Here is a 57,671-nt window from a genome sequence, read left to right as displayed (position 1 = left end):
TCCACCCTGATGAAGCCTCCCTTACTAGAGGTTGTTAGACTATTCTTGTCCTCATTGTATATAAACCATTCTATTGATTTCGTTCGTAAATCAGACGAAGCCCTTCAAGTGTAAGCCAAGGATTAACTTCCTGGATGGAAGACGCCTCGCTCGCGATCAGTTCAGCCAGCCCTCCGGTCGCAATGACCTTCGGTTCCGCCTCCATCTCGCGCCGAATCCGTTCCACAATCCCGTCAACCTGGCCGGCATATCCAAAAATAATCCCCGCCTGCATCGCATGCACCGTATTGCGGCCGATGACTTTCTTCGGCTTCTCCAGCTCGATTCTAGGCAGCTTGGACGCGCGCTGATACAGGGCTTCCGTTGAAATGCCGATGCCCGGTACAATTGCTCCGCCTAAGTAATTACCCTTCGCATCGACACAATCAAACGTCGTTGCCGTCCCGAAGTCGACGACCACCAGCGGGCCGCCGTACTGTTCGATTGCCGCAACTGCGTTGACGATCCGGTCCGCGCCGACCTCCCGCGGATTTTCATAGCGCAGGTTAAGCCCCGTTTTAATCCCGGGGCCGACGATCAGCGGCTTGCGATGCAGGTATTTTTCGCATAACTCTTCAAGCACATGCATTAATGGCGGGACGACCGAAGAAATGATCACTCCTTCAATCCCTCGCACATCGATCTTGGACATTTGAAACAGATCATAAATCAGTACTCCGTACTCGTCGACCGTGGACTGCCGGTTCGTGCCGATCCGGAAATGGTGGAGCAGTTCACGCCCCTTGTAAATGCCAAGTACGATATTTGTGTTGCCGACATCTACCACAAGAAACATGGCGTTACCCCTCTTTCTTTTCGCCCAGGTCCAGACTGATATCCAGACTCTCGAAAGAATAAGTTAACCGCCCTACCGAAATGACGTCCACGCCGCTTTCCGCAATTCCGCACACGGTCTGGAGCGAGACATTTCCGGAGGCCTCCGTCTTGACATGGGGTGCCTTGGCCTTGATGCGTCGCACCGCTTCTTTCATTAATTCCGGCGACATATTGTCCAGCATGATAATATCCGCACCGGCAGCCAATGCCTCCTCCACTTGCTCCAGACTCTCCGTCTCCACTTCAATGGTCATCGTATGCGGGATGTTCGCCCGCGCCCGGCCGACCGCCTGAGCGATTCCGCCGGCACCTTTAATATGGTTGTCCTTGATCATCACAGCATCATAGAGGCCGAAACGGTGATTTGCACCACCGCCGGTACGCACGGCGTACTTCTCCAGCATGCGATGGCCCGGTGTTGTTTTGCGCGTATCCACCAGACGGGTCGGCAGTCCTTCAAGCGCTTCGACGAAGGACCGAGTGCGCGTAGCAATGCCGGACATCCGCTGCAGCAAATTCAAGGCAAGCCGCTCCCCCGTCAAAATACTGTGCGTGCTACCTTCCACTTCCGCCAATATGGTTCCCTTGGTGACAGTATCTCCGTCCTTCACCAGCGGGGTGAACGTGAGCATCGGATCAACCACCTCGAACACAAGCTGGGCGACCGGTATCCCGGCAATTACGCCGGAATCTTTGGCATGGATGATCCCTTTCGACTCATGTCCGGCCGGAATCGTCACTCCGGTGGATACATCGCCGGAGCCCACATCTTCCTTGAGCCAGTAGCGGATCGATTCCACCAGGCCCTCGTTATATCCATTAAACATCATCGCTGATTTCCTCCAACATTCCTTTGTCCCGGTGACGTAAAATATGTCTGCGCCACCGCGCGTCGTCCCGTTCCGGGAAATCCTCCCGGTAATGTCCTCCGCGGCTCTCCTCGCGGGCCAGCGCGGATTCGGCCAACAGCAGAGCGCATGTCAGCATATTCGCAAACTCCAATTGCTCCCGGGTATGCAGGGCGGCTCCGAAAATCGGCAGTTGCCGCTTCAGCTCCTCCAGCCCTTTGAGCAGGCCTTCCTTACTTCTGCGCAGCCCGACCTGCCGGACCATCACTTTTTGCAGCTTGAGCCGGCGTTCGACAATCGGCTGCATTACCGGGTCCTGGCGGTTCTCCCGGCAGGCGATATCCGCTCCCGATTTTGTCAGCGGCTCCAATCCCCGAATTCGCTCGACGATGCGCCGCCCGAACACAATCGCTTCGGACAACGAATTGCTCGCCAGCCGATTCGCGCCGTGTACCCCGGTGGAAGACACCTCACCGCAGGCAAATAACCGCGTTACACTCGTCTCGCCATGATGGTCCGTTTGCACGCCCCCCATCATATAGTGTGCAGCCGGGGCGACCGGAATCCAATCGGAAGTCATATCGAGTCCGTAGCTGATGCAGGTTTCATAAATCGTCGGGAAACGTTGCTTAATCGTATCCGAATCTTCATGGGTTATATCAAGGTAAACAACGCTCGATTTGGTCGCTTCCATCTCGCTGACGATAGCGCGAGCTACGATATCTCGTGGAGCTAACTCTAGCAGTTCATGGTACCTCTCCATGAACCGTTCTCCGTGAATATTGCGCAAGATGGCACCTTCCCCGCGCACCGCCTCCGAGATCAGAAAACGCGGAGCGCCCGGATAACAGAGCGAAGTGGGGTGAAACTGTATGAATTCGATATCCCTGATCAGAGCGCCGGCCCGGTAAGCTATAGCCACCCCGTCACCCGTGGCCACCTCCGGATTCGTGGTGTAACGGTACAATTGACCGCTTCCCCCGCTGCACAGTATCGTTGCATTTCCCCGCAGGAACACACGCTGACCGTCCGGGCGCTGAACTAAAGCCCCCAGACATTCATTATCCTCCGTAATCAGGTCAATTACAAAATGATCGTTCCAAATATCGATATTAGCATGCCCCGCAACCTGTTCCGACAACGCACGAACAATTTCATAGCCGGTTGCATCGCCGTTCGCATGCAGAATTCTCCGGTGGCTGTGCGCTCCCTCTTTCGTCAACGCCAACTCGCCGTTCTCCAAATCAAATGCCGTTCCCAGCGTAATAAGCTCTTCAACCCCGCGGGGTCCCTCATTCACCAAGATATTTACGGAATCCGAAGAGCAAAGTCCTGCCCCGGCCATCAGCGTATCCTCCCGGTGAGAAGCGGGAGAATCCTCATCGGAAATGACCGCAGCGATCCCGCCCTGAGCATATCTGGTGTTGCTCTCCATCAACGATTTCTTCGTAATTACGGTAACGCGGCGGTCTTCGCTTGCTTTGATGGCCGTGAACAGGCCCGCAATCCCCGATCCGATGACAATGACGTCCGTATCGATCACCGGTATTTCATTCAAATCGAAGTCAATCAAATATTGTGGAATCAAAGGTATCGCCTGCCCTTGAACAGAGAGTAGCGCATGCTACTTAACTTGTAGCATGCGCTCTAGTGAGGTTCTGGCCTTATCGGCAATGGCAGGCGGCACATAAATTTGCGGCTGCATCGTTTCCAGACATTTGACCAGTTTCTTTAGATTATTGACTTTCATGTTGGGACATACCAGAAATTTCGTAGCGAAATGGAATTCCTTGTCGGGGCTGTCTTTCCGCAGTTGGTAACCCGTTCCGTCTTCCGTACCGATAATAAATTGGCGGTTGGACGAATTTTTGCAGTAATCCAGAATTGCGGTCGTGCTGCCTACAAAATCACCCATGGCTACCACCTCAGGCCGGCATTCCGGGTGGACGACAAACTCAGCGTTCGGATACTTCGCCTTCATTTCGACCACGTCTTTCACCGTCAACATATCATGCGTATTGCAATACCCTTCCCAAATAATGAGCTTTTTGTCCGTATGCTGCTGAACGTAATGGCCCAGATTTTTATCGGGAACCCAGATGATCTCTTCGGCATCCACCGAATTAATAACCTTCACTGCATTGGAAGAGGTACAGCATATATCCGTCTCCGCTTTGATTTCGGCCGATGAGTTAATATAAGTGACCACCTTGGCGTTAGGGTGCTGTGCCTTCAGCTTGCGCAAACCGTCCACATTAACCATGTCGGCCATCGGGCAGCCTGCCCGTTCGTCCGGAATTAAGACCGTCTTGTTCGGAGCCAAAATTTTCGCGCTCTCGCCCATAAAGTGAACCCCGCAGAACACGATGGTCTCAGCATCGGTTGAGGCTGCCTTTTGGGCAAGCAGAAAGGAGTCGCCGCGAAAGTCGGCCACCTCTTGGATTTCATCGCGCTGATAATAGTGCGCTAAAATAATGGCATTTCGTTCCTTTTTTAGCTGAACCAACCTCTCCCGAAGTTCACGGTTCATTTCCGCCTTCCGCTCCAGTGCTAGAGCTTCCACCTGACTTCCTCCCCTAGAATGCGCCCGCGGTTCAAGCCGCGATTCTCTCTCTTGTCCGCATCTCCTTTATGATTGTGCAAAAATACGCATACTTCCCGTCAACGTAACCAATTTCACACGGTGTGTTTAACAACTAATTTACACAAGGGAATTAGGGCTGTCAATCAATCTGTACCGGATAGATCAAATTTTAGGCAAAATCAAGTACACCTGCGTATTGGCCAACCCCTCCCGAGAAAATACATTCCGGGATTGAGCCATTGAATCGGACAATAAAAAAAAGGGAGACTCAATGAGTCTCCCTTTCGTGTTTGGTTGTATACGGCTACGCCTTATACCGTCGGCGTATTTCCGCCGCCTTGGCCGTTGCCGTCTTTATCGCCTTTGTCCGGCGTTTGCGGTGCATCACTTACCGTTCCTTCCGGTGCATCCACCGTAGGGTCGTTAGAGATGTCGTTCGTGGAACTTCCAGGGATTTCGTTCGGAATATCCCCGGTAGGACCTGCAGGTGCCGGATCCTCGGTTTTACCCTGGATACGGACGCGTACGTCCCCAATGTTATCCACGATCGGCTCGCCCGGTTCGGAAGAACCGTTGCCGCTGTCATTGCCGGCTTCGCCGGTTTCAGGCAGCTTGCCGTTTTCGATCAATTCCTTGATCTGCTCCAGTTCCAGCGTTTCGACTTCGAGCAAAGTTTCCGCGATGAGGCGAACCTCGGCGGCATGCTCGGTCAACAGCTGTTTACAACGCTCATACGATTCAGTAATGAAACGCTGCATTTCCTGGTCGATCTCGTAAGCGATCTGATCGCTGTAGTTCTGTTCGTGTCCGATATCGCGGCCCAGGAACACTTGGCCTTGCGATGTGCCGAACTGCATCGGTCCAAGCTTCTCGCTCATACCGTATTCGACGATCATGCTGCGCACAATGCTTGTCGCTTGCTGGAAGTCGCTGTACGCCCCGGTGCCGATTTCGCCGATGAACAGCTCCTCCGCCACGCGGCCGCCCAGCAGGCCGGTTACCTTATCAAGCAGCTCTTGCTTCGTAACGAGCATCCGGTCTTCCTTCGGCAGCATGATTACGTATCCGCCGGCACGGCCGCGAGGAATGATCGTAACCTTGTGCACCATATCCGCGTGCTCCAGGAAGTAGCCTACAATCGTATGGCCCGCTTCATGGAACGCCACAATCCGTTTCTCGCGATCGCTGATTACGCGGCTGCGCTTCTCAGTACCGACGATAACGCGGTCAATCGCTTCATCCACTTCACGCATAGAGATATCTTTGCGGTTGCGGCGAGCCGCCAGCAAAGCCGCTTCGTTCAGCAAATTCTCCAGATCGGCGCCGGTAAAGCCGGTCGTCCGTTTGGCGATGACGTCCAGGCGAACGTCCTTGGTCAGCGGCTTGTTGCGCGCATGAACTTTCAGTACCGCTTCGCGGCCCTTCACGTCAGGACGGTCAACCGTGATTTGACGGTCAAAACGTCCAGGGCGCAGCAAGGCAGGGTCCAGAATATCCGCGCGGTTGGTTGCCGCCACGATGATAATACCTTCATTGCCGCCGAAACCGTCCATCTCAACGAGCAACTGGTTGAGGGTCTGTTCGCGTTCGTCATGCCCGCCGCCGAGTCCGGCGCCGCGCTGACGGCCTACGGCATCGATTTCGTCGATGAAAATGATACAAGGCGCGTTCTTCTTCGCATTCTCGAACAAATCCCGTACGCGGGAAGCACCGACACCGACGAACATTTCCACGAAGTCGGAACCCGAGATGCTGAAGAACGGTACGCCCGCTTCCCCGGCTACTGCACGGGCAAGCAACGTTTTACCGGTCCCCGGAGGACCCACGAGCAGAACCCCTTTAGGGATACGTGCTCCAACCGCGGAGAATTTCCGCGGGTCTTTCAAGAATTCAACGACTTCGACAAGCTCTTGCTTCTCTTCGTCGGCTCCGGCCACGTCCTCAAACGTAACCTTCTTCTTCTCCTCATTATAAAGACGGGCCCGGCTCTTGCCGAAGTTCATCACTTTGCCGCCGCCGCCCTGTGCTTGATTAAACAGGAAGAAGAACAGAATGAACATGATCGCAAGCGGAACGATGGATGTCAGGAAAGTCAGCCAGATGCTTTCCCCCTGCATCTTTTTCCAATTCAAATCGAATTTGTTCGTTTCGCTGAGGTCGGTAATTTCCTTGAGCACATTCTGGTCATAAGGGATATAGGCGGAGAAGTTCTTTGTTTTCGTCTTGCCGTCTCCAACTTCAACTCTATACTTACCGGTTACCAGATAGGCGTAACCGTCGAATTTCCCGGTTAATTCCTCGACGTTGTTTTCCTTCAATTGCTGCCGCAGTTCGGCATAACTTGGGTTGACGGTTGCCTCATTTCCGCTGTTGAGGAATTGGACGATGCCCACCACGACTAAGAAAAGTATCAAATAAAAACCAGAATTCCGGATGAACCGATTCATCCCCTACCTCCTCTCAAAACCTTAAGTTATTTTAACATAGCCGCCCACGCCTTTCAAAAAAACGGCGGAGCCTGCTCCGGCCTGACTTCAGCCGGTAGAATTAGCTTGTGTATACTTCCGGCTTCAGCACTCCGACGAAGGGGAGGTTCCGGTATTTCTCGGCGTAATCCAGGCCGTAACCGACAACGAAAGCATCCGGGATTACGAATCCCGATAAATCCGCCTCCAGCTTCACGGTCCGGCGCGCCGGCTTGTCAAACAAGGTAACGATCTTGACGGAATTAACTTTTCTCCGCTCAAGCACATCAACGAGATAGCTAAGTGTGAGACCGCTGTCGATGATATCTTCCACGATCAGGATGTCTCTTCCCTCTACAGAGGAATCCAAGTCTTTGATAATCTTTACTTCTCCCGATGAACGGGTGGAGGCTCCGTAACTGGATACCGCCATGAAATCAAGTTCCAGCGGAACGGTGATTTCCTTAACCAAATCAGCCATAAATATAAAAGCGCCCTTCAGGATGCAGATGACCAAAGGATTCCGGCCCTCATACTCGGCACTTAGCTGGCGTCCGAGCTCCGCAACTTTTTCCTGAATCTGTTCCCGGGTGATCAAAATTTCTTGAATGTCGTTTAACAAGACAAATAACCTCCTACGTTATACTATGAATGCCTTCACTTGGTTAACCCCAAGGTCGGCTCTTTGCTTCCCGTATCCAGAGCCATACGAACAATGGAAGACGTAAGCCGGCTAACCGCTGCAACCGATGAACGCCGAACTCCGGGAATCCATATGATCCGGCCCTTGGCGTCGGTCACCACTGGGATTTGGGAGCGAAGAGAGGGAGGTATTTTCTCGTCGATGAAAATATCTTTCACCTTTTTGCTTCCATTTAGTCCCATAACTTTCATTCTGTCTCCCGGAAGCCGGGAACGCACAGTAAGCGGATAAACGAGCTCATCCGCATCAAACGCAGCCTCGTCGTTGCCTTCCGGCTTCGTTCCTTGAACGCCCGTGGCACTCTCGCGGGTAAACCGCAGGACGTGCCTTATGTCCGTAAGAGCCACCTCCGCCGGAAAATGTTCCACAACATATGTATAATGAGGAATCTGAATTTCCGCTCGGGCAGGCACAAATCGGACTGTATCGTATTCACGCAAGCAGCGGATTCCTCTGCCAAGATCCAGAGACCAAGTCGTAGGGAGGTCCTGGACCACGCCTTTCCGAATGGTTTCTATCTTGACAAAATCGCTGTCATCCGTGCCCAAAGGCAGATAATTTAATATTAGTTTAATCAACCTCCGTTGTAAAGCGGCATGTAAGGAGGTAAAACTCCGAACCCCGAAAGCGGCCCCGCCGTCTTGCCAAGTAACGATTTCGGCATGGATGCGCTCTGTTTCCAACTGCATATAATCGTCTTCTTCGCCCGCCACATCGGCTAAACGGTTCAAGGAATCCGCCAACTGTTCATTATATTGCCCCAAAAAAGGCAGCACATCCAGCCGGATCGCATTTCTTGAATACTTCGTACTGAGGTTGGAGCTGTCGGTTACATAAGGTATGCCGGAGCTCTCGCAAGCCGCCACCAGCTGATTCTTGTATATACGGAGAAAAGGACGGATTAGTTCCACATTTTTTTCGCGACGCTTCAGCTTCATGCCTCCCAAGCCCGACGGTCCGCTGCCACGCAAAATCCGCATCAGCACGGTTTCAGCCTGATCATCGGCATGATGGGCCAGGGCAATGGCGGATCCCCCGTATTTATCGGCAACGGAATGCAAGAATTCATATCTTTTTTCCCGGGCGGCCACCTGGCCTCCTTTACCCGATTCCTTCATATAAGCAGGAATGTCAAAAACGCCGAGTTCAAACGGAATTTGGAGCTTGCCCGCCAACTTCCGTACAAACTCGGCTTCCGCATCGGATTCACTGCCCCGGAACCCGTGATTGACATGAGCGCAGATCAGCTTCAAGCCAGGCTCAGAATCCCGGGCAATCTCATTTAAAATATGCAGCAGCAGGACGGAGTCGGGTCCTCCGGAAACCGCCGCCACAATACAATCCCCGGGTGCCCACAAACCGTGTTCTTGCCCGGTACGGCGCACTTGCCCCACCAAACGGTGTATTTCGGGATTCATCATGCGCCTCTTCCTTTCTTTAATAGATGGGATTCATATTAAAAGTGTGTGTTCAAAAGCCGAGGGTTAAGTAGATAGCGCATCCCAACAAGGTCAGCGCCAGCGCGAACGCCCCCAACATCCAGCGGGGTGTTTGCTGCCTCGGTTTGCGGCGGCTAAGAGGCGATGTAACGAGTTCCTTCCATAGTTGGCACGCTTCAGCTGTGTCGCCGAACTTTCCGGCAATGGCCCGCTCCATCCAGGCCCGGTAAGGGGCCAAAGCCGGCTCGCTTCGGATGATCGCAAGCAGGTCGCTAGAGCTCCTCATCTGGGGCAACTGGGTAGCGGCCCGTTTGAGGGGTTCCTCGGCCAACAGGTGAATGCATACCACCGTAAAGGAGAACCAGTCATAAGAGGGATCGGCCGTCCTTCCTCCTGCACCCCAAAATCCGCGGTCATACCATTCGGTGAACTGCTTTACGCTGCGCCCGATAGCGCTCACCCCGCCGTAATCGATCAGTTCCACCTCGCCGTAGGGCGATACCAGCACGTTCTCCGGCTTTAAATCACCAAATACCCATCCGTTCTCATGAAGCTGCCGGAGTTGCCGCAACAGGTGAAGGCCGGCGATGCTTAGCCAGGGTCCTCCCCTTTTGGCAAGGAAAGATCGGAGCGGATCCCCTTTAACATATCGCATAACATAGAAAGGAATCTCCCTTCCTTGGAGGGAGTAGTCATCTACCTCCACCAGATAAGAAAGATCCCGTCCCGCGCTGCCGCGCCGGCGGCCCTGACGCTGCAGCGCCTTTAACACATTGATTTCCGATTGTATATCCACCGTGTCGAAGCCCATTTTGAGCGCATACAGCTTGGCATTATCCAGCTGCTTCACCAAATATACGACTCCGTTCGCTCCCCGTCCGAGCAGACGCTGAATCATATAGCGCCCGCCATTCCAGCGACCGGTCACCACCGTTCCTTGCGTCAGAGCCGATTTAGACGACGTAGTCACCGAGTATCCCTTCTCCTCTGCCTGTTTCCTCCGGCCAGTTCTTGGATTCATGTCCCTTCAGTGTACCATATTGGAAGAATTCAATCACCTTCAGGATCGCCGGACCGGTTGGCGTGGCACCCCGCATGGAAAGCCGCTGAAAAATCGAGCGTACCGTTCCGAGATCGGTTGTCCAATCCAAATCCAATACGGCATCCTCGCCGCTGTGCGGCCCCGGGAAATGAAATACGGCCAAGCGGCTGTCTCCTTTTCGGGCACCCAAACTAAGCATCATATCGCGGATAGCCTCTTCCACAGCAGCCAGTTTCGGCTTCATGCTGGCACTTGCGTCTATCAATAACGCAATCTCAAGGGTACTGGTCTCGCTGAGCTCGTCAATCACCTCGACGACCTGGGAACGTTGATCAGGAGGCAGGTCTTCGACGGAAGAATTACCCAAAATTTGTCTCAACTCTTTATTAACCGCGTGCTGAATTGTCTGAACCACGGTTTTCCGGGTCATCATCTGCATCGTCTGAGCCAGCTTTTGCGTGCCCGACAATCTGCTCATCCCGCCGCCGGCTTTAGCAATTTCGGCAATCTCCAAACTGCCGAGCTCTCCGATGGTGCCGTAATCGACGATTCCCACTACATTGACGATAATTCCCTCTTGCTTGGCCAGCGCCGCTGCCATAATCGGGCTCTCTCCAACATTGGAACATCCATCCGTGATCAGCATGATTTGCTTCATTATGAATCCCGCCTTTTTTTAATATGAATGATTCGAAAGACTCTCATCTCTATCATTTCCAGTTAAGAGAGAATTCAAACTTAAAAAGGCGGGTCCAACTATATATTCATGATCTGATATGGCAAAAAGACGGCCTACCAAGCCCAAACAAACGGGTAAGGGTAAGCCGTCTTCTCGTTATTACTGCTCGATCAATACTTTCGGTTTTGGAAAATATCCTACGGAAACGGCGTGATCGGCCAAACGGGTCATATATTCCCGATCGGGTTCCTTACACACTACAGGGGTACCCTGGAGATACTCCACGGTGTGCGGGCACGCAAAGCGATAAGGAGAGTTCTTCGCTCCATCACCCTCGAGCTGGGCCATCGCCAGCTCCATTCCCGTACTATCCTTCGGCACATTGGAATCCAGCAGCCAGGACTCATATTCCGGCCAGTCGAGAAGATCGATCTGATAACCGTATTGCCGGAAGTAGTCTATCATCTGCGTGTAAGAAAGCTGAACCGGATTACAAATATGGAACAGGCGGCCGGCCGTTTCCTTTTGCAAGGCCAGGGCAGTTATCGCCTCGGCTGCATAGTTTACCGGCGTTATGTCGACCTGCCAGCTGACACTTGGTGCTTTGCCCAGCAGAATCATAGCCTTTAGCATTCTATAGAAGGCATTATTATCGATATTCCGTTGAAAAACGCCGGTCTCTGAATGGCAGGACAAGTTACCTACGCGATATACCGTAACCGGGACGCCCTCTTCCTGACAGGTTCTAACGACAAGCCGCTCCGCAGCAAGCTTGCTGTTCGTATAGACGTTATCGGTCGATACCGTATCGTCATAGCCGTCAAAGCCGGTAAATCGCTCCCATTGCCCGCCAAATGCCAGATCTTCCGGAATCCCGAGCGTGGACACATAATGGAACCGGATTTTCTTGTCACGGGCCAGCCCCATCAGTCGGTCGGTACTTTCCACATTCACCTTGGCAAAATACTCGGGATCGCCAAAATGCTTCACCTCAGCCCCGCAGTGTACGATGGAATCGATTTTGTCTTCGAGCAGGCTCAAGACGCGTTCATTCAGTCCCAGATTCGGCTGTTCCAGATCTCCTTGTACCGCAAATACGCGGCCTTCCATCAAGGAGTCGATCTCCGGACCGAAATATCCCCTCATTACCTTACTTAGTCTCTGATAAGGATCCTCGCCCTGTACCGGACGAATCAGGCAGTAAACCAAGGAATCCGTCGTGCGGAGCCATTCCCGCAGCAGTGACGACCCTAAATAACCCGTCGCTCCCGTAAGGAGAATATGACTCTGCCGACCTTCGTTATATTCGGTCAGTGACTCATTACCGAAGCTGCGGGGGTACTCAGCCAGATCCACAATTTCTCCCAAACGGCCGGGGGCTGCATGTTCTCCCGACGCCGTATGTTTCAGTTCGGTCACGCGATCCGCCAGCTTCGATATGGTTGGATAGCTGAAGAAGTCGCTGATTTTCAGCATCGGAAAGCTGGGCTTCAGCAGCACGAGCGTCTCCAGGATTTTAAGAGAATGCCCGCCAATCTCAAAAAAGTCATCATGGATTCCAATAGATTTACGGCGAAGCACCTTTTCCCATGCCGTTGCTATTTCCTTCTGCAGTTCATTCTCGGGTGCCGCAAAATCCGCATTCTCCTCTTCTTCGAAAGCCGGGATTTCCATCACGCCGAGACGCTTCCGGTCAATTTTGCCCGTTGGGGAGAGCGGCATTACATCCAGGCATACAAAATAACTTGGAACCATGTACGCCGGAACCTTTGTCTTCAAAAAGGAGGCAAGCTCCGTCTTCCCGGCGGATACGCCACCTTTTAATGTATAAAAAGCGGCAAGCAGCTTCTCGCCCGATTCATCCTCTTTGACGATGATCGCCGTATCCCTGATCGCATCGTGTTTAGCCAAATTTTCTTCAATTTCACCGATCTCGATCCGGTAGCCGCGAATTTTGACCTGAAGATCTTTCCTTCCGACATACTCGATTCCGTTTTCCTGCAGTCGAACAAGATCTCCGGAACGGTAATATTTTTTGCCAGAGTCCGGATTCACGGGATCCGTAACAAAGACCTCTTCGGTTTTCCCGGGCTGATTGAGATATCCTTTAGCCAAACCGACGGAATGAATCAGCAATTCGCCCACCACGTTCAAGGGGCACAGCTGGTCTTTTTCGTTCACGATCAGAACCTCGTAATTCGCAAGGGGCTTGCCGATGCTAACCGTGGTCCATTCATCCGGTACCGGACCTTCAATGATATGAGTTGTCGTTGCGACCGTTACTTCCGTAGGCCCATAGGCGTTCACGATAATCGGCTGATGCGTGAGCTTCTTTTGCAGCGTACGTACCGATTCTCCCGGCAGAGCCTCCCCGCCGATGACAAAGCTTTGAATCTTTACATAGTGGGCCGCTTCTTCCACGCTTAAATAGGAAGATAGCTGGTTGAAGAATACGGTTGGTAAAATTCCGATTCGCGTAGCCCCCGTCTCTTCAATTGCCGACGTAAAGGAGTCGACCGAATACCGCTGCTCGTTGGACAACAGATGTAATCTTGCTCCGCAGCAAAGCGCACTGAAAATATCGTATACCGATGCGTCAAAGCTAAACGTGGAATACTGAAGGATCACGTCCTGCTCTGTCATGCGAAGTTGCTCTATGGTAGCCAGCGCCAGATTGACAACGCCGGCATGCGGAATGAGGACTCCTTTCGGTCTTCCCGTCGTCCCTGACGTATAAATCACATAGGCCGTATCTTCGGAAGAAATCTCAACGATATCCGGTTCGCCCGTGTCTGCGTCTGCGTCTCCGTCAAGTTGAGTATCCAGACATAAGAGAGAAACATCGCCGCGGCCTTCATCCAATAAAGCGGACAACTGCGGCGTGTATGATTCCTTCGTAATTACGATGCGGGAGGAGGTATCGGCAATGATATAGGCATTCCGGTCCTCCGGGTGCTCCGGATCGAGCGGCACATAAGCGCCGCCGGCTTTGACGACACCAAGCATCCCGATAATGGCTTCCATACTCCGTTCCATAAAGATGGAAACGAAGTCACCCTTCTTAAGACCTCTGTTCAACAGGATCCGGGCTACCTGATCCGACAAGCGGCTCAATTCTACATAGGTCAGCCGCCGGTCCCCGGACGATAATGCCACCCGGTCCCCGTAACGCTCCACGGCGAGGCGCAGCATGTCCGGAATATGCTGCGGCATGGACGGCCATGCTTTCTTCGTATTGTTCAGCTCCGTATAGGCTTCGACATCTTCTTCCGTCAAAATGCGAATATTGCCTATAGCAGCATTCTCATCGGCCATAGCCGCAGTTACGATACATTCAAAGTGGGAGGCAAACTTCCTGACCGTACTCTCTTTAAACAGGTTTTTATCGTAGGCAATATGGAGCAGGCCTTCGCCTTCAACCAGCTTCACATGCCAATTCAGGCAGCTTGCCCCATAGGAGGCGTCCTCGCCGAATATCGTCTGAATCAGAGGAGATTGCCCGGTCAACCGCTCAATTTCTTGCAACGGCAAAGCGGCAAAGTCCAAGGCCTCCCATTTATCCAACAGTGTCCGATACAGATCCTTGAATGAAGTCCCCGCCTCGCAACGCACCCGCAGCGGCAACAGCCTGTGCTGAGCATCCTTTACTCCGACAATCTGATCCTGCTCTCCGCTCATCCGATATAAAAAGGCAAAATAGCAGGCCAGCATCCATGTGTTGTAGTCATATCCCTCGGAAATACGGGTTAATTCCCTTGCGTTGACGTTCAGTCTGAAGACGGTTTCCCTTCTATCCCGTCCGGAATTCATTCGGGGATAATCCGTGTAAATATCAAGTCCGGACAAAGGCGGCTGCAGCTCATTTACCCAAAAATCCCGGACAATGCGGTCCATTAGTAAGGTACCCACTCCAATTCAACTCCTTGTATCTCTCTCTATAATTTGAGGCCTTCCACAACTTTCTCCAATTTTCCGGAAATTTGGTTCAAACTCTCCGCCGAATCCACGATTTTACCTGCAGAGGAACGCTGCTCCAGGGCACTGGATTTGATATGTTCCGAAATGTCGGCATTTCTCTCCGCAAAAACGGAAATTTGCTTGATCGTAGCCGTGATCTGCTCTGTCTCCGCCGCCATTTCTTCAGTCGATGCCGAGACCTCCTGAATCTGGCTTGTAATCGCATCGGTTGCATGCAAGATGCTATAGAACAGTTCTCCCGTTTCCTTCACTACATCGATTCCTGCCTCGACATTGCGTTGTCCTTCACTGATGGCCGTCACGGCCGTCATGGTCTCGGATTGGATATACCGAACCAGGTCGGCGATTTTCTCCGCCGATTTCCCGGATTCTTCAGCCAGCTTCTTCACCTGATTCGCTACGACTGCAAATCCGCGCCCTTCGTCACCGGCTCTGGCTGCCTCAATACTCGCATTAAGCGATAAAAGATGCGTTTGCGAAGAAATCTGAGTAATGACTTGTACAATTTCCTCGATTTCCCCGGAGCGTTTCTGAAGTTGTTCTATTGAAGTCACCGAATTTTGAACCGATTGTTGGAGCGAATCCATCTGTCTCATCACTTTGCTGATGTTATCGCCGCCCAGTTCGGACTGCTCCTTCATTTGAAGGGAGGCTTCCGACAAGGAAGAAGTACTTCCGGCAACCGTCGATACCCCGGAATTGATTTCTTCAAGGGAAGTTACGCTTTCTCCAATCGATTTGCTCTGCAGGGATACCTTTTCCGAAATTTCCTCGATATGATTGGTAATGTTCATGGAGCTTTGGTGATTTTCTTCGGAAGTCGTAAATAAGACACGTGCCTGTTCTGCCGATTGGGTCGAAACCGCCTTCAGGGTCATGATCATTTCCTTCATATTCGCAACCGTAGCGTTAAACTTCGCGTTGACCTGACCGAGTTCGCTCTCGCCTGCTTTTAACTGCACGCCAAAATCACCCTGGCTGAGCTTATCCAGTGCTTGCATCAAATCTTTGACCGGCGCGAAGGTTCTGCGCATCGTAATATATTGAAACGTTAAAATCACGAGCAAGATAGCAATCAATGCAAGAGAAGTATATTTCAACAGATCCTGCTGCCCGTTAAGGATAATGCTCGCATCAAAGTCCATACCCATATAAGCAAATACTTGTCCGCTTGCATCCTGGAACGGGTACAATACCGTCAGCCACGTCCCATAATCGTCCTTATAAGGCTTCGTAAAGGTAATCTGTTTTGTTTTCAACATTTCCTGGACACCCTTCACATGAAATGCAGGTTGTCCCAGTTGATCCCCCAAGTGAAGACCTTCTCCCTCAAACATGTCCAGGATGGCCGTTGGGAAAGCAATCATAAGCGTGCTGTCATCCACTACTTCAGATCCGAAAATATAACCTTGCGCTACATTAGGATGCGTGGCGGATAATTCATCGAATATACCCGACAATTTCTTCTGGATCGGTGCATTGCGGTCTGTTGTCTTCATAGCCTCCGCGGCTTCAGCCGGAGTAACCTTGTTCATCCAGGCCTCCATGACCTCCTTCGAATCCGACTCCAGCTGATTGGTCAATACTCCGCCTTGGATATAAAAGCTGGATGCAATCAGAATTACGCCAGTCATCAGGATGGAGGCGCTTGTCAAAATCATGTTCTTCGTTACGATACTCCAGCGGCGGATTCCGCCCAGTTCTTGCGGCAACTTCATTACTATGTCTCCTCTTTCTGTCTATAAATGTGTAAAGGCTGCATACCCTCCATCGTCAAAATGCCCCGGCGCTCCCCTCCCTTCCTTCTAATGGCGCAAGAATCTCTGAATTTAGGCAAAAAAAAAGATAACCTCTAGTAGTAAATACTATAGGTTACCATTTTTTAGGCAACTGGCTGACATTTCCCCCTAATGGGGGGATTTAGTCCCTATAGTTTTGCGTCACTGCCTTTCGGCAGTTTTGCCAAATTATATCTAAAATTTTTGAGAAATAGTGCTATATTTGGTTCTTTATTAGAACGATAGAGTCAATTTTACTACAAACTTGAAATCATTCCCATGTAAAATAAACCAATTGTTTGTCTATTTTATGACTTTATGACTAAACAGACCTATTCCTTGCTACACAACCCTCCTACCCAATACCTAGCTAACTGTCCTCGGCCGTTCCAACCGGGTAATTCCGGGAATATGAAGCGTGGACCATTGAGGCATGAAATGATCGATCTTCGCGACCGCCACGGTCATGTCATCCAGAATTACATTCTTTTGATAACGGATCACGGACTCCAGCAAACAATCGGCAATTTCCTGAGGATCCTCCGATTGAATCTCCTGGATCAGCCGCTTGATCCATAACTCTTTGTTTACGGCATACCCGGGTGCATCATAAATCCCGTCGGTCATCATAATTAACGTATCGCCCGGATGCAGCTGAACCGTCACCAAATCCACCTCGATATCCTGAATGATTCCAATCGGCAAATTGCTGGCCGAAACCGGAATCACTTCCTGTCCCCTTTTTATAAAGCTAGGGGAAGAGCCGATTTTCAAAAATGTGGTCCGGGCGGAGTATTCATCAATCAGTGCCATATCGACTGTCGCGTAAATTTCGTCCGGAGAGCGGAGCATCAATATGGAATTCACCGACTTGATGGCCAGGGTTTCATCCATCCCGGATTGCAGTAGCTGTTCCAAAATGCTCAGTGCCGTGCTGCTCTCCAATCTGGCGCGCTCTCCATTGCCCATCCCGTCGCTGATAGCCACCGCATAGGTTCCGTTTCCCAGCTCCGCAGCGCTGAAGCTGTCTCCGGATAAGAGATCTCCCCCTTTTGCAGTGCCGGCTACTCCGGTCGTGATCTCATAGGTTTTGGCCGAACCAAAGGTTACGGTAGCCAGGCCATCGCGCCCGCCCGCCGTAGATTCGTCGATAACGGCGATATGCTCGCCCAGGATATCGGACAGGAGCGGGGCAATGATTTTGCGGCATTCGTCATATCCCCGGGTATAGGCATGGACAATTTCAATTTCGACGTTGCCGTGATCCAGATTCACGATGTCAATGTTATGAATGGACAAGCCCATTTTTTCCAAAGCCTCGCGGATTTGCTCTTCCTGCTTGTACATAGCCTGTCCCTCGCGTTGAATCTCTCTGGCCAGATCCTCCATAACCTGGGATACGCCCGACAATTGTTCCGCTACCAGCAGACGGCTGTCGTATATTTGCCGTTTCCAGTGCATATCATGTTGATAGAGATTGTACTCCCGCTTCATGACCTCCAGCACCTGATCGGTTTTCGTACATATTTTATTCCACTTGGGAGGAAGTTCGCCCTTGGACAGGTCCGGATTCTCCTCCACCGCCGTCATCATTTCGGTCATATACTTATAAGTTTGATAAAACTTTCCGTCCCAGCAGGCATTTCGGCGGAAGCAGGTGGCACAGGCGTTCTCGGTGACCGCATTCATAAAATGGTCCACTTCCTCGCTCCGTTTGGCAACTTCTCCCGAGCTGGCAATCTGACCGAAGCTGCGGGACAGCTGACGGAAAACTTGAGAAAATTGCGAGACCCGGCCCGCAGTGATTTCACGCATCCGCTTGGCGTATTCATGCTGGGTTTTCGTATGATCCTGAGTGCCGGGAACGTATTTCGCAATAGCGCTAACGACTCCCTTCGGCGTCAATAAAAAGAATGCGACCGCAACGCAGCTCTCCCAGGTAGAAGCCAGCACATCCGCCGGGCCCGTTAAATAAATGGATAGAATCGACGAGCCGAGCAACATTCCAAAGCCTACGGCCCATTTGCGTCCATCGCGCAGCATCCCGGCCAGCATGCCCGAAAATGCCAGCAAACTCATCTGGTAGAGTGCCGAGGTATCGGCCAGGCTAAGAATCAGCCCGGTTACCACACCGACCGAAGCGCCGAGCGTGGCGCCGCCAACTAAAGCAAACAACAGGATTAAATATCTCGTCAAAATATGCTCGATGGACAGTCCGGAAATCTCCCAGCCTACCGAGCCTGTCATTACGGATGCCAGCAAAATAACGAGACAGACGATTTCCTCCGTTCTCAGCTGATAGTTTCTTTTCCTGTAAGTAAAGACGGGAACCGCCTGAATAAACACCAGGGTCAGAACAAAACTGAGTACCGAATCCATTACGATCATCACAAATGCATACCAGGATAAGGACGGGCCGATAACCGCCGTAAACAGAAGGGCTAAAAAGGTGCTTGTAAATACCATCAGCGGCGCATAAGATACATCGGCGCGCTCGAACGATTCCATTCCTTTATGGATCAGAAAGAAAATGAGCAGCTCCGCCGCAATCACGGCAGCGTGTTGGCCCGATACAAACATCGCCCCGGCAACCATGACCGCTCCCGTCACCGCAGCGATATCGCGCCGCATAAACATCATTACCGCAAAAAAAGCGGCGGCAAAAGGCGAAAGCTCATCCAGGATCGTCGCCTTGCCGAGCAAGAAGCTCATCAACAGGAACAAGCCTGTCCACTTGCTTGCCGCAAACATTCTGCCGAACGTAATAATGATAGGAATCCCCCTCCATCCATCCCACCGAAATCCTCTCATCTGCCCTTTAGCCTTTTTCATCCCTGGGAATGGGATCACATTCCACTTCTCCATTACCTGGCACCGCCTTTTCCATTTTTGTAAGGTATGTCCCATTATAGGAGGGGGTGCGCGGAAAGTTTGTCATATACCGGAACCTGAACCAAAGAAATTTCCGACAAATTGAGAGTGAAATACGAAACATCACGAACCCATGCCCCCCATGAGGATGACCCATGGTAGGCGTTCCTATGTTCGTACAAAATGCATCCGATGGGGTAAACAATTTTTGTCAATTCATCCAAGGATGGACGAAGATTCCGTAATAACCTGTCGGCTCGGACGCCCAGACGACAAAAAAAGAATTTTCGTCGTAATTATGACGGCAACAAAAAACCGCAAGCAACAAATTGCCTGCGGTGGGTTTCAATATAAAATTGTTAAATTACATGCGTTTGGCTCCGCGTCCTCCGCGTTTGCCTTCCGTGTTCTTCTTCAGCGAAGAAATACGCTCTTCACTGTCCTTAAGGAAACGGGAAACTTTATCTTCAAATGAAGCTTTGTTCGGTTGCGGCTTAAAAGGACGTCCTCCCCGATCCCGGTTAAATCCGCCGCCAGGACGATCTCCGTCTCTACCTCCAGGACGATCGCTGCGTGGTGCACGAGGCGGTCTAGTATTAGTAGCCTCTACCGGTTTATCAACGGCTTGCTTAATGGAAAGTCCGATCTTGCCGTCCTTGTCGACGTTGATTACCTTAACGGTAACAACATCGCCGATCTTCAGATGATCATTGACGTCTTTAACATAATTGTCTGCGATCTCCGAGATGTGAACGAGACCCGTGACACCTCCTGACAGATCCACAAATGCTCCGAAATGCGTGATGCCTGTCACTTTTCCTTCTAACTTGGTGCCCACTTCAATTGACATAAAATAAAATGATCCTCCCTTAAAAATATACAGCCAGGTCTCGAAAACATGACTGCGGTGATTTGATTATACATAATGAGCCAAACAAGGTCAACAGCCGTATATCCCTATGGGCTCAGTCTTTTTAGGAGTCCGACTCGGATATGCGCACCGGAATTTCACCCGGTTTGTAAAGTCCGTATTTCTTCATCGCGATTTGACCGATATATTCAGGGTCTTTAAGACGATTTAATTCATATTTCAATTGGTTTAATGTTTGCTCATTAGCTTCCTTGGAAGCTTGCCGCTCCGAAAGCTGGAGGGATTTATTACCGATTTCTCCGGATTGGGCGATATAGGTATAGCCTGCCCACCCGACGAACAACACCATAAAGCACGTCCATAACCGAATACGTCTGCGCGCCCCGACCGATTTCACGGCGGTCTGTTTCATGTTATTCGTTTTGGCCGCTACATCGCGCATTCAGGGCACCTCCGTTTTCGTTATTCTTTGCCGAACCAGCGCTTCCATAATCCTGCCAGACTATCCCATACAGAACGAAGCCTGTCCGGCAGCTTCAGCCTCTTCCATATAGGTCTTGTGACCCAGGTCAAGAGTTTCCAAATCGGGGACAGTGTCACCCTCCCCATAAAAAACAAAACGATCCATAGAAATCCCAGCAGCACCCGTAGGGTCTTTAGCAGCCATTTCAACGGTGTAAGCACTGCCAGTTCCAATATTCTAATGGTTATTCTGTAAATCTTTTGAACTACCTTTATTAAATTTACCACAAAACGTTCCGTTATAAAACTGAGAAACAAAAAATGAATCCAAACGCCTATAAACAAACCGAGGAATACATAAAATCGGAGTTCTCCCTGGTTAACGTGGTAAAGCGTGCGAAAAACAAAAAGGGAGGCGGCGATCCAGTAACATAGATCCAGGATATGTACACTCCAGCGGGGGAAGCGAAGCTGTCCCGATACGACACGATAGCTGTCAAAGGCGATCCCCATGATTCCCCCGCATGCGAACATCCATAGGAGAGTCGCCCACTGCGTATGCAAATTCATCGGAACAGCTTCCCGAGCAGGCCTTTGCCGGGCGCATGAGCTCCCGGATCCAAATAGGATAAGGAGTTTACCAGGCCTTCAATGCTGACTAACCCCTGCTCCAGATTGAGATTTTTGATATGTAAATTTTGACCCCGGATCGTCAAATGCCCCAGTTCCGTCTGAAGCAGAAATTCCTCGCTGTCAAAACTCTCCACGTTCTGAACTCCTGAAATCTCCAGCAGCTTCCTCTGCATCAGATGCAGTTCTTGACGCTTCCCTTTTCCTTGTTCGACCATGGCATGTACCCCTCCTTCTTACCAATAGCTTATGGAAGGGGATTTATCTTTAGAACCGATTTAAAAAACTGTACGGACCTCGCAACTTTATGTAATGGTAAACAACAAAATAAAAAAGCATGCCCCGTTAGTTAAAACGGAACATGCTTGATCTCACGCCTTAATTCCAGTCAAGACCGGAGTCTTTAGCGATCGGTTCTTCCTTGACTAAGGTATACAGGGTGGCAGCCTCTTCCTTGCGAGTCGTCTCCGCGAGGCGTTCGACGCGAACCGTCACCAGCTTCTGGCCGAATTGAACGGTGATCTCGTCGCCTACCTTCACGGTACTGCTCGGTTTGGATTCGCGCCCGTTGATCAGGACTCTGCCTTGTTCGGAGACATCCTTTGCCACCGTGCGCCGCTTAATCAACCGGGACACCTTCAGGAATTTATCGAGACGCATTATTTTACGGCTTCTTTAAGTTTGTTGCCCGCTTTGAAAGCTGGAACGTTGGATGCAGGAATTTCAATCGTTTTGCCAGTTTGCGGGTTGCGGCCTGTACGACCGGAACGTTTGCGGGTTTCGAACGTGCCGAAGCCGATCAGTTGTACTTTGTCGCCGCCGGCAAGGGCATCGGTAATTTCGCCGAGAACACCATTCAATACGGTTTCAACGTCTTTTTTAGTCAAACCGCTTTTGCTGGAAATGTTGTTGATCAGATCTGTTTTGTTCATTAATAATGCCTCCCAATAATAAAAGAAATAGATGGATACTAACGGCTTCAGCCCTTATGGCAGTAAGCCGCGGAGATATCTTTGTATGAGTATTCTGCCTTAAAACTCAAATTCCTGCCCGCTATTCAACTTTTTTTTGCTTTTTCGCAAAAAAAACCGATTATTAGGGAAATTTCGAGTTATTTGGATAGCCTTTTTGGACTATTCGAGACTTTTGGCTTCGTCCCAAAGCTTGTCCATTTCGGCCAAGTTGCTGTCTGACGGCGTCTTTCCGGCTTCGCGAAGCTTGTCTTCCACATAAGTAAACCGTCTGACAAATTTCGCGATTGTCATGGACAGGGCCTCCTCCGGATCGGCTCCGATATACCGGGCCGCGTTTACGATGGAGAACAGAACATCTCCCAGCTCCAGCGTTTGGTCCTCGGCCTTATGCCCGCCGGTTACGGCCTCTTTGAATTCGGCAAGCTCCTCCTCGATTTTCGCCCAGACGCCATCGATGGAATCCCAGTCAAAGCCTACTTTAGCCGCCTTCTTCTGCAGCTTATACGCCTTCATTAACGCCGGCAAGTCCCGGGGCACTCCGCTCAGCGCCGATAATTTTTCAGGCTCGATACCCTTTCGCCGCTTCTCTTCGGCCTTCATGGCGTCCCAATTTTTGAGCGCCGCCTCGGCATCCTCGGCACTCAGGTTGCCGAATACATGCGGATGGCGGTAAAGCAGCTTTTCATTGAGCTCCTGAATGACGTCGTAAGCGGTAAACATTCCGGTCTCTTCTTCCATTTGCGAGTGCAGCATAATTTGCAGCAGCAAATCACCGAGTTCTTCCCGCATATGATCCGGATCGTCATCATCAATCGTTTCCAGCACTTCATAGGTTTCTTCTATGAGGTTTTTGCGAATCGATTGGTGGGTCTGCTCCCGGTCCCATGGACAGCCTTCCGGGCTGCGGAGAATGGTTACGATCTCATGAAGACGCTCAAAGCTCCGGATGCGCAATTGTTCGTCATGGCTGGCCGGAACGTACACCAGCGACAAGTTCCCGTATCCTTGGATGCGATCCAGTTCATAAAGCGGGATGCGAATCACCTGCTCCGCTCCGGTTACGCCGAGCGCATGTCCGACAACGACCGGATAATCATCCGGGTAAATGTCCATCAGGCCCAGCTTAACGTCCGAGGCGGTGAATTCGTCGTAAACCTGGCCGATCAACGTATGGCGCCGGGGATCAAGCCGTCCTCCCGACAACTCGGAAGCATCCAGCAATTGAAAGCCTTCGATCGGATCGAATCCGAGAGAGATAAATGCCGCATCGAGGAAGCTTTCTCCCCCCGTGATCTTCAGTTCGATTCCCTCAACCGGGCAGCGTTCCTGCAGCCGCTTTACGGTAGCTTCCGCCACCATCGGATGCCCGGGCACGGCGTACAGAACCTCTTTCCCTTCCGGGGCCGTCTTGGCTGCGGCGATCAGCCGCTCCACGATCTCTTCGTATACGGAGGGAAAGTCGTCCTTGGCTTCGTACACTTCATCGAATGAGGTGAATGAAACTCCCGTTTCCTCCAGCCAAGCCACCACCGGATGGTCCTTGGTACGTACATATCTCTCCTGCGCCTCCTGAAGCAATTTCAGGCTTCCCAGCGTCAGTCGGTCGGGATCGCCCGAGCCTAGGCCGACTACAGTTATCACTGCTCCCATTTGAGCCACACTCCTGTCTAGTTACCGGCTTAATTTGAACATTCTATCCCTTACTATACCACTTGCCGAACCGATGGCAAAAATGTCCGGCAGGTCCGCGATCAAGTGCCGTGGACGGTTATTGGCTGCGGCAAGGGCGGCGGATCTGCGTATAAGAGAGTGCAACAAAGATCTGCACTCGGCCGCTGGGCGCGGTACTCCGTTTGGCGTTACCGCAGCAGGCGCAGTTTCCGAAGCAGGCGGAGCAGCTTCGGTCCGACCCGCGGCAGGGCGCCCAGCTCTGCCGCACCGATCAGGCGCGCCCGCACCGCGGCGGCCGCAAACACGGCTGCGCCGAGCAGCACGCCGAGCAGGCTCTCCGCCAGGGCCGCTAGGCGGCCCGGCGGCAGCACGGCGTCTGCGACGAGGCGCAGCAGCAGCACGGCGGCCGCCATCGCCAGGGCGGCCGCGGCAGGGCGCAGCAGCGCGTCCCGCAGGCGCGGGCGCAGCCCTGCGCGGCGGAGCAGCAGCGCGAGGTTCAGCGCTGCGGCGACGGCGTAGGCGGCGATGCCAGCGATCGCCGCGCCGGTGATGCCGAGCTGCGGCACGAGCAGCACGTTCAGCGCTGCCTTAAGCGCGGCTGCCGCCAGCAGATGCACCGCCGGCGCGCGCACGAAGCCCAGCCCCTGCAGCAGGGCCGCCGTGATCGTCACCAGCGCACCAGGCGCGGCGGTCCAAGCCACCCAGGCGAACGTGCCGGTTCCCGTGCCGTCCTCGTACAGCATGACGTTGATCGGCCCGGCGAGCAGCGCCAGCCCGGCGGAGGCGGCCAGGCCAATCAGCCAGAACCAGCGCAGCGCCAAGCCAATTTGGCGGCGGATCCCCTCCCTGTCGCCGCGCAGATTCATTTCCGCCATGAGCGGAATGAACAGCACCGACAAGGACGAAGCAAGCATCGTCACCAGTTGGACGAGCGGAATGCCCCGATTATAGACCCCTACCTCGGCCATCGCCCGCAGCTCGTCCCCGCCACGGGATAAAAGCCGTGGCAAGGTAAACGTATCGACCAAACTAAGCAGCGGAATCGCCAGGGAAGCAAGGCAGATGGGAATCGCATAACGAAACATTTCCCCTAACAATCCCCGGCCGCTCTCCGAATTTTTCCTTAACCCGGCAGCGGGTATTCCCTGATCCGTCAGTTCCTCTGCTGGCCCGAAATTTGGAGTATTCGACTTTATTATAACCTGTGGCTGCGGCAGAGCTTCAGAGCGGTCCTGGCCTGCCGGGGATGCCCCCCTGCCGCTGGGCCACGCCGAATCCTGCCTCATCTGTTTATGATGCCCTCTCCAGTACAGGAGCATGACGAGCAATCCTACAGCTCCACCCACAGCCGAGCCCGCCAGCGCCCCGCCTGCGATCACGGCTTCCGTTCCTCCGAGGCCCGTAAAATAAAACAGCAGAATAATCATCACCGCTACGCGCACGGCTTGCTCGGAAACCTGAGAAACTGCGGTCGGCACCATATTCTGCAGCCCTTGGAAATACCCCCTTAGGGATGCGGTAAGCGGAACAAACAGCAGCGCAGGCGCTGCGCTTCTCAAAGCCGGGATCAGATGGCTGTTGCCGATCCATGCCGCCAGAAGCGGAGCTCCGAAGTACATCAGAATACAACCGGCAACTCCGAGTATAGCCATCACAGCCGTTGCCATACGAAGAACGGCCCGTTTGCCGCTCTCTTCGCCCATAGCATGCCGTTCGGCCACAAACTTGGAAACAACCGTCGGGAACCCCGCCGTCGCCAGTGTGATTAGAATGGTATAGAACGGATAAACGGTGTTATAAATTCCAAAAACACCGTCTCCCCCGATATTTTGCAGCGGAATTTTCTGCAGAGTTCCTAACAGCTTGCTCAAGATGGCCGCCAAGCTGAGAACGGCCGCTCCCTTCAGCAGGCCTGACGCCGTGCTTTTGTCTTCCCTCATAATCTACCTACCTTGCGGAATATAAAATGGCCACAATCTTACTATGTAGGTTCCATTATAAGACGAAAACCTCCTCTCCCGCCATGATAGCCCGTTGGAGGAGCCTAAACGCACAAATTTGCCAAGCCTCAATAACGCCAAAAAAAGACACTCCCGGTCCCGGGCGGCTCTGCCGCCCCGTTACTTCGGGAGTGTACTTGTCATTTCCAGACACGCTTACTGTTCCATTTGTTTTCCTAAAAATCCGGCGGCCGTTTCCGCCATTTTAGATTCCAGTTCCGACATTTTTACCGATTCGTCCTTATTCAACAGAACCACTGTACCGATCGGGTCCCCACCCGAGATGATCGGAGCGATTACAAAGGAAGAGATTGTCTCGGGATGGTCCCGAATAATCTCGTACGTTCCCGTATTCGACTCCAGTGCAATTTTGCGGTTGTCCATACTGTTTTCCAGGATAGTACCGATCTGCTTGTCCAGGTATTCCTTCTTCGAGGCACCTGCGATTGCAATCACTGTGTCCCGGTCAGAGATCAAAGTAATATGGCCTGTGCTTTCATACAGCGATTCCGCATATTCCTTTGCAAAGTCGCCCAATTCCCCGATAGGGGAATATTTTTTCAGAATAACCTCGCCGTCGCGGTCCACAAAAATCTCGAGCGGGTCCCCTTCCCGGATCCGCAGTGTGCGGCGGATCTCCTTTGGAATGACCACTCGGCCCAAATCATCAATACGGCGTACAATTCCAGTAGCTTTCATATCACATGTTGCCCCGCTTTCTAAAGAAGTATTGAACTACTGTCTGTTGGATATTCATTTACCCTTAGGTATGTTAATACACCGCTGCCGGTAAAAAAGTTGCGCGGCTTTCAGCATTTGCTGGACCGACCCGCAGCTGAATTTGTATACAATGGAGGGATTCGGCTCTTGTGATTCTGAGCATAGTATTCATCCCTTCCCAGCAGCTTATGCATTCGAATTTAACAGTCCTTTATTGTTCCTGCAACAGGCCAAGGGGACTAAAAAAATGCCGCAAAGGTGCGGCCCTTCACTGCTTGATGTGACAGCTTCTCATGGAATAGGGATTTTGCGGCAACAAAACAGCGCGAATCGCTCCGCGCTGCTCCGGCAAAACCAGATAAAACAAGTTACCTCGTTTATTTGTCGTTGCTGCTTGTACTGTTGTTCGTGGCTGCGCCGTTGTCCTTGGTTGCGCCGTCATTTCCGGAAGTTCCGGCATCGGTTTTGCTCTTATCGGCATTCCCGTTTGTTCCGGAATTGGTTGCCCCGTCTTCCTCTTTCTTCTGCTCAACCTTCGGCAATTCGATCTTCTTGATGATCTTCTTCTCCAGGTCGCCCTCCATAAACTTGTCCAAGTTTTGGGAAGCGACGGACATTTTGATCAGATCTTTCTCTTCCTGCGTCAAATCCTCGAACTTCTTCTCGGTCCGTTTCTCCACACGAATGATATGGTAGCCATACGTGGTTTCCACCGGTTCGCTGATCGTATTAATCGGCAGAGTGATCGCCTTTTCCTTGAACTCAGTTACCCAGTTGCTGACAGGAGTATCCGCATAGAGTCCTCCATTGTCGATATTGGGTTGACCGTCGGTGGAATATTCCTTCACTAGTTTTGCGAAGTCTTCCCCTTTATCCAATTTGGCTTTAACTTCATTAGCCACCTTCAATGCATCTTCTTTGCTGCGTTCTTTACCTTCCTTGTCGGTGAACCCGATCAGGATATGGCGAACCGAAGCGGTAATATAATTTTCTTTGGTCGCTTCGAATTCTTTTTTCACGTCATCGTCGGTTACTTTCGCTTTTTCGCTTTCCATGACGGTATAAATACGAACCATGTAGTTTTTAAATTCCGATTCGGAAATTTTTTGTCCGTCCAGCAACTGCTTGAAGGCATCATCGCCCATCGACTTTTTCATTGCAGTGAACTGTTCTTCGGCCTTCTTCTTGCCTTCTTCCTTCATCTTGGCGTCGGCCTTGGTATCCAAATATTCGTAGGCGATTTCCTGTTTGATCAAATAATCGCGAAAATCGTCCATTTGCATGAATTGTTCCATTTGCGGTTGAAGTGCCAGCACGATCCGTTGTTCCCGGTCGAACTCGTCCTCCGTAATTTCGCCGCCTTCGTAAGTTGCGATCACCTTACTCTTGTCTTCACTGCCACCGGCAGCACCCTTGTCCTCTTTCTTGCCGCAACCCGCCATAACGGTAAAAGCCATTACTGCAACGAGGGCAATGAGCAGCGTCTTCCAAGAACGCCCTTTACTTCGAAACATCTTGTAGTTCCCCTTTCGCTTTGAACGAGTCCTTCAGGGCTCCCAGGAACTGCTCCAATAAGCCCATCATTTCTTTGTCGTCCATTCCCTTGGTTTTGATGCGGATCAGCATAACCGACCCTTGATTAAATTGTACACGTCTTCCGAACAGATTTCCAACTTCCGCGATTTTGGCCGGAATGATCTCCTTTTCCCGTCCATCGTAAAACTTCAAGGTTACTTCATCCCCGCGCAAAGCGATGGACTCAATGCCGTATTGCTTGCCGTACAGCTTGACCCGGGCTACCGAAAGCAGGTTTTGCACCGCTTCAGGAAGCTCGCCAAAACGGTCCAGCAGTTCATCCTCCAGCTCGGCCACATCTTCAAAGGTCGCTGCGGAGGCTGTTTTCTTGTAGATCTCAATCTTCTGAATACTATCATAAATATAATCCGACGGTAAATAGGCGTCGATGCCAAGATCGATCGTGGTGTTCCAGTTCGACTCTTCCGGCACCGTTTCGCCAAGCATGGTCACTTTTCTCTTCTGAATTTCTTCCGCCAGCATTTGCGAATAGAGGTCAAAACCGACGGAAGCGATGAATCCGTGCTGTTCGGCGCCCAGCAGATTGCCTGCCCCGCGAATGGAAAGGTCGCGCATCGCAATTTTGAAGCCCGAGCCGAGTTCCGTAAACTCTTTAATCGACTGAAGGCGTTTCTCGGCAACCTCGGTAAGCGACTTGTCGCGCTGGTACGTAAAGTAAGCATAAGCGATCCGATTGGACCGGCCTACGCGGCCGCGCAGCTGATACAACTGGGATAGGCCCATTTTATCCGCGTCATGCACAATCAGCGTATTTACGTTCGGAATGTCCACCCCGGTTTCAATGATACTGGTGCTGACCAGCACATCGTATTCCCCGTCAAGGAAATCAAGGATCGTCTTCTCCAGCTCCTGCTCCGACATTTGTCCGTGTCCAATACCGACCCGGGCGTCAGGAACAAGCATCGAAATCTGTGCGGCCATCTCTTGAATTCCCTGTACGCGATTGTAAAGGTAATAGATTTGCCCGCCACGCGCCATTTCCCGTTCCACAGCTTCACGTACAAGCGCCTGGCTATGCTCTACCACATAGGTTTGCACAGGGAACCGGTTCTCCGGCGGCGTCTCGATAACGGACAAGTCCCGCACACCCAACATGGACATATGGAGCGTCCGCGGAATCGGCGTTGCCGTCAGAGTCAGCACGTCGACATTCGTTTTCAGTTTTTTGAGCTTTTCTTTATGAGTTACGCCGAAACGCTGCTCCTCGTCCACAATGAGCAGGCCCAGATCTTTAAATACGAGGTCCTGCGACAACAGGCGATGCGTTCCGATGACGATATCCACCGTACCCTGGCGCACGCCCTTGATCGTTTCATTCTGTTCTTTCCGGCTGCGGAATCGGCTCAGCGTCTGGATATTGATCGGATATCCGGAGAATCGCTCCCGGAACGTTTCATAGTGCTGCTGTGCCAATATCGTCGTCGGAACAAGGACGGCCACCTGTTTGCCTTCGATCGCCGACTTGAACGCGGCCCGGATGGCGACTTCGGTTTTCCCGTAGCCTACATCGCCGCATAGAAGCCGGTCCATCGGCTGGGACCGCTGCATATCTTTTTTGATTTCTTCAATAGCCCGCAGTTGGTCCCGCGTTTCTTCATAAGGGAACATCGCTTCGAACTCCTGCTGTTCCGGCGTGTCCTTCTCGAACGCATAGCCGGGTGAAGACTGGCGGTCCGCATACAGCTTAATGAGATCGTCGGCAATATCCTGTACCGAAGTACGTACTTTATTTTTGACCCGGGTCCATTCGTTGCCCCCGAGTTTATAAATCTTAGGCTCTTTCTCCTCAGAACCGACATATTTCTGGATCATGTCGATCTGTTCGATCGGAACGGACAGCTTGTCGCCGCCGGCATATAAAATATGCATGTAATCCTTATGGATTCCTCCGACCTCTAAAGTCCCGATACCCAAATATTTCCCGATACCGTGGTTTTGGTGAACGACATAATCGCCCACTTTCAGCTCGGTATAGCTCTTGATCCGTTCTGCATTGTCCATGCTCTTCGCGACTTTACGGGCTTTCCGCTGTTTCTGCGAGAACATTTCTCCCTCGGTAATCACGACCAAATGCACGGAAGGCAGCTCAAAGCCCGACTGCAGGTTACCCTGCAACAGTGTCGGCTCATCGATTCCGTAGTCCTGAAGCACGCGGCGCATCCGGTCCATCCGCTCTTCGCCGCTGGCCAGCATGATTACGTTGGCGCCGCTCTTTTTCCAGCGTTCCATTTCCGCCTTCAGCACGTTCATCTGACCGTGGAAATCCTGCATTGCCCTGCTGACAAAGTTAATGATATTTTGCGGCTGAGTATGAGGCACTTGACGCAAAAATAGCGACAAAAACAGCGTCTGGAACGGACGATGATACAATACGCGTTCCCCTTCCAGCGCAAGCGGGAGCTCAGGCAAGCTCTTGCCGTTCTGGAACAAATGCAGATTCCATTCCGACTCATCCCGCTCCAACTGACGGGAAGTTTCCAATAGACGGGCCGGCTCATCGAGGATGAGCAGCGTATCCTTAGGCATATAATCGTATAGCGTTTTATCTTCCGGATAAATCAAAGAAATATACTTATAGATTTCCGGAAAATAAACATGCTCACGCAGCAGCTCAATTTCTCTGGATACCTCTTCGCGAAGTTTGTTTTTCGCCTGGCGGTCGGTCATTTTCTCCAACTGTTGTTCCAGTTTTTCCGTCGCTTTCTGTGCAGCCTGCTCCAACCGTTCCCGGGTCGCGATCATCTCCTTGCAAGGAGTCACCAGCACCTGTTTGACTTGATCGACGGAACGCTGGTCAGCCGGATCGAAGGTGCGAATGGAATCGACTTCATCGTCAAAAAGCTCCACCCGGTACGCCAAAGCGGAGGTTAACGGATAGAAATCGATAATTCCGCCGCGGATGCTCATTTCTCCCCGCGATTCCACGCGCTCCACTCTTTCATAACCCAGCTCGATCATGCGGGTCAGGAAGCTGTCCATCTGGAGCGTTCCTCCCAACTCAATCGTCAGCCCGGCACTGGACATCGCTTCGGGGGTCGGTATAAACCGGCGGACGCCCGAATAAGGCACAACCACAACTCCCCGGAATGAATGGGAGCATTGCAGCAGTACCTCGATCCGCTGTGCGAGCGTCTCCGGACTGGAGACGGCCGCTTCCGCGGCAACCAGCTCATTCGCAGGATATAACAGCACCTGATCCGCTGACAGCGCTTCCTGCAAATCTTCATATATTTTTTGTGCGGAAAACATATTATGGGTTACGACCAGCAATGGCCGCTTAGTCTCTTGATGCAGCGCGGCAAGCGCAACCTGACGCGAGGATCCCGACAAACCGGAAATCAGTTGCTCCTTCATTCCGGCGCTTACTCCCGATATCATCGAGGTGAAGTCCGAATCCCGGGAGAATGCTTGTATGAGTGCTTGTAACAAGTGAGGCACCTCTCTTATTTCTTATTGCGATATTCCTGCAAGATATTAGTAACATCTTATTATCTACCCGCGGGAGCGGTTACTAAGTCATGTCATAAGAGGCATATTACTCCCCCGGCGGCCAAGATTGCAGTTCCTTGCGAAGTCAACCAAAAAGGAGCCTCAGCAACCGTGCCAAGGCTCTGTATTCCGTTATCCGGTATAGGTGCAGTCATTGCAAAGGATTCGAAATCAGGGACAACTCCGGATTATTCTCCAGAGCTTCCTTACAGTAATCGCAGGTCACCCGGACCGTCATTTCACCATTCGAATCATACGCTATTATATCCTGCCGCTCTTCGGGGGTCAAGAAATGGAAACCCAGTTGGGATTCGGATACATAAGGCGTTTCTATTCTACCAATGGACGTTCGGCAGTGCCGGCAAACATAGTTTATTGCCATCTATATGCCTCCTGAAGAATCAATATAACCTTCAGTATGCCCTGTATCTCCCTCTTTTAGCCGGATGCGGCTCTCCGAATTTCCAATTACCCGTTGAATTTGGCCATCGTTTGCTCAAAAGTATGATCCAGACTGTACTCCAATGCGTCGCAAGCCGCCTCTATCGACTGCTGCAACAGCGGGGCCTCCTTCTTGGCAAACGTCGAAAGCACGTAGTCCACAACCGCGAATCCCGGCTCCGGCCGCGAAATGCCCATCCGGATCCGATTGAAGGACTGCGTTCCCGTATGCTGTATGATCGATTTAATGCCGTTGTGACCGCCCGCGCTGCCTTGATACCGCAGCCGGTTGCGCCCGATTTCCGTATCCAGGTCATCGTAAACGACGATCATGTCTTCAAGGGGAACCTTATAATAATCCATAAAGGCGCGAACCGCCTCCCCGGATAAATTCATATATGTCATCGGCTTAATGAGCGCTACCTTGCCGCCCGGCAACACGCCTTCCCCAATCAACGCCTTGCATTTGCTTTGTTTGATCGCGATGCCGTGTCTGCGAGCCAGCTCGTCCAACGCCATGAATCCGATGTTATGCCTTGTCTTCTCATACTTGGCCCCCGGATTGCCGAGGCCTACGATCCATTTCATTTTGAATCCTCCGTCTACAAAATATAAGTTTGGTCTGCTCCAAATTTCCTCTCTGTTCCACATACACCAGACAAATAAGTTCTTCCCTGATGATCCCAGCGCATCCCGAAGGGACAGCGGCCATAGCACAACCGTGCATACCCCGCATTTTTCGCACAACCCCAAGCGCATCCCAAAGGGACAGCGCCTCTTTGCACAAAGTGGCTCTCTCCCTCCAGAAGTCGCTCCCCAGCCCCGCAGGTGCGCCAACGTAGAGCGTACCCCAAAGGGGAGACAAGCGGCTCATTCCGCCAAAGCCCCCCGGGTGCATCCGAAAGCAGCAGTGCCTCCAACAACCAGGTAGCCCGGGTGCGCCAAAAGTAAGACGTACCCGAAGGGGGAAAAGCGTGCCTCGCACCCAACCCCAGCGCATCCCCGAAGGGGACAGCGGCAAAGGAGCGCCTCATTATCTCCCACGTTCCTCCTGTTTGCGGGTGATCCCCTAGGGCAGCAGGCCCTCGGGGGGCCCTCCCTTACGGTAAGGGAGGATTTGGGAGGGTTGAGCCACGGTTTGGGAGGGTTGAGCCATGATACGAACTTAGGGGTTGCCCTCCTTTATAGAAGGTGCAACCCCTGTTATGCAGTAGGACTGAAACTCTTATTCGATCTCAAACAGCTTGCTGATCGACAATTCTTCGTGAACCCGGATGATGGCTTCACCCATCAGCGGAGCAACGGACAACACTTTCAGCTTGCTGGTCGGATTCGGATGCGTAATCGGAATAGTATCCGTAACAATAACTTCCTTCAGCGGAGAGTTTTCCAGGCGTTCCATCGCCGGACCTGAAAGCACGGGATGCGTACAGCATGCATATACTTCCTCGACGCCGCCTTCCTTGAGGGCGTTGGCGCCAAGTACGATCGTGCCGGCCGTATCGATGATATCATCGACGAGAATCGCGGTTTTTCCTTCGATATTCCCGATGATGTTCATGACCTCGCTCACGTTCGGCTCTGGACGGCGCTTGTCGATAATCGCCAGCGGGGCATTCAAAAAGTCAGCGAGTTTACGGGCACGGACAACTCCGCCATGGTCCGGGGATACGACAACCGGATTCGGAATATGCTTCGAACGGAAGTATTGGGCCAAAATCGGTACGCCGAGCATATGGTCCACCGGAATATCGAAAAAGCCTTGAATTTGCATGGCATGCAAATCCATCGTGATGACGCGGTGAGCGCCGGCTTTTTCGATCAGGTTGGCAACCAGCTTGGCAGTAATCGGGTCACGCGAACGTGCCTTACGATCTTGGCGAGCATAGCCGTAATAAGGAATTACGACGTTAATGCTCTTGGCCGAAGCCCGTTTCAAAGCATCCACCATAACGAGGAGCTCCATCAGATTGTCGTTTACCGGCGCACAAGTGGACTGAACAATGTACACATGGCAGCCGCGAACGCTCTCGGACAGCTTGACTTGAATTTCGCCGTCACTGAAGCTCATCGTTTCCGAGTCTCCCATCGGAATTCCGATATAATCGGCTATTTGGTTAGCCAACTTGGGATTAGAGTTACAAGTGAATATCTTCAGTTTAGAATCACAATAAGTCATAAATTTTAATACCCTCCGTGCTGTGTAGATAGATTAACTATCCCGTCATTGAAATGTCACTGCATCCTGATCCGCTAAAAGCTGTTCCTACTGTCTATCTCTTTAAGAAGTTGTCCAAAAAGTCATCTTTTTGAACATGCACTTTACCATGAACTTAAGTTCAACCTTTTGTTTCCTGTTCCCTTTGTTTCTTCGCCTTAGCACGAGCGCGAAGCTTGTCCGCGTATCCCGGCTTGTTCTCCTGGCGGTTTCGGGCGATTGCCAAATCATTATCCGGTACGGAATGCGTGATCGTCGATCCCGCGACGACATAAGCGCCATCGCCGATCTTCACCGGAGCAATTAAATTGACATTGCTTCCGATAAACGCGTCATCGCCGATTTCGGTAATAGACTTATTATAACCATCGTAGTTGACGGTTATCGCACCGCAGCCGATATTGACGTTTTTACCCACTTTGGCGTCACCGATATAACTTAAATGTGAAACTTTGGAGCCATCGTCAAGCGTAGCGTTCTTGATCTCCACGAAATCGCCTACCTTGACATGCTCGCCCAGCTTAGTGCCTGGACGCAAATAAGCGAAAGGTCCAACCGTCGTTTCTTTGCCTACTTCCGCTTGGCACAATACCGACTGCTTTACCTTTGCGCCATCATGAATCCGGCTGTCTTCAATTTCCACGGCAGGTCCGATTACGCAATCTTCACCGATTACGGTGTGGCCGGAAAGGGTGGAACCCGGATAAATCACGGTATCCGCTCCGATCGTTACGTCGGCCCCGATATAGGTGGAGCTTGGATCGATGATCGTAACCCCGCCGAGCATATGACGCCGGTTAATGCGCTGACGCATGAAGCCTTCCGCTTCGGATAATGCCAAACGGTCGTTGACTCCGATGGACTCGGCATAATCCCCGGTCATATAGCCCTCGACGACTTCTCCTTCGGAAACTAGAATTCCGATGACATCCGTCAAATAGTATTCTTGCTGCGCATTGCTGTTTGTGACTTTCTCCAGCGCCGCGAATAATTTCGCATTATCAAAACAATAAGTTCCGGTGTTGATCTCCTTCACGGCATCTTCTTCCGGCGAGCAATCCTTCTGCTCGACGATCCTTACGACGGAACCGTTTTCGGTGTCCCGAATGACCCGTCCGTAACCTTGAGGACGATCCATAGAAGCCGTTAATACGGTAGCTGCCGCTCCTTTTTGGCTATGAAGGTCAAGCATGGCTTGCAGTGTCTCCTCCGTCACAAGCGGAGTATCCCCGCAGATGACGATCGTCGTTCCTTCCTCCTGCCCCAGCAGATCCCCGGCTTGCCTAACTGCATGACCGGTTCCCAACTGCTGCTCTTGCAACACATATTCCGCATTATTTCCCAGATAAGACTTGACCGCTTCTGCGCCGTGACCTACAACCACGATGCTGCGCTCACATTGGACTTTCTTAACCGTGTCCAGGACATGCCCGACCATCGGTTTGCCGCACACAGGATGGAGCACTTTATAGAGCTTGGACTTCATGCGCTTCCCCTGACCTGCGGCAAGAACAATCGCAAATCTTTTCAAGGCCCCGGCCTCCTTCTCTTGAACTCATTACTGAATATATCTCATTTAAGACAAAAAGAAAAGAGAGCCATGTTACATGGCTCCCTTTTCTCGAACCCCAATTGGTTGAGACAAAACTGAGACTTAAGCCCCTTCTTCAATCACTTCTTCTTGCTCGGCAGCACGTTCGTACTCCGCCAGGACTGCGGCTTGGATCTTCTCGCGTGTACCCGAAGAGATCGGATGCGCAATGTCCCGGAATTCCCCGTCAGGAGTACGCTTGCTCGGCATAGCCACGAACATTCCATTATTTCCGTCGATTACGCGAATGTCATGAACAACAAATTCGTTATCGATGGTAATGGATGCGATCGCTTTCATTCTGCCTTCAGAGCTGACTCGGCGGAGTCTTACATCCGTAATTTGCATATGTGTTCACCACCTTTTTCCATCAGAGACTTGGTGTAATATTCCACATAGCTAACGGAAATCCTTTTTTTTTAATGAACAAAATGACCTAAATTCAGGAATTTTTTTGAACAGATGGGCTTTTCGACACGTTTCGTCGTAAATTCCAATGGTTTTACAGAGAATCGACAAGGTCTACGGTTCTATTTTCTGGTAAAATAATTGCCCGGTTCCACCGAAATTTCTTTTCCCTTGGGATCCACTGCTCTAAGCGTTGCCAAAGACACGTAATCCTGGAGAAGCCGCTGTTCCGATTCTACCTCGCCCGATTCCACGAGCACACCGACTCCGGCGACCTCGGCATCAAACTCCGCCAGCAGATCAACCATTCCTTGAATCGTTCCGCCTGCCTTCATGAAGTCATCCACGATCAATACCTTTGACTTCTCCTTCATTGCCCGGCGCGACAAGGTCATTGTATGCAAGCTCTTATGCGAACCCGACACATAGTTGATGCTGACCGCCGACCCTTCCGTAACCTGATGGTCCCTGCGTACAAGGACGACCGGCAAGTTCAGCTCCGCCCCGGTGGCATAGGCCAGCGGAATCCCTTTGGTCTCCACCGTCATGACGCAATCGATATCGCGTCCGGCAAAGGCCGTTGCAAACAGCTTACCCGCTTCGTTCATCAACCCCGGCAATCCCAGGAGATCGGACATGTACAAATAACCGCCGGGTAAGATTCGGTTCGGTTCCGACAGCTTCTCGCACAACTGCTCCACAAAATGCAGGGCTTGCTCCCGGCCCATCATCGGAATGTATTTCACCCCGCCGGCCGCGCCGGCCAAGGTATGCAGCTCCCCGGTGCCTTCGCCTTCGAAAACTTCTTTTATAATCGCTAAATCCTCGCTGATCGAGGACTTGGCAGCTCCATATCGCTGCGCAAAAGTGGTGAGCGGTATCAGCTGATGCGGACGGTCCAATAGATATTGCGTCATTTCCACTAATCGAGCGCTTCTTTTCAATTTTTTCACGAAGTACCCCTCGCTAAATCCGAATATTTTATAGAAAATATACCATTTTTGTACGTCTCTGTTCAAGCTTATTCCCCATAACCCGCAAAACAGGCCGACCTCACCCGGGGTGATCCGGTCAGGTCAATAGCCGTACGGCATAAACTTCTTTGCAGAATCCGCGCAGCCCATTATAAATCCTTGGAACCTTCGATTCCTTGGATACCAGTCCAAATACGGTCGGGCCGCTGCCGGACATAAGCACACCATCGGCTCCGAGCCGGATCATCGTTTCCTTCAGATGGGCAACTTCCGGATGAATTTGAAGCGTAACATCCTCCAGCACATTTCCAAGCTCCCCGCAGACTTCCGTAAAAGATCCGTTCTCCAAAGCCTGCTGCATCTTTACAGCGGAGGGATGTACTTGGATTTCTTCGCTTCTCAGCCGTCCATAAATCTCGGAGGTTGACACATTAATCGGCAGCTTGGCGAGAATGACCCAGCATTGGGGCGGACTTTTCAGCGGTGTCAGCTTCTCTCCACGCCCTGTTGCCAGCGCCGTTCCCCCGGTAACACAAAACGGCACGTCGGAGCCGAGTTCAGCTCCAAGCTCCATCAATTCGGCATCCGGGATACCCAGTCTCCATAGCCGGTTCAGGCCCCGCAGCGTGGCTGCCGCATCGCTGCTGCCTCCGGCCAGGCCGGCCGCTACCGGGATCTTCTTGTCCAAATGAATATATACGCCGCTGCGAACGTCATAACGTTCCTTAATCAGCTTGGCGGCCTGGAAAGCCAGGTTCTTCTCATCCAGCGGGATATACCCCGCCTGGCTTGAGATGATAATCGTATCCCGCGGGAGAGCGCTCATTTCCAGCCGGTCGGCCAGATCCACCATCGTCATGATCATTTCCACTTCATGATAGCCATCCGGCCTCTTATGTAGAACATCGAGCATCAAATTAATTTTAGCCGGCGCTTTTTCATAAATTTTCAAGACGCTCACCCACCTTCAGTTTCCGTAAAATTCTACCCGTCTTAACTTTTAACTTACATATTATAAAAAAAACTCCGGTCTTCGTCTATGCACGGAAGACATTCTATGCTGTTACTTTCCTCTATCTTACTTGATCTCGGAACAAAAACAAACAGGCTCCTCCGCTTAACGGAGAAGCCTGTTTATGTGCTTTCAAGCGCTATGGTTCCCTTGATGCGGCCCGCTCGGCGAGTTCAATGGCTCTTTTCACCATGTTTCCTGCATCCTTGGCTTTAATCCCGCCCCAGCCTTCTTGCTGAACGGTATCATAAAACCCGAGATCCTTCGCCAACTCGACCTTTAAGTTCTCAGACATGACGCTGCGCCTTCTGCGTGACATGTGCCATTCCCCCTTTAAGAAGTCATGGATATAGAACATCCCTAGTATGCGTCGTTCTTCAACGTTCATACGCCGGTAAAATATGTCCACCCTGCGCGCACGCCGCATCTGAAAATTCCCCCAAAAATAAAAACCGGCCCTGCGTATGAACGCAAAGGCCGTTTACTGCATCGTTATGATGTTCACGGTTTAATATACGACAGCCGCATTTCGTTGTTATCGTCACAAACCATGACTTCAACGGATTCGGTAAGTATATCGGCATAACTGTAAGACACACGCTTAAAGGTCTGCTGTTCTTCATCCAGCTTCACGATAAAGACCGAAGGATAGGTCTCCTCCAATACACCGGTGCGTTCGACGGTCTTTCGGCGACCTCCGTTTGCACGCAGCATAATCTTCTGTCCAACGTGAGCGTCGAGACTGTGTTTAATTTCTGACAGCGCATTTTTAGCCATTGCCTGTGACCACCTTCCTTCTTTGTCCATTATACAAGAAAGGGAGTCACCTGTCAAGTCGAAACAGATTATTATATCAGCAGAAAAAAACGGTTGTCAACGATTTTTTTTCGACACTTTTCTCGAGCCCACTAAAATGTGAAATTACATCGAAGGAATGACCTTTAAAGCGGATAAATCCATGAGTTTCGGCAAGCCGATCCGGTAGCTTCCCCGGGTTTCGATTCCCCCTACGCCCTGAGTTCCGCTGACCGTATGACTAAGGACATCCGTTATGTGGATCGTTTCGCGTATGGACGTCAAAGACGCCTTGGCGGCGATATAGACCGGGTCCAGGGCGTGAATCAGCACGCGGGCCGGGGAGCTTGCGAAATTGGCCCCCGCCTGCAGCAAGGCTTCAAAATGCGATTGGCAAGCACCTGCGACGATGGTAAGGGCATCAAAATTCCGCTCATACTTCCGAGCGGTCTGAATCGCCTCCACAAAGTGCTTCGAGTTTTTATAGCTGGATAAGTTGTATAAGTCGGTTGTGGGGCGATTCTTCAGAACCCCGTCATGACCTGTCAGCACGACGATGTCGGGCTGAATGCTTGGAAGTAGGCGGTAAAGGGCATTAGCCATAGAGGATTCCGTGACAAAGTAACCATGCGCGGGTACGCGCAATTTCTCGTAGAGGTCAAGGCTCTTCTTTAAATAACGCTCATCCCCGTCCAAGTGAAGCACCTTGCCCGGTACCTCGAAAAATGAAGGTTCTCCCGGAGGGAACCATTCCCGTCCCAAAGTGGACTGGTTTCGTTCTGTCAGTTCCAGGCGGTCTTTAGTCAGCTGCTGCAGCGATTCGGTAGCCTTGATCCGGGCTCGCTGCGTTTTTTCGCCCGGCGTGTTCGGGCTAACCCCGACCAGATCGGTCAAGGGAGCATCGGCCAGCAGCCGGAACTCCGTTCCTTTGATGATGGCCTGCTCCCGCACTATTTTTTCAATACGAAAGGTAACGTCCCCTCCGTACGATTTACGGACGACCAAGTCTCCCAATTTCGTCAAATCAATCACCTCTAACTCCATCCTATGGGCGAATGAGGGGATTGGTTACAGCTCTACTATTTTAATCCTGCAGCCAACAGCGTATTGCTAAGGTTCGCAAACTCCTGCAAATCCAGCGTTTCAGCGCGTCGGGAAGGCTCAATGCCAGCTTCGCCGAGCAGGGACTCCAGCCTCTCCCGTCCTTCCCCAGGGAAAAAACGGCTCTTAAGATTGTTGGAAATCGTCTTACGTCTTTGAGCAAAGGACGCCTGAACTACCTCAAAGAAAAAGGCCTCATCCTCCACGGATACCGGCGGCGTGCTGCGTACCTTCAAACGAATAACAGCCGACTCCACATTTGGCTGCGGGATAAATACACTATGAGGCACTGTGCAGACAAGCTCAGGCTCACTGTAATATTGAACCGCAATGCTAAGGCTTCCGTATGCCTTGCCTCCCGGAGAGGCAGCCATGCGCTCCGCCACTTCCTTCTGGATCATGACCACGATGTTCTCCAACGGAAGCTTGGCCTCCAGCAGATTCATCAAAATCGGGGTCGTAACGTAGTATGGCAAATTGGCCACCACGCTGACGCCGTTACAGCCGCTAAATTCGTTTGCAAACAGCTCTTGCAGATCCAGCTTCAGCACGTCCCCATGGATCACATGGACCTGCGGATAAGGCTCCAGCACCTCTTTCAGGATCGGCAGAAGCCTTTGGTCGATTTCCACCGCAGTTACGCGCCCTGCCGTCTGAGCGAGCTTCTCGGTCAATGCTCCGATACCCGGTCCGATTTCCAATGCTCCCTTGGACTCGTCCAGGCCGGCCGCGCCCACAATCTTGCCCAGTATATTTTGATCGATCAGAAAGTTCTGACCGAGGCTCTTCTTAAATGAAAAACCGTGCCTCTGAATAATTTCCTTCGTCCGGCGCGGTGTAGATACATCTTCTCTCATGGTCATCGGTTATTCGCCTCTTTCATTCTCTTTCTCCAACTCCGCCAGTGCAGCCGCAAATTCCTCCCGGCTAATCCGGAAGATAGCCAGCCGCTTATAAAACTGTTTGCCGTTGCAATACCCTATTCCCAGCCGTTCCGCCATAAAGCGCCGCCGGGCGGCAGCCTCGGGATGTACGATCAGTCCGGCGCCGATCAAATCCTCCCAGTCGATTTGATCCTGCGCTTCTTCCGACGCTCCTACGACCTCGCTCCGGACGCGGGAGAGCGCCTCACGGATCGCTTCCGGCGAAGCATTCTCCACACCGATGTCATCGCCCTTCGTCGCATCCGCCTCCCGCAAGAAAGCGTGCTTGCAGCCCGGCACCCGGTTCGCTACGATTTTGCGGATTCGCTCCCCCGCGTGGTCCGGATCCGTGAAGATGATAATCCCGCGGCGTTCCATCGCGAGCGCGATTTTGCGTAACGTCGCCTCATTGATCGCGGATCCCCCGGTCTCAATGGTGTCGGCTTCAACGGCCCGTTTCACCGCCACGGTATCGTCGCGGCCTTCCACCACAATGACCTCCTTAATCATGTTGCCCCATACCTTTCCGCAATAAAATGGTTGTATTACAACAAAAAGAAGAGGAATTCATCCTCTTCTTATCCGTGTCTTATTCATCATCCTAATAGTATATCATTCCCTGAGCAAAGTAAACGCGCCCGGTTAGTTCAACTCCGGCTTGGTCGGACCGATTACATACACCGTCCGGCCCTTTTTCCGTCCGAAGTTTTTCGCGGATTTCAGGGAGTCGTAATAAACGTCCATCTTGTTGCCTTTGATGGCACCGCCGGTATCTTCGGCCTTACGGAAGCCGATGCCTTCGATATAAACCCACCAGCCCAAAGGAACGACGCTCTTATCGACCGCGATCGTTCTTCCTTCCGTGACTCGGGTACCGGAAGCCGTCTTCGTACCGATCCCGTCTTCTTCGGCGGAATAAGCGGTCAAAGTTACGTTCTTAAGTACTTTTTTATATTTAAACGAGACGCCGCCTTTCGTCGTAAGCCCGCTGATATTCACCGCGTTCGAAGTGCGGGAAATGCTGGCGGACGCAACGGCTGTCGGTTTCTTCGTGCCTACGGCGACTACCTTCGGCGAAGCTGCTTTTTCAACTTCTTTGCCGAGCCATTGCTTTGACACGAATTTTCCGTCCTCATATACCTTTTCGATGTTGTGGACGACTACACCTTCGCTTCCCGGGGCCACTACTTTAGTTTTCCCTTTAAGCAAAGTATTGTCCGATGTTTTCACGACGGTAAAAGGTACGCTTTCTTTGGTCTGTACCTTATGTTTGGTGACACGGACGATTTTAATATCTAAATTCGCCGACACCTTACTGGTCAAAGCCGGAGTGATTTTATCCTCCTGCCCCATAGTAACGCCGAGCTCTTCAATCGTTTCCTGCACACTGTCCTTGGTTGTAAAATGCACTTTGCTCGTGCCGTCCACACTCACGTTTACCGGAACCGCGCGTACAATGACAATCCGGTTGCCATCTTGGATGGAGCTAGCGAGCGGCCGCGATACCGCGTCCTCGGGACCCAACACAATGGACTGTTCTTCCAGTACTTGATTGACCAGCGAATGACGGGTTTCGATTTTTTGACTTTGCCCGTCAACAACCAAGTAAATCTTTTTATTGTTCTGGCTGTAAGACCAAATCAGGATGATGAGTACTACCGCGATGGCCAACAATCCGATAACCGAAATTTGACGTAAATGTTCTTGTTTCCACCGCATTGCGTAAGACATGCTGGATGAGCGCGATTCATGGGATTCCTTTTTGCGGAAAAAGCCCATTTCTTCCGTCCTCCTTACATAGTCCCGCCGTCTAGGTCGATTCATGATACATATGACGTGACTACAATTCATTTTTACGAAATGCACTTTGAATGAGCTGCACTTCGCATCCTGCCCCAGTCTGCCCGGCACCGTCACCTCCTGTTTAACACAGTATGATGACCCTATTACTTTTATTCAAAAACAAAAGAAGCCCAAAGAAAGAGTAAGAGGCTCTCTTTCGTGGCTTCCGAATGTCTTGGTGTAATAGGATGCACGAGTTTGCCCTCTCAATGTACGCTTACGAGGTTAGCTGTCGGGTTAGGACGCGAGAGTGCCGCCCTTCCTCAGTTCATTCGCTCATGGCGCAATGACCTTGAATTCACCCCAATGACCCAAAAAGAAATCAATTACGATCTGGCCGGGCCTTCCCGGCGTGTCGTACTTGGTTCCCCCGTTCCCCACAAGTGGAGATTAAGCGAGACTGGTTCATGGAACCATGTAACCGGAATCGCCAACTGCAAATGAGCGACCCCAAATCGATTACTGAAAAGATTCTATCCTGTTTCGATGCATGTTGTAAAGGACGAATCAACAACGTTTATTTTAATAAATGGTTAAAAAAATGTAATAATCTCTTGCTAATTAGTTAAAAAGCATTAATCTTTCGCGATTGCTTCTTTTTTCACCGCTTTTGCTCCCGATTTCACAGAATTCCAAATCGTTCCAGCGCATTTCGGGTGGTAATTTCGGCGATTTCTTCGAGAGATACCCCTTTTAACTCGGCAGCAGCCTCGGCGACCAAACGGACGTGTCCGGACTCATTCCTTTTCCCACGAAAAGGGTGTGGTGTTAAATAAGGGGAGTCCGTTTCGATCAATAATCGGTCCATTGGAGTCTTCGCCAACACCTCTTTGGGCTGCTTTGCATTTTTAAACGTGATCGGTCCGCCAAACGACAAATGGAATCCCAAATCCAGACACATTTTGGCAATTTCCCAGCTTCCCGAATAGGAATGCATGACGCCGCCGATCTCGTTTGCCTTCTCTTCCCGCAGAATGCGGACGACATCTTCATGAGCTTCCCGGTTATGGATACAAATCGGCATTTTCAACTCGCGGGCGAGGCGAATTTGCTTCCGAAAAACCTCATGCTGCACGTCTTTTGGTGAGGTATCCCAGTAATAATCGAGTCCGATTTCGCCGATCGCCACAACCTTCTCATGTTTGCAGAGTTCTGCAATCCAGTCCAAATCCTCTTCCTTCATCGTAATCGCATCCTGCGGGTGCCAGCCGACCGCCGCATAAATGAAATCATACGACTCCGCCAGCTTCATCGTAGTCGGAATGGTCTCGCGGTTAAAACCGATATTGATCATCCGCGTTACCCCTTGTTCCAATGCGCGATGAATCGCTTCCTCACGGTCGCCGTCGAATTGCGGCGCATCCATATGCGTATGCGTATCAAATAACTCCATGCTGTTACCTCCTTAGGTGTATTCTTATGTGGTTTGCTTAAATATTTCGTGAATATGCTCCGGAAGCCGTTCGATAACCGGCGCAATTTTATTATCGGGATAGTACAAATGATATTTCCCCCGGTGCAGTCCGCTTATGGAACGCACAATGTCCGAAACCTCGGAGATTTCCCGGATCTGCTCCTGCCGGTCCAATAGAAGGATGTGCTTGTCCCTAAATTCCCCGTCCGGACGAAACACATCATAAGGCAGATCGGTCGGAAAATCAATTTCCAGATCGTAATCCGGATTGAGCCCCACGTCCTTGAATGCGACGCGGATGTCGTCGATCATTTCCAGATCTAACGATTCCACTTCTACATATTTATACAACTTTCTATCTAAAAATCGAGAACACAGCTCGCTCAGCAGTCCATCGGATTCTCTCTTCCACTGCATAAAGGCAGTCTGCACCAAAGCTTCGTCAAGCAGGAGGTACTCCTGCACGGTCAGATCCCGTTTGAACAATCCCGGTAATGGATCCGGCAAGAACGCAAATTGATGCCCACTCTCGTGAAGCTCCTTAGCCCTGCGGAAAATCTGCCGCAGAATAATTTCCGAACTCCGGGTAACCGGGTGAAAATAAACCTGCCAGTACATTTGGTACCTGGACATCAGGTAATCCTCAACCGCATGCATACCCGACTCCTTGACCACAATCCGGCCTTGGAACGGCCTAAGCATTCTGAGAATCCGGTCCATATCGATCGTTCCGTAATTGACTCCTGTAAAATAGGCATCCCGCAGCAGATAATCCATACGGTCTGCATCAAGCGGGCTGGATACCAAATTTACCACGATCGGGTGCTCATAATCCTTGCGGATAACGGCCGCCACTTTATCCGGAAAATCCTCTCCCAGCCGCCGCAGCACCTCCCCGACCTCCGTATCGCCGAGCACGATTTTACAAGTCCAATCTTCATGATGCATTTGAAACGCCTGCTCAATCGAATGGGAGAACGGGCCGTGCCCCAAATCGTGAAGTAATGCCGCACAGAGGGTGACAAGTCTTTCTTCCTTCGGCCAATCGGCATAGTCGGCACGTTCGAACTGAGAAATAATCCGCCGCGTAATTTCATAAACGCCTAATGAATGAGAAAACCGGCTGTGTTCTGCCCCATGAAAAGTCAGATACGAAGTGCCGAGCTGCCGAATCCGCCGCAGCCTCTGAAATTCGGACGTATTGATGAGCGCCCAAATGATTTCATCCTGTACATGCACGTAATTATGAACCGGATCCTTAAATACCTTTTCTTCCCGAAGCTGATTATTCATACCAAGGTCCCCTTTCCCTTATCTCAAAAAAAGATTTTGAAAAATAAAGAGAGTTTGTGACTGATATCGTAGGTTTATGTCGAATATTGTCGAATAATATCTTATTAGGAACTTCCAAAATGTCGAAAGCCAAAAACCACGTTTATACCGAGAAATCGCGAATTTAATGCCCCGTTTAATAATTAAAATTAGAAATAAAAATGAACTCTACCATAAATAGGTTGACTGTTTTGGCAATGGTTGGTATTATAAATATCATAAAAGATAGAAGTTTGTCGAATAATGACACTTTTAAACTATAGCGAGAGGGGCTATCATCGGTTATGATGAAATCAACAGGTATTGTAAGAAAAGTAGACGAATTGGGACGGGTAGTTATTCCTATTGAATTGCGCCGTACGCTCGGTATTGGCGAAAAGGATGCCCTCGAAATTTATGTCGATGGTGAACGCATCATGTTGAAAAAATATGAGCCTGCCTGCATCTTCTGCGGCAACGCAGAGAACGTTACTTACTTCAAAGGCAAAATTGTTTGCCATGAATGTATCACAGAGCTTCCTACCCCTGTGACAAATTAAGATTTATAGTATATAATAGTTTTATTGAAAACTGTTAATTCTAACCTTTTTCATATCTCCTTGGCGCCTTCCAGGCTTGAACCCAGCCTGTGAAGGCCCCTTTTTTTATTTTCCCGCCAAAAAATTCTATTTCCTTCTATTATAATACGAATATTTTCGTACTTATCCTAACATCCATTTCAAGTTCATCTAATAGAGTTACAAAAGCTCTTTGTAAATATCCCGTTTGGAAACGCCCCGATCTCCTGCGGCTTTCTTCATGGCCTCCTTCCGTGGAAGCCCCTCTTGCTCCTCATAATGACGAACATGCTCTTCTACCGATAAAGGCTGCCACCAGGCATCTTTTCGTTCCTTAACCTCTTCCGGGTGTGCCCCTGCAACAACGATACAATACTCTCCAAGCGGCGGATGTTCCTCCAGCCACGATATGGACTCGCTCAGAAGGCCCCTGGCCATTTCTTCATAACGCTTAGTTAATTCTCGTGCCAACACGACTTTGCGGTCTCCCCATGCCTTGAACATGGACTCCAGCGTTTTAATGACCCGGTGAGGTGATTCATAGAACAGCATCGTGCTTTCCTCATCCTGCAGCGAGTTAAGCAGGTTATCCCTATCCTTATGATCCCGCGGCAAAAATCCGATAAATTGAAATCGCTCGGTTGGCAGCCCGGACACGATCAGAGCCGACAAGGCGGCGTTAGCTCCCGGTATTGGAATGACCGAAATCCCCTTCTCCACCGCCAGTTTCACGAGGTCACTGCCGGGGTCGGAGATGGCCGGCAAACCGGCATCACTGACCAGGGCCAAATTTTTTCCTTCTATTATAAAGCGTATCAATTCCGGCCCGCTCGCCGCCTTGTTATGCTCGTGATAACTGAGCAATTTGCCCGGTGAAATTTCGAAGTGAGTCAGCAGCTTACGGGTCTGACGTGTGTCCTCCGCCGCAATAATATCCGCTTCCTGCAGCGTACGTACTGCCCGGTATGTCATATCCTCCAAATTTCCGATCGGAGTGGCGACCAGGTACAATTTCCCGAACCCTTCGCTTGAACGTTCATCGAAACTTTTTTGAATGCTTATGCTCATGCTCTTCCCTCTTTTGATCCATAGTAGATATTCATAATCTCCGGACAATATTCGCCTTGCTTGTCATAAACAATTAGCGGCGGCAGTACCCGCATATCCGGCTTGCCGTCACGGAGCGCTTCAATCAGCACCATATTAGCTTCTGCTTCTTGCCGTGGATGGACAAAACGAATCAACTTCGGCTCCAGCCGGTATTGGCGGAATACGGTCAGGATTTCTCCCAGCCGCTGCGGTTTATGCACCATCGTTACTTTGCCTCCCGGGCGCACCAGCCGCATCGAAGCGGAGATAACCTCCTCCAAAGTACAATGGACCTCATGCCGGGCTATCGCCTGATGGGCATTGATCTTTACATCCCCGCCGGTGAGCGGCATATAGGGAGGATTTACCGTAATCGCGTCATAAACGCCATGTCCTGTCTCTTTGACCAGCTCCCGCAAATCGCCTTCACGAATCGTGATTTGATCCCCGAGCCCGTTCATTTCCACACTGCGCCGCGCCATATCCGCAAGCCGGGGCTGAATTTCGATGCCTTCGATCTTTGCCTTCGTGCGGGTAGATAACAGGAGCGGAATCACTCCGTTGCCGGTACAAAGATCAAGGATCTTTCCGTGATTTGGAACCCGAGCGAAACGGGCCAGTAAAACGGCATCCATCGAGAAGCTGAATACTTCCTCGCTCTGGATAATGCCCAGCTCATGGGTCAGCAAATCATCGACCCGCTCTTGTTCATGAATTGCGACTTGATTCTTCAACTTTAATCTTCCGTTCTTTTATAAGTTATATAAGTTACTCGAACTAATTTAGCCAATTTGCAAATTTCTAAAAAAAACCGTAGGAAACATCCCTACGGTTCGTTATTTATTCAAAAAAGATAAGCAGAACAGGCAATCGCCTTCCGTTCGCAAATGTCCATAATAGACATTGCAAATGTGGAAACCTTCATGATACAGACGCGCCAGATTGTCATATCCTTCACCGACGATATCGATGGCTTCGTTCCCCTCCAACAGCAAAGGAGCGGGCTGAACTGGGGATAAAGCAGGCATTGTGCCTTCTCCGCCTTCCCCCTTCAATATTTTGCGCATCTTCTCGTTCTCCAGGCGAAGCTGCTGATTTTCCTCGAGCAGCCTCTTGACCTCCAGCATTAGCGTGCTAAATTGGCCGTGAACCTTTCCCATTTGTGTTTCCAGCGCTTGCATGTGATTGAAAACATCTTTGTTCTCCAAGTTCCCACCCCAGAGTCATTCATTCTCTAAAGTCTTTCTTGAAATTCTATTTTACAACGACATCGTCCAGCGGAAGCTCCTTGACTTTGCCAATCTCAAACAATTGCACATGAACGGTACGCGACCCGGCGTTAAGACCAACGACTTTCCCGTCTCCCAATGAGGTGACGACCATCTTGCCTACCGATGGAAGTTCTTCCTTCACGCTTTCGTAATTATCATGCTCAAATTTCAAGCAGCACATTAAGCGGCCGCAAAGTCCGGAAATTTTGGTCGGATTAAGCGATAAGCTCTGATCCTTCGCCATCTTGATGGACACCGGCTCAAAGTCCCCGAGCCAGGAAGAGCAGCAGAGCACCCGTCCGCAAGGACCGATTCCTCCGAGCATCTTGGCTTCATCCCTGACGCCGATTTGCCGAAGTTCAATCCGTGTCCGGAAAATACTCGCCAAATCCTTAACCAGTTCGCGGAAATCGACCCGGCCTTCCGCGGTAAAGTAAAAAATAATTTTGTTGCGGTCAAACGTAAACTCCACGTCGACCAACTTCATTTTTAAATCATGGTCTTTAATTTTATTTAAACATGTGGCAAATGCGTTTTTTGCCGCAAACTTGTTCTCCTCCACAACACGGGCGTCGGACTCGTCGGCGATACGGATCACCTTTTTCAGCGGGAGCACTACATCATTCTCCCCGACCTGCTTCTTGCCAACGACCACTTTACCGTATTCGATCCCGCGCGCCGTTTCGACAATAACGCTGTTGTCCTTCTCGACAGGAAGCTCCAACGGATCGAAGTAATATATTTTGCCCGCCTTTTTAAAACGGACGCCTACTACAGTGTACAAAAACTTACCCCCTTGTATACCTATAAAAACCTGTAACTCTTAAAAAAACCCATGTTCTTGCACGGGAGAAAGTTTATCTGTCCGGAGCCGGGGCACCGGCCTGAAGCATCTGCGTTTATCCGCCAATGCCGATCAGGAACTGTTCGAGACAGAGTTGGCCATTCATGTTCTGACGAAGCTTCTTCTTGCTCTCCGCCGCAAGCGCCATCGCGTCAATCCACTGTGCCGCACTGCGGGAGAAAGCATGTTTAACGATAAAATCCAGTGCATCTATGAAAACGATTTGATCATGTCTATGATATAGCGCATGGATCATGTCTTTGAACCACAAATGGAAAAGGTCAAACAGCATGTCCAAGTGCTCGCCCAGCCCAGCTTTGATTACGCTTTGCTGCGCTGTAACTAAAGGAGACCCGCCACGGCCAGCGGTTTCCTTCCCTAATTGTAACACTACGTTTCTAATTTCTGCAAACCAATTCTGACGCAATAATTCGCGGCAGGCCTCAAGTCCGGCAGCCACATGTACGGCAGGCCGGGATAATGCCACCGGGAACCCTTCGCCCGATAACATCTGCAGCATCCGTTCCGGGTCCAGGGGCAAAAACGGCACCAGCTGTGCCCTGGATTGAATAGTAGGCAGCAAGGCCCGTCCATTATCCGAAAGCAGAAGCGCCACCGCCGGGGATGGCGGTTCCTCTAGAAACTTCAGCAAACTATTCGCCGCTTGCACGGTCATTTTGTCCGCATGGTCAATAATGTATGCTTTCGGATTCCCGCTCTCCGAACGGTAAGAAAAAATTCGCTGCAGGTCGCGAATCTGATCAATTTTGATCGTAGCCCCGTCGGGCGCAATTTGATGCAGATCGGGATGGTTGCCGTGCAGCACTTTCCGGCATTCCAGGCATTCGCCGCAGGCATCGTCTCCCCCCTTTGTACAAAAGAGGGCTTGGACAAAAGCCATCGCCATTTCTTTCTGGCCGCTTCCCGGCGGACCGCTAAATATATAGGCATGAGATATGCGATTCTGGCGGAGGCCGCTCTGCAGTAACTGCTTCGCCGCCTCCTGACCTATAATTTCTTTAAAAGACATAATTCTTTTCTACCTTTCTTCCAAGACATATCTGCATATCCGGAAGAATGCCGCTCTTTCAAAAGCATTTCGGCTTTAGAAACATATATTGATCAGCATACCCCGGATTTCGCCGATTTTTTGCAGAAGATCGATCTTCCCCTGCTCCGTTTCCAACAGTTCATCAGCCATCGCAAGCAGGGCGGCATCGACCTCATCCAGCAATTTATAACGTTTGCCGCGCCCCCGGCGGTCCCAGCCCCGGGATTCCTTGATGCTGACTCCCTGACGGACGGTATCCTCCAGAAATCTTTTGACCAACAGGCGGTACGCCTTCAGTTCCCGGACAGTCATCGAACGGGCCAGCCGGTCCCCCTGAAGCTGAATCTCCTTAAATCTCCGATTCAATTCTTCTTTGGAGGCCTGTTCGCCATGCTGCTGCATGACATCGGAAAAGCTTTTTGCCTGAATCGGCTTGGCCGCATTTTCGTTTACCCCCAAACCGCTTTTCAGCGGTCTGTAACCCGGATCTATTTTCACAGCTATCACCGCCGCTCTTTCATAATCTTAGTATATGCATACAACACGTCTTAGAAATGTTCGAAGCGTTCAACCGGCAGAACGAATACGGTAGCTCCGCCAACTTGAACCTCTACCGGAAGCGGCAAATACGAATCGGTAGTTCCGCTCATCGGTGTCACCGGGGTCACCAGCTGTTCGCGAACCTTACAACTGTTACGGATCACATTCATGACGGATTCAACCTGGTTGTCGTCAACCCCGATCATAAACGTTGTGTTCCCTGCCCGCAGAAACCCTCCGGTACTGGCCAATTTCGTCGCCCTGAAGTTTTCCTTTACCAGTGCGCTGGACAAACGGTTGCTGTCTTTATCCTGTACGATCGCCACGATTAGTTTCATTTGCAGCCCCTCCTCGTTTCGTTATATTTGATCTACCTATAAAATTTTTAACCACTTTTATATAATTTGACGTTCACACCCCGAAATCCTTTAAATCCGCGGCCAATCGGTCTCTTATTAAGGCTGCTACCTCTTCTCGCGTTCCCGAGGCATCCACCGACCGGATTCGCTCCGGGTACATGGATTTAACGATTTCGTATCCTTCCTTTACTTTATAGTGAAAAGAAAGATCCTCCAAATCAAGGCGGTTGATTTCCCGCCCTTCTCCGGCGGCAATTCGCGAAAGCCCGACTTCCGGTTCGATATCCAAATAGTAGGTCAGGTCAGGGAAGCGTCCGGCTGTGGCAAACAGATTGATCGAAAGCACTTCATTAATGCCCAACCCCCGGGCATATCCCTGGTAAGCCAAACTGCTGTCGATAAAGCGGTCGCATAACACGGTAATTCCATTGGCCAAGGCGGGCTCCACCTTTTCCGCCAAATGCTGCGCCCTTGCCGCCGCATATAACAGCGCCTCGGTACGCCCGTCCATTTCCGTATGGGCCGGATTCAAGATAGTCTCGCGGATCTTCTCAGCAATCTTGATCCCTCCCGGCTCCCGGGTAGTGATATATGGAATTCCGTGTGCTTCTAATTCTTTCCCCAGTTCGTGGATGACCGATGTTTTTCCTGATCCTTCGCCACCTTCTAAGGTAATAAACAACCCTTTTCTCTTCACGTTCAATTCGTTCCCTGCTTTCTTTCCTTTGCTTTTGGTGCAATCTTTTTTATCACTTGTAGGGTCGACAATGTAACATCCGCAGCTCCCTGGCATTTGGCTTTGGCTTGTCGAAGTGCGATTAATTGCTTTAAGGTTTGCTCTCCGATCTCTTCGCCGGGATATAGCAGCGGTATTCCCGGGGGATAAGGAATTACCATCTCTCCCGCCAATCGTCCAGCACATTGCTCCAAAGGTAAAGTCTCCCTATCATTCGGCGAAAGAGGACGAAGTCCGAATGCCACGGGTGTCGAAACGGCTGCATTGTTCCACGTGGAAAACTCAAATGATGGCGGATTTTGAGGTTTCCTCTGCTCAGAAGTGGTATCTCGGGCTCGGGTTGCTTCTATCCGCTCCAGCGCTTGCAGCAGCCGGGTAACATCTTCTTCGGTAGTTGCCAGACTAAGCGCGAGAACTGTATAACGGTCATCGCTCATCTCAGGGACGCAGCCTTCCTCTTCCAGCTTCTCCTGAAGCTCATAACCGCTCCAGCGTCCGGTCCGGTCATACAGGATGGCTTTAAAGGGATCTTGTATAGCATATGCAGCACCTTCTCCGCGTGCGCCCGGTTCGAGGATCCCGAAGTTAGGATGAGCCTGCACGCCGAGCCGCAGCTTCTCAGCAGCCGCCAGGCCGCCTTCAAAATAGGCCTGTCCTCCGGACTGTATCTGGCTTCGGCTCAAATCGAGCGAAGCCATGATCGGGTAGGACGGGCTGGAGCTCTGCACCATCGCCAACCGTTGCCGGAGCAGGCCCCGGTCAAGCAGGCCGCCCTGCACGTGCAGCATCGCGCCCATGGTGAGCGCGGTCAGCATCTTGTGCGTGGACTGCACGACGCCGTCGGCGCCGGCCTGCAGGGCGCTCTCCGGCAGCGCCGGGTGCAGCCCATAGTGGGCGCCGTGCGCCTCGTCCACGAGCAGCGGCACGCCGCTCGCGCGGCAGAGCGCGGCCAGCGGCCGCAGCGATGACCCCATCCCGTAGTAATTCGGGTGCGTCACTAGCAGCCCTTTGGCGCCGGGGTACCGGCGCAGGGCTTCACGCACCGTCGCTTCCGACGGGATGGTCGCCAGGCCGCTGCCGGCGTCGTGCTGCGGCGCCAGAAACACCGCGTTCGCGTTCGCCAGCATTAATCCGTGAATGACGGATTTATGCACGTTCCGCTGCACCAGCAGAACATCGCCTGGAGCGGTGCACACGCTCAGGATCAATGCCAGGTTGCCGGCCGTGCTTCCGCCAACCAGAAAAAACGACTCCTCCGCGCCAAATGTTTCCGCCGCCAGCAGCTGCGCCTCGCGGATGACGCCCTCCGGATGGTGCAAATCGTCCGTGCCGGTAATCTCCGTCACGTCAAACTCCATGACCTGGCTCAATTCCTTCCCCAGGTCCCCTCCCCCATAGGACATGCCGTTCTTATGCCCCGGCACATGAAAAGAGGCGTCCTTCCGCTCCTTATATCGCAGCAAAGCCTCGTACAACGGAGCTTTGACGTTTATTTCATCATCCTTCTTGTCCTCACCAATACTCAATCTATATCCTGATCCTTCCGGGCTTGTTCTATTACGGGTCTTTCGCTTCATTGTAACGCTTTCTTGTCAAAGAGGGCAATATAAAAGGACCCGCCATTTCTTAGAACAGGTCCCTCACAATATGCTTTTATGCATTTTTCTCTACCCAAATTTGTCTCATACGATGAATAAAAAAATGATATTTTGCTTCTTGGACATCCGTGTGCACCATTTCCGCCTCACAAGCGTCACATATAAATTCGGATACAATATGAATACCTTCTGACTTCGGCTCTCCACAGATAATGCATGTATTTTCGGCAAGTTCATCCATTTACGATCCCACCTTGTTTGTTTTACTACCAGTATGGCGCATATTCTATTATTTTAAACCTTTTCATAGTGGTTTTCCTACTTTATATATATGCGCTTTCCTTACCTTCCGTGTTTGTACGGCGGCATCTTAAAAATTCTTTATTTTAACCGATATATAATTCAAGGTGTGCGTCGCTGCATGGAGCCCGCGCCTAAGTTAAGCCAAGGAGGAGTTCGTTCTCACATGCCTGCCGAGTCCGCGAATAATGCAACGTTTTATCATTATAAACTGCTCAAAAAAATCGTTCTTCCCAAGCCTCTTATCCGCAGCTTTCTTACGCTTCCTTTTATCTGGCTTGCCGCGGAGATGGTGTTTATCTCTTGGACTAGCATTTTCTTTTTCCTGCTGGCCATTCCGATCGTGCTTTGGATCCACTTTGTCATTTCCCGTTCCGTGCTTATTATTGCCAGCCACTCCTATCGCAAGCGTTGGAGCTTTACGAGACGGCTGCCTTGGATCGGATACTTACCGGATCAATTCGTTAGTTATTCCATATTCCGCCGGGTTCATCTGCATGCGGCTTGGATCGGATGCTGCATTATAGCGGTTCTAATCCCCTGGTCGCCCGTGTCCTTCACTATCTCTTTGATATTGTGGCATTTTTGGTTCCTTACCCCAAGGTTCTATATTCTAGCCGGATTAAGAAAGCAGCCTAAGACCGGAATGATCAAGTTTAATGAGCAGGATACCTCCTATTACATGCCTTAAGAGATTTCTACATATTAGCACCGATACCAGTTCACCTCTTCATATGCCATACTACTAAAAAAAGCCTGTCTCCCGCTCTAATGCAGGGAACAGGCTACTTGATCCTCATTCCAGAGGATTTCATTCGCTTGTGCTTGTCTTGGTCTTGCTGAAGCTAATCGTGAAACTACGGGCTCTCTAAGCCCTGGATGATTGCCTTCTCTTCCATTTTGGGAACCAGTACGGTAAAAGAGTTATCATGTATAGTCAACTGCACGACCAGCTTATCTTTTTTGTAAACCAGGGTCGTTCCTGTACTCTCCTCCGGATTCTCCGTCCAACCCCATTCCGTGATCGCCTTTTGGAAGGCATCAGGAACTCCATCGCTTTCCTTTAAACCGGGCAACGAATAATGCACATAATCCATCTTGGAGTTATTCATTGCTGTTTCCGTCCGTTTAGCTTCTTTAGGAATAGGGAAGCTCTTCTCTACCGCCGATCCGACAAACGTCGTCCAGGAAGGCTCGGAAGCAGCACAGCCTGCAATGACGAACATCATCATCAAGACCACCCCCATGAAGCACAAGGAATGTCGAATTCCCCTTAGCCGCATGATTATTCCTCCTTACCCAACCTATATTCTGACCGTATATCACTCATCGATGTCCATTCCCGATATAGAACGCGGATAGGTCAAATCACCTAAAAAGTATGCCACACTTCATTATAACGGTAGTCTATCTCCTGTCGGTAACAAAAAGGTTACATTCCTTTTGATAGGTTCTTAACTTTTATTGATCCATCCTACTGTTCTATTCCATTACATTAACTTGCCTTATTTGAACCGATCGAACGGACTGCTCCCCTTCGGTATAAGCTCGTTAAATGCGATTGAAAACTCCGGGAACCCTGCGGCATAAGGCGTATACTCATACAATTGGAAAAATACCTTTAGATTATCCGGCTCCAAATAAAAATCCGGTTGATCGCTCAGTTCTTTAAATCCGCCAAAATACCCAGGAAAATGGTCCAGCTTTGCGCTTAATTTGCTATTCAACTGCTTGGAGTAATTCTTATTTGCACCGAATAAATCATCCAAGCTCAGTAATTTCCCGTCTTTCAACGAAAAAGTATATCCCTTTCTCATGACCATGCCGTGTGCCCCGCCCAAATTTTCGTATTGCTCGGTCAAAAGGCTAAGTACTCCATTTTGGTTATACGTTACAATATAGGAGGATTCAAACGCGTACGGGTTGCTTTCGACCTCCTGACTCTCCCTCTCCTTCAACTGCTTCTCCATATTCTCACGGAATACATTGACGTCTTCTTTAATCCGGTTATTAATTGCAGTCTCCGCTTCCTTATTTTCATTTCCCTTTAATTGCGGATATTTGAGATGAATCGATGCTTGTTCAGAATCCTTATCATAACCTGAAGTAACAATGGTCACCTTGTTCTCCTGAGTCTTCTCTATCTTCAGAAGCTTCGCACTCGCATCCCATTTCCCCTGATAGCCTAAATAATTTTTTACCCATTGAAAAGGAATGTAGATTCTGCCGTTGATGTTTTTGGCTGCCGGTTCGCCAATATAATAGCTGTTTACGTAAGAAGTAATGCCGCCCTCATACTGAACTATATTCAATTGGCGGTATCCTTCTCCGACCGTGTATGTTTTGCTGACCGGATTATAATTGATTGGCAACTTGAGATCATCTCTTAAAAAAGCTACAGGAATCCAGGACCTCCCCTCAACTAGCATCCCGCGCAGCGAGGAAGTCTTCCCCTCGTATTGAAGCGTAACCGAGTTTTTAGCCGCTGCTGGCTTATTTACAATTGCAGTTAGACTTGGTGATGCACTTGCAGCTGCATTTACACTCGAGCTTGCACTTGCCACATATCCCAAACCCGCTGGCGCCCATGCTCCTCCACACAACAGTCCTATAGCTAAAAATGCAGCACCTAAATGTCTCTTATGATGCATATTTGTCCCTCCTGATCATGTCCAAACTGAGAACCATTCATCCATCAATGTGCATCCTCGCCCATGAAGTTATTTCATAACAAATCCTATTATAGTCAATTGTCGGCAGTAATAGTTTACATTCACCCTTACGATTTCTTCTTAATTTACCTTTTAAGTCTGACGTTTCCTTAACCTTTTTTAACCAATTATTCTAAGAAGGACCCTAGTGCCTATATACGTTTAGTTACAAAACAACTAGTTCCATTGATCGCCACGGCCTAACCTATCTCGCGTTGTCTGGTTTGTCTGGTTTGTCTGGTTTGCCTTGTTTGCCTTGTTTGCCTTGTCTAGGCCTGCTAGCCCTTTCCCTATGGACGTGTTAAACAGGCCCCACTAACTCACTGACGTATGGGGGCTCCTCCAAGCTCTAAGATACCTATAATCCTCCTAACGACCTGTTACAGCGCCTCTAAATGCAAGTCCTAATGTAGACTAGCTATAAACCAAATATAAAAGCCCCACCTCAACGGTGCTCTTTGGGTTTACACGGCGACTTCCTACTCCCCCAGGACCCTTCGGCCCAAATAGTCCCTGCAATAAGAGTTTTTGAGTTGCCCATGTAATCAGAGTATTTGAGTAACCCATTCAATCAGAGCTCTTGAGTTTAGCTTAGCGCCTTCCCCCTGCTTAATTAACTGTAATTCCTACATCTAATTTTACTCCATTAGCTTTCCGGGCTAAATTAACTGCAGAAACTACAGCAATTTCGGCCGATTTAAGCCATTCCGAGTTGAAAGCGCAGAATTAACTGTAGGTTTTACAGTTATTTGTCTCAAACCAGCTCATCTTGCGAAAATAACTGTAGGTTTTACAGCTATTATTTTTGAGATAGTCCTAAATAGCAAAAAAGCACCGCCGAGGTTATCGGCAGTGCTCTTCTTCATTTGCTTGGCGGCGTCCTACTCT

Annotated in this window: 53 protein-coding genes and 2 riboswitches (1 of these 55 running past the window's edge); of the genes, 2 read left to right on the top strand and 51 right to left on the bottom strand. The window is 50.8% G+C overall.

Features of this window, described 5'->3' with window-relative positions:
* The 39 genes from hslO to KJS57_RS23375 form a co-directional block, all read right to left on the bottom strand.
* Positions 1-5, bottom strand: partial view of an Hsp33 family molecular chaperone HslO gene (gene hslO / locus KJS57_RS23565; protein ID WP_213656543.1) — the beginning only. Its footprint begins 886 nt before the window's first position; the window shows 5 of its 891 coding nt (coding positions 1-5); it begins with the start codon at positions 3-5; its stop codon lies off the left edge, out of view.
* 65 nt (positions 6-70) lie between these two features.
* A complete protein-coding gene (locus KJS57_RS23560) occupies positions 71-835 on the bottom strand; it encodes a type III pantothenate kinase (RefSeq protein WP_213656542.1) in 765 nt (254 codons plus the stop codon).
* 4 nt (positions 836-839) lie between these two features.
* On the bottom strand, positions 840-1,706 hold the full coding sequence (gene nadC / locus KJS57_RS23555; RefSeq protein ID WP_213656541.1) for a carboxylating nicotinate-nucleotide diphosphorylase: 867 nt from the start codon (positions 1,704-1,706) through the stop codon (positions 840-842).
* Positions 1,696-3,312 carry an L-aspartate oxidase gene (nadB, locus tag KJS57_RS23550; RefSeq protein WP_213656540.1) on the bottom strand — a complete coding sequence of 539 codons (1,617 nt, stop codon included), beginning with the start codon at positions 3,310-3,312 and terminating at the stop codon, positions 1,696-1,698. Before nadB ends, nadC begins: the two co-directional genes overlap by 11 nt.
* Before the next feature lie 36 nt (positions 3,313-3,348).
* Entirely contained in the window at positions 3,349-4,287 is a 939-nt protein-coding gene (nadA, locus tag KJS57_RS23545) for a quinolinate synthase NadA (RefSeq protein ID WP_211025467.1), read from the bottom strand.
* A gap of 332 nt (positions 4,288-4,619) precedes the next feature.
* A complete protein-coding gene (gene ftsH / locus KJS57_RS23540; RefSeq protein WP_213656539.1) occupies positions 4,620-6,755 on the bottom strand; it encodes an ATP-dependent zinc metalloprotease FtsH in 2,136 nt (711 codons plus the stop codon).
* A 100-nt stretch (positions 6,756-6,855) separates the two neighbouring features.
* Positions 6,856-7,395 carry a hypoxanthine phosphoribosyltransferase gene (gene hpt, locus KJS57_RS23535; protein WP_211025463.1) on the bottom strand — a complete coding sequence of 180 codons (540 nt, stop codon included), beginning with the start codon at positions 7,393-7,395 and terminating at the stop codon, positions 6,856-6,858.
* A gap of 35 nt (positions 7,396-7,430) precedes the next feature.
* Complete coding sequence (gene tilS / locus KJS57_RS23530) at positions 7,431-8,897, bottom strand: tRNA lysidine(34) synthetase TilS (RefSeq protein ID WP_213656538.1); 1,467 nt, start codon at positions 8,895-8,897, stop codon at positions 7,431-7,433.
* 49 nt (positions 8,898-8,946) lie between these two features.
* Positions 8,947-9,885: a protein kinase domain-containing protein gene (locus KJS57_RS23525; protein WP_211025459.1), complete on the bottom strand. Its 939-nt coding sequence runs from the start codon at positions 9,883-9,885 to the stop codon at positions 8,947-8,949.
* On the bottom strand, positions 9,869-10,615 hold the full coding sequence (locus tag KJS57_RS23520; RefSeq protein ID WP_211025457.1) for a vWA domain-containing protein: 747 nt from the start codon (positions 10,613-10,615) through the stop codon (positions 9,869-9,871). Before KJS57_RS23520 ends, KJS57_RS23525 begins: the two co-directional genes overlap by 17 nt.
* A gap of 180 nt (positions 10,616-10,795) precedes the next feature.
* Positions 10,796-14,545 carry a non-ribosomal peptide synthetase family protein gene (locus KJS57_RS23515; RefSeq protein WP_244861685.1) on the bottom strand — a complete coding sequence of 1,250 codons (3,750 nt, stop codon included), beginning with the start codon at positions 14,543-14,545 and terminating at the stop codon, positions 10,796-10,798.
* 26 nt (positions 14,546-14,571) lie between these two features.
* On the bottom strand, positions 14,572-16,332 hold the full coding sequence (locus KJS57_RS23510) for a methyl-accepting chemotaxis protein (RefSeq protein WP_213656537.1): 1,761 nt from the start codon (positions 16,330-16,332) through the stop codon (positions 14,572-14,574).
* A gap of 164 nt (positions 16,333-16,496) precedes the next feature.
* Positions 16,497-16,588: riboswitch (cyclic di-GMP riboswitch) on the bottom strand.
* A gap of 170 nt (positions 16,589-16,758) precedes the next feature.
* Complete coding sequence (spoIIE, locus tag KJS57_RS23505) at positions 16,759-19,257, bottom strand: stage II sporulation protein E (RefSeq protein WP_211025453.1); 2,499 nt, start codon at positions 19,255-19,257, stop codon at positions 16,759-16,761.
* Positions 19,258-19,627: 370 nt separating this feature from the next.
* Entirely contained in the window at positions 19,628-20,113 is a 486-nt protein-coding gene (locus KJS57_RS23500) for a S1 domain-containing RNA-binding protein (protein ID WP_211025451.1), read from the bottom strand.
* A 124-nt stretch (positions 20,114-20,237) separates the two neighbouring features.
* Positions 20,238-20,576: an FtsB family cell division protein gene (locus tag KJS57_RS23495; RefSeq protein ID WP_213656536.1), complete on the bottom strand. Its 339-nt coding sequence runs from the start codon at positions 20,574-20,576 to the stop codon at positions 20,238-20,240.
* A 20-nt stretch (positions 20,577-20,596) separates the two neighbouring features.
* Positions 20,597-21,166 (bottom strand): spore cortex biosynthesis protein YabQ, encoded by a 570-nt coding sequence (yabQ, locus tag KJS57_RS23490; protein WP_213656535.1) that lies wholly within the window; start codon positions 21,164-21,166, stop codon positions 20,597-20,599.
* A complete protein-coding gene (gene yabP / locus KJS57_RS23485; protein ID WP_211025444.1) occupies positions 21,163-21,444 on the bottom strand; it encodes a sporulation protein YabP in 282 nt (93 codons plus the stop codon). The genes yabQ and yabP overlap by 4 nt, the downstream gene beginning before the upstream one ends.
* Positions 21,445-21,604: 160 nt before the next feature.
* On the bottom strand, positions 21,605-21,886 hold the full coding sequence (locus KJS57_RS23480; protein WP_114498817.1) for an RNA-binding S4 domain-containing protein: 282 nt from the start codon (positions 21,884-21,886) through the stop codon (positions 21,605-21,607).
* Positions 21,886-22,158 (bottom strand): HU family DNA-binding protein, encoded by a 273-nt coding sequence (locus KJS57_RS23475; RefSeq protein WP_044482598.1) that lies wholly within the window; start codon positions 22,156-22,158, stop codon positions 21,886-21,888. The genes KJS57_RS23480 and KJS57_RS23475 overlap by 1 nt, the downstream gene beginning before the upstream one ends.
* A 201-nt stretch (positions 22,159-22,359) precedes the next feature.
* Positions 22,360-23,850 carry a bifunctional methyltransferase/pyrophosphohydrolase YabN gene (gene yabN, locus KJS57_RS23470; RefSeq protein ID WP_213656534.1) on the bottom strand — a complete coding sequence of 497 codons (1,491 nt, stop codon included), beginning with the start codon at positions 23,848-23,850 and terminating at the stop codon, positions 22,360-22,362.
* 209 nt (positions 23,851-24,059) lie between these two features.
* Entirely contained in the window at positions 24,060-25,811 is a 1,752-nt protein-coding gene (locus tag KJS57_RS23465) for a putative polysaccharide biosynthesis protein (RefSeq protein WP_213656533.1), read from the bottom strand.
* Positions 25,812-26,027: 216 nt separating this feature from the next.
* Positions 26,028-26,570 (bottom strand): stage V sporulation protein T, encoded by a 543-nt coding sequence (gene spoVT, locus KJS57_RS23460; protein ID WP_211025437.1) that lies wholly within the window; start codon positions 26,568-26,570, stop codon positions 26,028-26,030.
* Positions 26,571-26,968: 398 nt separating this feature from the next.
* Positions 26,969-28,105 (bottom strand): peptidylprolyl isomerase, encoded by a 1,137-nt coding sequence (locus KJS57_RS23455; RefSeq protein WP_213656532.1) that lies wholly within the window; start codon positions 28,103-28,105, stop codon positions 26,969-26,971.
* Positions 28,092-31,616 carry a transcription-repair coupling factor gene (mfd, locus tag KJS57_RS23450; protein WP_211025433.1) on the bottom strand — a complete coding sequence of 1,175 codons (3,525 nt, stop codon included), beginning with the start codon at positions 31,614-31,616 and terminating at the stop codon, positions 28,092-28,094. Before mfd ends, KJS57_RS23455 begins: the two co-directional genes overlap by 14 nt.
* A 211-nt stretch (positions 31,617-31,827) precedes the next feature.
* A complete protein-coding gene (gene fin / locus KJS57_RS23445) occupies positions 31,828-32,058 on the bottom strand; it encodes an anti-sigma-F factor Fin (protein ID WP_211025431.1) in 231 nt (76 codons plus the stop codon).
* Positions 32,059-32,144: 86 nt separating this feature from the next.
* Complete coding sequence (pth, locus tag KJS57_RS23440) at positions 32,145-32,705, bottom strand: aminoacyl-tRNA hydrolase (RefSeq protein WP_211025429.1); 561 nt, start codon at positions 32,703-32,705, stop codon at positions 32,145-32,147.
* Between the two features lie 637 nt (positions 32,706-33,342).
* Positions 33,343-34,296 (bottom strand): ribose-phosphate diphosphokinase, encoded by a 954-nt coding sequence (locus KJS57_RS23435; protein WP_211025425.1) that lies wholly within the window; start codon positions 34,294-34,296, stop codon positions 33,343-33,345.
* Positions 34,297-34,456: 160 nt separating this feature from the next.
* The gene (gene glmU / locus KJS57_RS23430) at positions 34,457-35,866 is read right to left on the bottom strand and encodes a bifunctional UDP-N-acetylglucosamine diphosphorylase/glucosamine-1-phosphate N-acetyltransferase GlmU (protein WP_213656531.1); all 1,410 of its coding nucleotides are present in this window, start codon (positions 35,864-35,866) and stop codon (positions 34,457-34,459) included.
* Positions 35,867-35,989: 123 nt separating this feature from the next.
* Positions 35,990-36,274 (bottom strand): septation regulator SpoVG, encoded by a 285-nt coding sequence (gene spoVG, locus KJS57_RS23425; protein WP_055105386.1) that lies wholly within the window; start codon positions 36,272-36,274, stop codon positions 35,990-35,992.
* A 182-nt stretch (positions 36,275-36,456) separates the two neighbouring features.
* A complete protein-coding gene (gene purR, locus KJS57_RS23420; RefSeq protein ID WP_211025422.1) occupies positions 36,457-37,287 on the bottom strand; it encodes a pur operon repressor in 831 nt (276 codons plus the stop codon).
* A gap of 118 nt (positions 37,288-37,405) precedes the next feature.
* Positions 37,406-38,260, bottom strand: coding sequence for a 4-(cytidine 5'-diphospho)-2-C-methyl-D-erythritol kinase (ispE, locus tag KJS57_RS23415; RefSeq protein ID WP_211025420.1), 855 nt, complete (start codon positions 38,258-38,260; stop codon positions 37,406-37,408).
* Between the two features lie 199 nt (positions 38,261-38,459).
* On the bottom strand, positions 38,460-38,639 hold the full coding sequence (locus KJS57_RS23410) for a small, acid-soluble spore protein, alpha/beta type (protein ID WP_211025417.1): 180 nt from the start codon (positions 38,637-38,639) through the stop codon (positions 38,460-38,462).
* A gap of 182 nt (positions 38,640-38,821) precedes the next feature.
* Positions 38,822-39,097, bottom strand: coding sequence for a biofilm formation stimulator Veg (veg, locus tag KJS57_RS23405; RefSeq protein ID WP_114498803.1), 276 nt, complete (start codon positions 39,095-39,097; stop codon positions 38,822-38,824).
* Positions 39,098-39,241: 144 nt separating this feature from the next.
* Positions 39,242-40,138 (bottom strand): sporulation peptidase YabG, encoded by an 897-nt coding sequence (gene yabG, locus KJS57_RS23400; RefSeq protein ID WP_244861687.1) that lies wholly within the window; start codon positions 40,136-40,138, stop codon positions 39,242-39,244.
* 56 nt (positions 40,139-40,194) lie between these two features.
* Positions 40,195-41,079, bottom strand: coding sequence for a 16S rRNA (adenine(1518)-N(6)/adenine(1519)-N(6))-dimethyltransferase RsmA (rsmA, locus tag KJS57_RS23395; protein ID WP_211025413.1), 885 nt, complete (start codon positions 41,077-41,079; stop codon positions 40,195-40,197).
* Positions 41,080-41,082: 3 nt separating this feature from the next.
* Positions 41,083-41,649, bottom strand: a complete 567-nt coding sequence (rnmV, locus tag KJS57_RS23390; RefSeq protein ID WP_213656530.1) for a ribonuclease M5 — start codon at positions 41,647-41,649, stop codon at positions 41,083-41,085.
* 132 nt (positions 41,650-41,781) lie between these two features.
* The gene (locus tag KJS57_RS23385; protein ID WP_211025501.1) at positions 41,782-42,918 is read right to left on the bottom strand and encodes a resuscitation-promoting factor; all 1,137 of its coding nucleotides are present in this window, start codon (positions 42,916-42,918) and stop codon (positions 41,782-41,784) included.
* Positions 42,919-43,179: 261 nt separating this feature from the next.
* Positions 43,180-43,388: riboswitch (cyclic di-AMP (ydaO/yuaA leader) on the bottom strand.
* 215 nt (positions 43,389-43,603) lie between these two features.
* Positions 43,604-44,374, bottom strand: a complete 771-nt coding sequence (locus tag KJS57_RS23380) for a TatD family hydrolase (RefSeq protein WP_213656529.1) — start codon at positions 44,372-44,374, stop codon at positions 43,604-43,606.
* 24 nt (positions 44,375-44,398) lie between these two features.
* Positions 44,399-45,688 carry an HD domain-containing protein gene (locus KJS57_RS23375; RefSeq protein ID WP_211025405.1) on the bottom strand — a complete coding sequence of 430 codons (1,290 nt, stop codon included), beginning with the start codon at positions 45,686-45,688 and terminating at the stop codon, positions 44,399-44,401.
* A gap of 323 nt (positions 45,689-46,011) precedes the next feature.
* Here KJS57_RS23375 and KJS57_RS23370 point away from each other — a divergent pair, with 323 nt between their 5' ends.
* Complete coding sequence (locus KJS57_RS23370; RefSeq protein ID WP_009226360.1) at positions 46,012-46,266, top strand: AbrB/MazE/SpoVT family DNA-binding domain-containing protein; 255 nt, start codon at positions 46,012-46,014, stop codon at positions 46,264-46,266.
* Between the two features lie 198 nt (positions 46,267-46,464).
* Here the strand turns inward: KJS57_RS23370 and rsmI are convergent, their stop codons facing one another.
* The 10 genes from rsmI to KJS57_RS23320 all read right to left on the bottom strand — a co-directional run bounded on the left by rsmI (position 46,465) and on the right by KJS57_RS23320 (position 54,013).
* The gene (gene rsmI / locus KJS57_RS23365) at positions 46,465-47,352 is read right to left on the bottom strand and encodes a 16S rRNA (cytidine(1402)-2'-O)-methyltransferase (RefSeq protein WP_213656528.1); all 888 of its coding nucleotides are present in this window, start codon (positions 47,350-47,352) and stop codon (positions 46,465-46,467) included.
* Positions 47,349-48,107 carry a tRNA1(Val) (adenine(37)-N6)-methyltransferase gene (locus KJS57_RS23360; RefSeq protein ID WP_213656527.1) on the bottom strand — a complete coding sequence of 253 codons (759 nt, stop codon included), beginning with the start codon at positions 48,105-48,107 and terminating at the stop codon, positions 47,349-47,351. Before KJS57_RS23360 ends, rsmI begins: the two co-directional genes overlap by 4 nt.
* 102 nt (positions 48,108-48,209) lie before the next feature.
* Positions 48,210-48,581, bottom strand: coding sequence for an initiation-control protein YabA (locus KJS57_RS23355; protein ID WP_211025398.1), 372 nt, complete (start codon positions 48,579-48,581; stop codon positions 48,210-48,212).
* A gap of 46 nt (positions 48,582-48,627) precedes the next feature.
* Complete coding sequence (locus tag KJS57_RS23350; RefSeq protein ID WP_211025396.1) at positions 48,628-49,428, bottom strand: PSP1 domain-containing protein; 801 nt, start codon at positions 49,426-49,428, stop codon at positions 48,628-48,630.
* 115 nt (positions 49,429-49,543) lie between these two features.
* Entirely contained in the window at positions 49,544-50,518 is a 975-nt protein-coding gene (gene holB / locus KJS57_RS23345; protein ID WP_211025394.1) for a DNA polymerase III subunit delta', read from the bottom strand.
* Between the two features lie 75 nt (positions 50,519-50,593).
* Positions 50,594-51,037: a YaaR family protein gene (locus KJS57_RS23340; protein WP_211025499.1), complete on the bottom strand. Its 444-nt coding sequence runs from the start codon at positions 51,035-51,037 to the stop codon at positions 50,594-50,596.
* A 50-nt stretch (positions 51,038-51,087) separates the two neighbouring features.
* Positions 51,088-51,417: a cyclic di-AMP receptor DarA gene (gene darA / locus KJS57_RS23335; protein ID WP_211025392.1), complete on the bottom strand. Its 330-nt coding sequence runs from the start codon at positions 51,415-51,417 to the stop codon at positions 51,088-51,090.
* Between the two features lie 73 nt (positions 51,418-51,490).
* Positions 51,491-52,135 (bottom strand): dTMP kinase, encoded by a 645-nt coding sequence (gene tmk, locus KJS57_RS23330; protein WP_244861686.1) that lies wholly within the window; start codon positions 52,133-52,135, stop codon positions 51,491-51,493.
* A gap of 2 nt (positions 52,136-52,137) precedes the next feature.
* Entirely contained in the window at positions 52,138-53,700 is a 1,563-nt protein-coding gene (locus KJS57_RS23325; protein WP_244861684.1) for an aminotransferase class I/II-fold pyridoxal phosphate-dependent enzyme, read from the bottom strand.
* Positions 53,701-53,827: 127 nt separating this feature from the next.
* Positions 53,828-54,013: a sigma factor G inhibitor Gin gene (locus KJS57_RS23320; RefSeq protein WP_211025386.1), complete on the bottom strand. Its 186-nt coding sequence runs from the start codon at positions 54,011-54,013 to the stop codon at positions 53,828-53,830.
* Between the two features lie 225 nt (positions 54,014-54,238).
* On the opposite strand from KJS57_RS23320, the gene KJS57_RS23315 reads away from it, so the two are divergent.
* Positions 54,239-54,763, top strand: a complete 525-nt coding sequence (locus KJS57_RS23315) for a hypothetical protein (protein WP_213656524.1) — start codon at positions 54,239-54,241, stop codon at positions 54,761-54,763.
* Between the two features lie 166 nt (positions 54,764-54,929).
* Here the strand turns inward: KJS57_RS23315 and KJS57_RS23310 are convergent, their stop codons facing one another.
* Together KJS57_RS23310 and KJS57_RS23305 are read right to left on the bottom strand one after the other, a co-directional pair.
* Positions 54,930-55,355: a hypothetical protein gene (locus tag KJS57_RS23310; protein WP_211025383.1), complete on the bottom strand. Its 426-nt coding sequence runs from the start codon at positions 55,353-55,355 to the stop codon at positions 54,930-54,932.
* 222 nt (positions 55,356-55,577) lie between these two features.
* Complete coding sequence (locus tag KJS57_RS23305; RefSeq protein ID WP_213656523.1) at positions 55,578-56,723, bottom strand: PdaC/SigV domain-containing protein; 1,146 nt, start codon at positions 56,721-56,723, stop codon at positions 55,578-55,580.
* Positions 56,724-57,671: the final 948 nt, after the last annotated feature.

The sequence above is a fragment of the Paenibacillus vini genome (assembly GCF_018403325.1).
In the GTDB taxonomy this organism is placed as follows: Bacteria; Bacillota; Bacilli; order Paenibacillales; family Paenibacillaceae; genus Fontibacillus; species Fontibacillus vini.
The sequence above is the reverse complement of the archived record's forward strand: the minus strand, read 5'-3'. Positions and strand labels throughout refer to the sequence as shown.

Excerpts from the sequence above, each read along its gene's own strand:
- KJS57_RS23375 (WP_211025405.1), bottom strand. The coding sequence starts at position 45,688 with ATGAATAATCAGCTTCGGGAAGAAAAGGTATTTAAGGATCCGGTTCAT.
- KJS57_RS23320 (WP_211025386.1), bottom strand. The coding sequence starts at position 54,013 with ATGGATGAACTTGCCGAAAATACATGCATTATCTGTGGAGAGCCGAAG.
- nadC (WP_213656541.1), bottom strand. The coding sequence starts at position 1,706 with ATGATGTTTAATGGATATAACGAGGGCCTGGTGGAATCGATCCGCTAC.
- veg (WP_114498803.1), bottom strand. The coding sequence starts at position 39,097 with ATGGCTAAAAATGCGCTGTCAGAAATTAAACACAGTCTCGACGCTCAC.
- rsmA (WP_211025413.1), bottom strand. The coding sequence starts at position 41,079 with ATGACCATGAGAGAAGATGTATCTACACCGCGCCGGACGAAGGAAATT.
- fin (WP_211025431.1), bottom strand. The coding sequence starts at position 32,058 with ATGGCAATAAACTATGTTTGCCGGCACTGCCGAACGTCCATTGGTAGA.
- KJS57_RS23480 (WP_114498817.1), bottom strand. The coding sequence starts at position 21,886 with ATGCGTCTCGATAAATTCCTGAAGGTGTCCCGGTTGATTAAGCGGCGC.
- KJS57_RS23475 (WP_044482598.1), bottom strand. The coding sequence starts at position 22,158 with ATGAACAAAACAGATCTGATCAACAACATTTCCAGCAAAAGCGGTTTG.
- spoVG (WP_055105386.1), bottom strand. The coding sequence starts at position 36,274 with ATGCAAATTACGGATGTAAGACTCCGCCGAGTCAGCTCTGAAGGCAGA.
- KJS57_RS23465 (WP_213656533.1), bottom strand. The coding sequence starts at position 25,811 with ATGAGGGAAGACAAAAGCACGGCGTCAGGCCTGCTGAAGGGAGCGGCC.
- ftsH (WP_213656539.1), bottom strand. The coding sequence starts at position 6,755 with ATGAATCGGTTCATCCGGAATTCTGGTTTTTATTTGATACTTTTCTTA.
- KJS57_RS23495 (WP_213656536.1), bottom strand. The coding sequence starts at position 20,576 with ATGCGCGATGTAGCGGCCAAAACGAATAACATGAAACAGACCGCCGTG.
- yabP (WP_211025444.1), bottom strand. The coding sequence starts at position 21,444 with ATGGTCGAACAAGGAAAAGGGAAGCGTCAAGAACTGCATCTGATGCAG.
- rsmI (WP_213656528.1), bottom strand. The coding sequence starts at position 47,352 with ATGAGCATAAGCATTCAAAAAAGTTTCGATGAACGTTCAAGCGAAGGG.
- KJS57_RS23455 (WP_213656532.1), bottom strand. The coding sequence starts at position 28,105 with ATGTTTCGAAGTAAAGGGCGTTCTTGGAAGACGCTGCTCATTGCCCTC.
- rnmV (WP_213656530.1), bottom strand. The coding sequence starts at position 41,649 with ATGATTAAGGAGGTCATTGTGGTGGAAGGCCGCGACGATACCGTGGCG.
- KJS57_RS23315 (WP_213656524.1), top strand. The coding sequence starts at position 54,239 with ATGCCTGCCGAGTCCGCGAATAATGCAACGTTTTATCATTATAAACTG.
- yabN (WP_213656534.1), bottom strand. The coding sequence starts at position 23,850 with ATGGGAGCAGTGATAACTGTAGTCGGCCTAGGCTCGGGCGATCCCGAC.
- spoVT (WP_211025437.1), bottom strand. The coding sequence starts at position 26,570 with ATGAAAGCTACTGGAATTGTACGCCGTATTGATGATTTGGGCCGAGTG.
- KJS57_RS23305 (WP_213656523.1), bottom strand. The coding sequence starts at position 56,723 with ATGCATCATAAGAGACATTTAGGTGCTGCATTTTTAGCTATAGGACTG.
- KJS57_RS23560 (WP_213656542.1), bottom strand. The coding sequence starts at position 835 with ATGTTTCTTGTGGTAGATGTCGGCAACACAAATATCGTACTTGGCATT.
- KJS57_RS23385 (WP_211025501.1), bottom strand. The coding sequence starts at position 42,918 with ATGGGCTTTTTCCGCAAAAAGGAATCCCATGAATCGCGCTCATCCAGC.
- pth (WP_211025429.1), bottom strand. The coding sequence starts at position 32,705 with ATGAAATGGATCGTAGGCCTCGGCAATCCGGGGGCCAAGTATGAGAAG.
- spoIIE (WP_211025453.1), bottom strand. The coding sequence starts at position 19,257 with ATGGAGAAGTGGAATGTGATCCCATTCCCAGGGATGAAAAAGGCTAAA.
- KJS57_RS23370 (WP_009226360.1), top strand. The coding sequence starts at position 46,012 with ATGATGAAATCAACAGGTATTGTAAGAAAAGTAGACGAATTGGGACGG.
- yabQ (WP_213656535.1), bottom strand. The coding sequence starts at position 21,166 with ATGAATTTGCATACGCAGTGGGCGACTCTCCTATGGATGTTCGCATGC.
- darA (WP_211025392.1), bottom strand. The coding sequence starts at position 51,417 with ATGAAACTAATCGTGGCGATCGTACAGGATAAAGACAGCAACCGTTTG.
- KJS57_RS23435 (WP_211025425.1), bottom strand. The coding sequence starts at position 34,296 with ATGACTTATTGTGATTCTAAACTGAAGATATTCACTTGTAACTCTAAT.
- KJS57_RS23380 (WP_213656529.1), bottom strand. The coding sequence starts at position 44,374 with ATGGAGTTATTTGATACGCATACGCATATGGATGCGCCGCAATTCGAC.
- holB (WP_211025394.1), bottom strand. The coding sequence starts at position 50,518 with ATGTCTTTTAAAGAAATTATAGGTCAGGAGGCGGCGAAGCAGTTACTG.
- tilS (WP_213656538.1), bottom strand. The coding sequence starts at position 8,897 with ATGATGAATCCCGAAATACACCGTTTGGTGGGGCAAGTGCGCCGTACC.
- KJS57_RS23510 (WP_213656537.1), bottom strand. The coding sequence starts at position 16,332 with ATGAAGTTGCCGCAAGAACTGGGCGGAATCCGCCGCTGGAGTATCGTA.
- KJS57_RS23520 (WP_211025457.1), bottom strand. The coding sequence starts at position 10,615 with ATGAAGCAAATCATGCTGATCACGGATGGATGTTCCAATGTTGGAGAG.
- KJS57_RS23410 (WP_211025417.1), bottom strand. The coding sequence starts at position 38,639 with ATGTCACGCAGAAGGCGCAGCGTCATGTCTGAGAACTTAAAGGTCGAG.
- KJS57_RS23310 (WP_211025383.1), bottom strand. The coding sequence starts at position 55,355 with ATGCGGCTAAGGGGAATTCGACATTCCTTGTGCTTCATGGGGGTGGTC.
- KJS57_RS23500 (WP_211025451.1), bottom strand. The coding sequence starts at position 20,113 with ATGTCAATTGAAGTGGGCACCAAGTTAGAAGGAAAAGTGACAGGCATC.